Consider the following 55758-nt stretch of genomic DNA (forward strand, 5'->3'; position numbering starts at 1 on the left):
ACGCCAGCCCGGCACCCAGTCCCATCAGCAGCAGCGGCCCGAACAACGCCGGGAAGTACGTGCTCTCGGTGGTGAGCAGCGTGAGCCAGCCGACGCCGGTGACCATCAGGAGCGCGCCGCCGACCGCGAGGGGCTTCGGCCCGTAGCGGGGGAGCAGCCGCGGCACGAGCCTGCTCATGGTGAAGATCAGCACCGCCATCGGGAGGAACGCGAACCCGGTCGCGAGCGCCGCGAAGTGCCGGATGTCCTGCATGAACTGAGTCAAGAAGAAGAACATCGACATCATCGCCATCGGCCCGAGGAAGAAGTTCACGTAGGCCGCGCTGCGGTTGCGGTCGGCGAACAGCCGCAGCGGGACCAGCGGCAGTGCCGTGCGGGCTTCGACGACGACGAAGACGGCGAGCAGCACCAGGCCGGCGGCGAGCGAGCCGAGCGTCACCGCGTTGCCCCAGCCGTCGGACGCGGCGTGGGTGAAGGCGAACACGAGCGCGCCGACGCCGAGGGTGCCGGTGACCGCGCCGGGTAGGTCCAGGTGCGCGCGCCGTCGCTCGGGTTCGGGCACGAAGCGCGGGGCGAGCAGGACGATCGCCAGACCGAACGGGACGTTGATGAACAGCCCGGCGCGCCACGAGATCCACTCGGTGAGCAGGCCGCCGACGATGAGGCCGATCGCGAACCCGCCGCTGGACATGGCGGAGAACAGCGCCAGTGCCCGGACGCGGGCCTTGGCCTCGGTGAACGTCGTGGTGATCAGCGCCAGGGTGCTCGGGCCCGCCATGGCGGCGCCGACGCCCTGCAGGGCACGGGCGGCGATGAGCAGCGCGGCCGAATCGGCGAGGCCGCCGGCCAGCGACGCGAGGGTGAACACGGCGGTGCCGACGACGAACATGCGCCGCCGGCCGAACAGGTCGCCCGCCCGGCCGCCGAGCAGCAGGAGGCCGCCGAAGACGAGGCTGTAGGCGGTCATCACCCAGGACAGGCCGGTGGCGGAAAACCCCAGGTCGGACTGGATGCGCGGGAGCGCGACGTTGACCACGGTCGCGTCGAGGATGAGCATGAGCTGGCAGGTCAGGATGATCGCGAGGACCAGCCCGCTGCGGTGGCCGCGCGCCGGGACGGGCGCGCGGTCGAGCGTCTGTTGCGACAAGGGATACTCCCCCGAGGAGTAAGAGAAGCGGAGATGTTCTCCACTTGGCTGTGATCCGATAATATGGAGAGCGTCTCCGGATGCGCAAGTGAATTCGGAGAATCTCTCCGGTTAAGTGGTGAGGAGGCCGGGATGCCGGGCGGGGACACCGCACGTCCGATGCGGGCGGACGCGCGCCGCAACTACGAGCGCATCGTCGCGACGGCGAAGGAGCTCTTCACCACCCAGGGCGCCGATGTGCCGCTGGACGACGTGGCCAAGACGGCCGGCGTCGGCGCGGGCACGCTCTACCGGCACTTCCCGACGCGCGAGAAGCTGTTCGAAGCGGTCTACCGCGAGGAGATCACGGTGCTCGCCGACCGCGCGTTCGTCCTGCACGACGAGCTGCCGCCGTGGGAGGCCCTCGAAGCGTGGCTGCTCGCCCAGGTCACCTGGGTCGTCGAGCGGCACAAGCTGGCGACGATCCTCAAGGAGTCCATCGATTCGGGCTCCGAAACCTTCCTGTACTGCCAGAAACGGCTCCGCGAGGCGACCGGCCTGCTCGTCGAGACGGCTCAGCAGGCCGGGCTGGTCCGGCCGGACGTCGTCGGCGCGGACGTCCTCCGGCTCGGCCACGGCGCCGGGATGGCCGTGCGCAACTGCAGCCCGGAGGAGGGCAGGCGCGTGCTGGCCGTGATCTTCGACGGCCTGCGCGCCTGAGGGGCTAGCTCCCGATCCCGGTCATCGAGCGGACCTCCATCTCCGCCTGCTTCTCGGCGTCCGCCTTCGGCCGGCCCACCAGCGTCCCGACGAACCCGCAGAGGAACGAGAACGGGATCGACACCAGGCCCGGGTTCTTCAGCGGGAACCAGGCGAAGTCGATGCCCTTGAAGATCGCGTCCGGCGCGCCCGAGACGACCGGCGAGAACAGCACCAGCACCAGGCACGCGATCAGCCCGCCGTACATGCCCCACAGCGTGCCGGTGGTGTTGAACCGCTTCCAGAACAACGAGTACAGCAGGGTCGACAGGTTCGCCGACGCCGCCACCGCGAACGCCAGCGCCACCAGGAACGCGACGTTCTGCCCGTTCGCGAGCACGCCGCCGACGATCGCCAGCACGCCGACCGCGATCGCGGTCAGCCGCGCCACCCGGACCTCGTCGGCCGGTTCGGCCTTGCCGCGCTTGAAGATGTTCGCGTAGACGTCGTGGGCGAAGGAGGCCGACGCGGTGATCGTCAGCCCGGCCACCACCGCGAGGATCGTCGCGAACGCCACCGCGGCGATCACGCCCAGCAGCAGCGTCCCGCCGATGTGCAGCGCGAGCAGCGGCGCCGCCGAGTTCTCCCCGCCCGGGGCGCTCTTGATCTCGTCCGAGCCGACCAGCGCGGCCGCGCCGAAGCCGATCACCAGCGTGCAGCCGTAGAAGATGAGCATGCAGACCGTGGCCCAGACGACCGAGCGGCGCGCCTCCAGGGAGTTCGGCACCGTGTAGAAGCGCATCAGCAGGTGCGGAAGCGAAGACAGGCCCAGCACCAGTGCCAGCGCCAGCGACACGAAGTCGAGCTTGGTCGTGCCGTCCTTGCCGTAGGAGCCGCCCGGCTCCAGCAGGCGCTCACCCAGCGGGCTCTTCTCGGTCGCGGCCGAGAGCAGGTTCGAGAAGCTGAAGCCGAACTTGCCCAGCAGGAACACCGCGATCAGCACGACGGCGAGCATCAGCACGCCGGCCTTGATGATCTGCACCCACGTGGTGCCCTTCATCCCGCCGACCAGCACGTAGACGACCATGACCAGGCCGACCACGCCGATGATCAGCGCCTGCCCGAGCCGGGTGTGGATGTCGAGCAGCAGGGCGACCAGGCCGCCGGCGCCCGCCATCTGCGCCAGCATGTAGAACAGCGAGATCACCAGGGTCGACGTCGCCGCGGCGGCCCGCACCGGCCGCGGCTTCATCCGGAAGCTGATGACGTCGCCCATCGTGAACCGGCCGGTGTTGCGCGTCAGCTCGGCGATCAGCAGCAGGTCGACCAGCCAGGCGACCAGGAAGCCGATGGAGTAGAGGAAGCCGTCGTAGCCGTGGACGGCGATCGCGCCCGCGATGCCGAGGAACGACGCCGCCGACAGGAAGTCGCCGGAGAGCGCGATGCCGTTCTGGCGCCCGGTGAAGGCACTGCCCGCGGCGTAGTAGTCCGACGTCGAGGAGTTCCGGCTGCCCGCCCGGTAGACGACGTACAGCGTGATCGCCACGAACAGGGCGAACACGGCGGTGTTGACGACCGGGTCGCTGGCGGTCAGCCCGCCCGCCGCGAGCGCGGTCATCGGCGCTGCTCTTCCGCGAGGCCCGCGCGCGCCCGCAGCTCGGCGACCCGCGGGTCGATCCGGCGGCGCGCGTAGCGCAGGTAGAGCCAGGTGACCAGCGCGGTGCTGACGAACTGGCCGAGGCCGAGCAGGATGGCGACGTTGACCTGGCCGAACACCTTCCGGCTCATGAAGTCGTGCGCGTACGCGGCCAGCAGCACGTAGGTCATGTACCAGGCGAAGAAGGCGAAGCTCATCGGGAAGACGAAGCCGCGGAACCGGCGGCGCAGCGAGGCGAACTCGGGGCTGGCCTGGATCGCGGAGTAGTCGGGGCCCGGGGGAGTGGCGGGACGGCGGTGCTGGTCCCCGGCGGGCAGGGCCGGGATCCGGCCCGTCTCCTCCAGGGCGTTGCCCGGAACGGGCCGCGCTACGTCGTACATGGTGCCTCCGGCAGAGTGCCTCCGTGGCGGCTGTCCGGGCCTGCGGGCAGGGCGCCGGACCGCCCTTGCGGACTGCGAGGGCACATCGTAACTACGCCGTCCGGCCGCACCAGAAGCGGCCGACCGCCCGGTCGGTCCGTGCCGGTGGTATTCGTTTTCCCGCCGCTCACGTCGAATGGGTGACCGGTGGGAACGCACTGCGGAGAACGCCCGTAATGCCGAAAAGAATTGTGACGGGTCGTTGTCCGAGGCGGTTCCGCACTGCGGCGAACGGGGTAACGGCGCTGGTCGACTCGCCGACCTGGTCACCGAAAGTAGCCAAACAGCGGGCTTGATCCTGCCGCCGGGTGTCATCGGGCTGGGGAAGGGCGGCGAAGATCCACTGGTCAGCGTAAGGTTCCGAAAGAAATCACCGGGTCGGGGCGGGCGAACGCGCAACGCCACAACATCGGGCACATCTTGACCCTTGACCCACCCGTTGGTGGTACGGAGTGTAGATCGACTGAGGGACGTTGCTACCCTGCCTGGGCTAATCGGGTGACGGCCGGATGCGACAAGGCCCCGCGTCCGGTAACCGGAATTCCCTCTTCGGGGGCGGTGAGGCGGAATGTCGTGGCCCGTGGACGGTCGCGAATGCACTTTTCGCAGGTCAGCGCCCGAACGGGGAACACAATTGACCCCCCGGGTCGCGGGGGTACGATTCTTTGGCCCAGCTGACCACAGCGATCGATTGGCACCGATAAAGTTGATCTCGACCACCGTGCACAACGCAAGTTGCGACATGCACGTGCATAGTCCCGGGCACACTCCCGGGCGCGGGACGGGGCGGTGCCTGCCCGGGGACGAGCGCGTGGCCGGCGGGGCAGCCGGGGACGAGCGAGGGCGCCGGGGAAGCGGCAGGGCAGGGACGGCACGACCGTCCGGTGGCCCGCCGCGAGCCGGGACGCCGCGCCGCCGACGCGGATCCATGACGCCGGACAGGGAGTCACTCACGTGACCGTTGCAGGAGAAGGTCAGGTGCCCGTCGGGGAACTGCTCGGCCGAGCGCCCCGGCGGTCCAAAGGGAAGGCCCTGTGGCGCGCACTCGTGCAGTGGCGCGACTGGAGCCTGCCCGTCAAGCTTTCGGCCGTCACGGTCGTGCCCATCGTCCTCGCGCTGGTGCTGGGCGTCGCCACGATCGCCGCGCAGGTCGGCCGCTCGGACGAGTACCAGCGGCTCGACCGGCTCGTCGCGCTCGGCGGCGGGGCGCGCGCGCTCACCACCGCGCTCCAGCAGGAGCGCACGGTCACCGCGGCGATGCTGACCGAGGGCACCGTCGGCGGCACGCCCGAGCTGGCCGCGGCGCGCAAGGCCACCGACGCCGCGACCGGCCCGTTCACCGCGGCGCAGGCCAGGGCCGCCGAAGCGGAGCCCGGCGTGGCCGGCGCCGCGGGCACGGCCTCGGCCCAGGTCGGCAACCTCGCCTTCCTGCGCCGCCAGGTCGACGCCGGCCAGCTCGACCCGGGCCAGGCCATCACGACGTACTCCGCCCTCACCGCGTCGCTCATCGGCCTCGACACCGCGGCCACCGCGGGCGCCGGCGACGGCACCCTCGGCGGCCTGCCCGCCGGCCTGCACGAACTGCTGGTGGCGAGCGAGCAGGTGTCGCTCAGCCAGGCCCTCGTCTCCTACGGCATCGGCCGCGGCGGGCTGACGCCGAGCGAGCTGGCCACCCTGCGCGCCGCCGAGCTGCGGCTGGCCGACCGGCTCGTCGACTTCCGCTCCGCGGCGGGCGACACGCTGCAGCGCGACTTCGCGGCGATCGCCGAAGGCGCGCAGGCGCAGAGCCGGGCCCGGATGGTCGAGACGGTGCTGAACGCCCAGAGCAGCACGGTGGACGACGCCTTCCGCGCGCTGTCGGCGGCGGACTGGACCGCCGCCTCCGCGGCGATGCACACCCAGATCGTCCAGCTCGCCGAGCGGCTCGGCGCGTCGGCGGCGCAGACCGCGGCGGAGCTGGTCGACTCCGCCAGCAGCGGCGCCGGCCTGCTCGCGGTGCTGCTGTTCGCCGCGATGGTGCTGGCCGTCGCCGTCGTCTTCCTCATCACCCGCCAGCTGCTGCGCTCGCTGAAGGTGCTGCGCCGCAGCGCCCTCGACGTCGCCGAGACCGCGCTGCCGGAGGCGGTCCGCAACATCCAGGAGGGGCGGGCGCAGGGCACCGACGTCCGGCCGGTCGGCGTGCACACCGACGACGAGGTCGGCGAGGTGGCGCGGGCCTTCGACAAGGTGCACCACCAGGCGCTGCGGCTGGCGACCGAGCAGGCCGCCATGCGCACCGGCTACGGCAGCGTCTTCGTCAACCTGTCGCGGCGCAGCCAGAGCCTGGTGCAGCGGCAGCTGCAGCTGATCGAGCAGCTCGAGCGCGACGAGGAGGACGCCGACCAGCTCGCGACGCTGTTCCAGCTCGACCACCTCGCCACCCGGATGCGGCGCAACAACGAGAACCTGATGGTGCTCTCGGGCGCCGAGCCGGGCCGCCGGTCGGGGAAGCCGGTCGGCACCACCGACATGCTCCGCGCCGCCGTGTCGGAGATCGAGCAGTACCAGCGGGTCCAGGTGCAGCCGCCGCCCCCGGCCCGGATCGTCGGCTACGCCGCGAGCGACCTGATGCGCCTGGTCGCGGAGCTGCTGGACAACGCCGCGGCGTTCTCCGCGCCGGAGACCACGGTGACCGTGGCGTCGCGGCTGGGCGAGGACGGTTCGCTCCACATCGACATCCTGGACAAGGGCATCGGGATGAACGAGTGCGAGGTCATCGAGGCCAACACCCGGCTGACCGAGGCCGGGTCGGTCGACCTGGTGACGTCGCGCCGGATGGGCCTGTTCGTCGTCGGCCGGCTGGCCAGCAGGCACCGGATCGGGGTGTCGCTGCACGGCGGCAAGGACATCGTCGGCGTCCGCGCCACGGTCGTGGTTCCGGCGGAGCTGGTGATGCCGGTGACCGACGGCCCGGCGACCGGCCCGATCGGCGCCCTGCAGCAGCACCCGGCGAGCCCGGCGGCGGGCAACCAGCTGCCGCGCCGCCCGGTCAACGGCGCGACCCGCCCGCGGCCGGTGGTGCCGCAGCAGCCGGCGATGGGCGAGGAGCGCTGGCCGTCGGCGAGCGACCTCGCGGGCCTCACCGGCGGCGTGCGCCCGCCGTCGGACCTGGAGATCTCCGGGACGGCGCTGTTCGCCCCGATCACGAAGGACGGCGACGTCCCGCCGCAGCGCCCGGCCCTGCCGCAGGTGCCGGCGGTGCTGCCGCTGCCGCAGCAGCCACCCCGCGGCGACGACCTCCCGGCGGGCAAGGACCTGTTCACGGCCAACGAGACGACGCTCAGCGACTGGTGGCAGGAGGCGACGGCGGGCCAGGAGCCGCCCCCGCCCGCCCCGGCCCCGGACCGCTCGGAGACGACGCCGATCTTCGACGAGATGCTGTCGGCCTGGTTCCGCGAGGACAAGCCGGCCGGCGCCGAGGAAGAACCGGCGGACGCCCAGGAGGCCCCGCCGGAGGAGCGCCGCAGCTGGGACTTCGCGAGCGACGAGAACTTCCGCACGGTCCAGGAGCGCACGAAGGCCGAGCCGACGGCGTTCACGGACGCGGGCCTCCCGCGCCGCCGCCGCGGCGAGCAGCTGTTGCCGGGCAGCGCCACCCCGGCCTCCCCGGCGGCGACCCCCAAGCCGGCCCCGGCCCGCCCGGACCTCCCGGTCCGCGACCCGGCGGACGTCCGCGGCCGCTTGAGCAGCTTCCAGCAGGGCGTGACCCGCGGCCGCCGCCAGGCCGCGGCCAAGCGCGTCCGTCCCGCCCAGCCAACCCCGGGCGCGGCGGCGGGCCAGGGACTGGGGACGGCCCAGTCCGCAGTGTCTTCAGCCCAGCCCGCGGCGGGCTCTCCAGCCGCGGAGGAGGCGACACCGGCTGGGTCGGCGACCGCGCCGCAGGGTGCTGTGGAGCAGGCCGCCGTGCCGCAGAAGCCGGGTGCGGTTGAGCCGGAGCCGGGCTCGGAGCAGACGGCACCGCAGCCGGGTGCCACGCTGCCGGGTACAACGCAGCCGGGCACCACGCAGCAGGCATCCGCGGCGGGTCAGCAGGGGCCCGCCGTTCCGCAGGCATCCGCGGCTGGGCAGCAGGGGCCCGCCGTTCCGCAGGCACCCGTGGCTGGGCAGCAGGCGCCCGCCGCCACGCCGCAGGCGCCCGCGCCGACTCCGCAGGGACCCGCCGCCACCCCGCAGACCCCTGCCCCCGCTGCGCAGGCCCCCGCCACCCCGCAGCCACCCGTACCCACCGCACAGGCGCCCACCGCCCAGGCACCCACCGCCACCCCGCAGCCAGGCCCCGCCCAGCAGGACCACCCCGCCCCGCAGCAGGACCAGCCCGGTCACCGCCCCCCGGCGAACGGCACCCTCCCCAGCCGCCGGCCGAACGGGACCGCCATCCCCGCCGGCTCGGCGTCCGGCACCCTGCCGCAGCCGGACGGCCGGCGGCCGGACATGTTCCAGGACACCGGGCAGCTGCCGATCACGAACGGCCGGACGGCGCCGGAAACCCCTGCTCCGCGCGACGAAGAAACCGCCGTCGAGGCCACCGCCGAGTGGAACTTCGGCACGGATGACGGCTGGCGCGCGGTGCAAGCGGTGTCCCAGTCGACACCCTCCACCTTCACTTCGGCAGGATTGCCCCGGCGCCGTCGCGGGGAGCAGCTGCTCCCGGGCAGCGCGGGACCGTCCACCGGGGCCACGGCCCCCCGACCACAACGGGACGCGCACGACGTGCGCGGCCGCCTGCGGAGCTTCCAGCAGGGCATCGAGCGCGGACGCCACCGCACCGCACAGGCGGCCGAGAACAACCACGAGACCTTGGAGGGTGAATGACCTCGCCGAGTAGCGCTCAGCCGACGCAGAACCAGTTCGGCTGGCTGGTCAACGACTTCGCGGAGCGGGTGCCCGGCGTGGCCCACGCCGTGGTCGTCTCGGCGGACGGCTTGCTGCTGACCGCGTCGAACCGGCTCCCGCTCGACCGGGCCGACCAGCTCGCCGCGGTCGCCTCCGGGCTGGTCAGCCTCACCCAGGGCGCCGCCCGCTGCTTCGAGGCCGGCGCGGTCAACGAGACCGTCGTCGAGATGGAGCTCGGGATCATGGTGCTGATGTCGATCAGCGACGGCTCGTGCCTCGCCGTGCTCGCCGCCCCCAACTGCGACATCGGCCAGGTCGCCTACGAGATGACGATGCTCGTCGACCGGGTCGGCCAGATCCTCACCCCGGAGCTGCGCGCCCAGCTTCAGGGCTCCGGGGGGTCGCTGATCGGCGAACCGGTGGGATGATGGCGCGATGAGCACGGGGTCCGGATTCGACGGCGAACCGCACCGCCCCGCCGGGCGGGAGGACGACGGCACGTTCGCCGACGTCCTCAACGGGTTCACGCTGGATTCCGGCCGTGCCCGCCGGAAGCGCAGGAAGAACAAGGAGTCCCCGCAACCCCCGGCCGCCGGTGCGCACGCGGCCGCGGATCCGCCGGCGCCCGCGCCGTCGGCCGACCAAGGAGATCGTGTGACCTCTTTAGTCTCGCCACCCGGCAGTACCGACGGGGACAGCCCCAGACCAGGTGGTTTGTTCGACCCGGGGCCGCCCAGCGGCGAATTCGTCATGCCCGCGGTGTTCGAGCAGCCGCCCGCGCCCGAGGAGCTGACGGCGATCGTCCGGCCCTACGCGCTGACCGGCGGGCGCACCAAGGCCAATTACGCCCTGGAGCTGGAGACACTGATCTCCGCGAAGGACTACGCTGCCACCGGTGGCTTCCCCGAAGTGGCCGCGGAGCAGATCGAGTGCATCTCGATCATGGAAGAGTGCCGGACCCCCCGTTCGGTCGCCGAGATCGTTTCGGCACTGCGGGTGCCTCTGGGCGTGGCCCGGGTGCTGATCAGCGACGCGGCGGACGCGGGGCTGGTCACGGTGCACAAGACGATTACGGGCAATGACGGCGCCGAGGCACATCTGGTGTTGATGGAAAGGGTTTTGAGTGGACTCCGTCGGCTTTAAGGCACCGCGGGACACCGCGCCCCCGACCATGACATCCGCCAAGATCGTGGTGGCTGGCGGCTTCGGTGCGGGGAAGACGACGTTCGTCGGGTCGGTCTCGGAGATCGTGCCGCTGACCACCGAGGCGATGATGACCGACGCCAGCGTGGGGGTCGACAACCTCGACCACACGCCGGGCAAGTCGACGACGACCGTGGCGATGGACTTCGGCCGGGTGTCGCTGGACGCGGACCTGATCCTCTACCTGTTCGGCACGCCCGGGCAGCAGCGGTTCTGGTTCATGTGGGACGACCTGGTCCGCGGCGCCATCGGCGCGGTGGTGCTGGCCGACACGCGCCGGCTGGCCGACTCGTTCGCGCCGATCGACTTCTTCGAGGACCGCGGGCTGCCGTACATCGTCGGCATCAACACGTTCGACGGCGTGCTGGAGCACGACATCAACGACGTCCGCGAGGCCCTGTCGATCGACCCGAACATCCCGATCGTCCGGTGTGACGCCCGGGACCGCGAGTCGACCAAGCAGACGCTGATCACGCTGGTCGAGTACGCCATGCGGCAGTGGATCGCGCTGCGGGCGGCCAACGCGCGCTGACCAGCCCCGGGGCCCGGGGCATACCCGGGCCCGGCGCTGCCTCACGCACGGCGGTGGCGCAGCAGCACGACCTGGTCGTCGAACATGCGCGACTGCGCCAGTTCCAGGCCGAGCCGCGCGGTGCCCTCGGCGAACGGCCGCTTGCCGCCGCCGAGGACGACCGGGTGCACGAACACCTGGTACTCGTCGATCAGGCCACGCGCGGTCAGCGCGGCGGCCAGTTCCGCGCCGCCCATGAGCAGCAGGTCGCCGCCCGGTTCGGCCTTGAGCGCCGCCACCGCTTCGCCCAGGTCGCCGCCGAAGACGCGGGTGTTCCAGTCCGCCTTCTCCAGCGTCCGCGAGAACACGACCTTCGGCGTCTCCCGCCAGACGGGCGCGAAGGCGATGTCGTGCGGGTGGTCCGAGATCGACTCGGCCTCCGGCCAGTACGCGGACATCATGTCCCAGACCTTCCGCCCGTAGGCGAACGCGCCGGCGCGGGCGCTCAGCTCCTGCGAGTAGGCCGAGAGCTCCGGGCCCATGACCGGCCAGTCGAACTCCCCGTTCGGGCCTTCGACGCAGCCGTCGAGCGAAGTGTGGACCATGTAGACGATCTCGCGCATTTCCGTCTCCTCCTGTCGGGTCTGACACGAGGGGGTCGGAGCCGCGGAGGCGGACCGGACACGGGTGCCGGAAAAAGTTCTCAGTACTCGTCGTGACGGCGCCACCACGAGCTGGGCGCGTCGTCGCCGCGGCTCTCCTCTTCCCACGCTTCCTGACGGCCCAGCGGCGTGATGTCGAGGTAGCGGTGCGACGACAGGAACATCTCGCCGCCCCGGCCCGAGGTGAAGTAGGTGCGGTAGACGTCGTCGCCGTCGCGGAAGAACACGCTGACGCCGAAACCCCGTCCGACGCCGCAGTCCTCGGTGAAGTCGCTGCCGTGCGCGGACACCCACGGCACGTCCCAGCCCATCCGCGCCTTGTACCGCTCGATCTCCGCCAGGGTCGCCGGCGCGACGACCTTCAGCGTGACGTCGCGGGCGTGCAGGTGCGCCAGGTGCGGCAGGTTGTCGACGACCAGCGAGCAGCCGGGGCAGCCCGCCTCGTCGCCCGGGTGCAGCATGAAGTGGTAGACGATCAGCTGGCGGCGGCCGTCGAACAGGTCGAGCAGGCTCCGCTTCCCTTCGGCCGACTCGAACTCGTACGGCTTGGCGAAGGGCACCATCGGCAGCCGACGGCGTTCGGCGGCGAGGTGGTCCGCCGCCTTCATGAGCTCCTTCTCCTTGACGAGCAGCGCGTCGCGCGCGGCCTGCCATTCCTCCGGCGAAACGATCTCGGGCAGGGTGGCGGTCATCGGGCGTCCTTTCGTCGGATGAAGCCGGTCAGGTCGTCGAAGCAGGAGGTCCAGCCCTCGTCGTGGCCGTCGCGGTCGGCGGCGGTCGGGAAGCCGGTCTGGACGAAGGTCATCTCGGTCTTGCCGTCGAGGTCGGCGAAGTCGATCGTCACCAGGGTCTCGGTGCGCAGGTCGCCCTCGGTGTCCCAGACGAAGGTGAAGACCAGCCGTTCCGGGACGGCGACCTCGCGGTAGACGCCGTGCATCCAGTGCTCGTCACCCTCGGGGGAGCGGATGCACGCCCGCCAGGCGCCGCCGGGCCGGGTGGCGAGGGTGACGGCGGAGCCGGTGTAGCCGCGCGGGCCGAGCCAGCTCGCGAGCTGGTCGGGATCGGTCCACGCGGCGAAGACGAGCTCGCGCGGGGCGTCGAACACGCGGGTGATGGTGAGGTCAGGCATCGCCGGTCAGGCTCCTCAGGTGCTCCTCGAGGCGGTCGAACCCGTCGTCCCAGAAGCGCCGGTAGGTCGCGACCCAGTCGGCGACGTCTGCCAGGGGTTTCGCCTCCAGCCGGCAGGGCCGCCACTGCCGGGTGCGGCCGCGGGTGATCAACCCGGCCTCTTCCAGGACCTTCAGGTGCCGGGACACCGCGGGCAGGCTCATCGGGAACGGCTCGGCGAGCTCGTTCACGGTCGCTTCGCCCGCCGACAGGCGGGCGAGGATGGCGCGCCGGGTCGGGTCGGCGAGGGCCGAGAACGTGCGGCTCAACGTGTCTTTCATTTCACCATCCTGTTAATTAACGCACTCGTTAAATATAGGCCCGAGCTGGCCCTTGTCAAGGTTCTCCGGAGCTGCCCTGAGAGCCGCGTCACTGGTCCTCGGGTTTCCAATAGTAGGAAGCCAAAGTATTTTGGAGAGATGAGCAGCGAGCTGTACCGCCCCGTGCACCCCGTCCGGTTCGTCACCGCGTCGAGCCTCTTCGACGGCCACGACGCATCGATCAACATCATGCGGCGGATCCTGCAGTCGCAGGGCGCGGAGGTCGTCCACCTCGGCCACAACCGGTCGGTCGACGAGGTCGCCACCGCGGCCATCGCCGAGGACGTCCAGGGTGTCGCCATCTCTGCTTACCAGGGCGGGCACGTCGAGTACTTCTCCTACCTGGTGGAGCTGCTGCGCGAGCGCGGCGCCGGGCACATCAAGGTCTTCGGCGGCGGGGGCGGGGTGATCGTGCGCGAGGAGATCGAGCTGCTGCACTCGCGCGGCGTCGCCCGCATCTTCTCGCCCGAGGACGGCTACGAGATGGGCCTGCCGGGCATGATCAACTTCATGGTCAAGGCCTGCGACGTCGACCTGGCGGCCGAGGCCCCCGCGCTGGACAAGGTGCTCTCCGGGGACGTCGCCGCGCTGTCGCGGGTCATCACCCAGCTGCAGGCTTCGACGCTGCCCGGTGAACTGCTGAGCGGCATCACCGAGGCCGCGGGCAAGCGCGCCGTGCCGGTGCTCGGTATCACCGGCACCGGCGGCTCGGGCAAGTCGTCGCTCACCGACGAGCTGATCCGCCGCTTCCGCCTCGACCAGGAGGACAAGCTGCGGATCGCGGTGCTCGCCGTCGACCCGTCGCGGCGCAAGGGCGGCGGCGCGCTGCTCGGCGACCGCATCCGGATGAACTGCCTCGACGGCTCGCCGGTGTACTTCCGCTCGCTGGCCACGCGCACGACGTCGGGGGAGATCCCGGCCGGGCTGAGCGAGTCGATCCTGGCCTGCAAGGCCGCCGGGTTCGACCTGGTGATCGTCGAGACGCCGGGCATCGGCCAGGGCGACGCCGGGATCGTCGACTTCGTGGACGAGTCGCTGTACGTGATGACGCCGGAGTTCGGCGCCGCGTCGCAGCTGGAGAAGATCGACATGCTCGACTTCGCCGACGTCGTCGCGATCAACAAGTTCGAGCGCCGCGGCGCCGAGGACGCCCGCCGCGACGTCGCGCGCCAGCTCGTGCGCAACCGGGAAGCCTTCTCGTCTTCGCCGGAGGACATGCCGGTGTACGGCACGAGCGCGGCGAAGTTCAACGACGACGGCGTCACCGCGCTGTACCAGCACCTGCGCGGCATGCTCGCCGAGCGCGGCCTGACCGTCTCGGCCGGTACGCTGCCCCGCGTGGAAGGCAAGGTATCCACGGACGCGTCGACGATCATCCCGGGCAACCGGTCGCGGTACCTGGCCGAGATCTCCGAGACCGTGCGCGGTTACCACGCGAAGACGCAAGCGCAGGTGGCCGCGGTCCGCAAGCGCGAGGCACTGGCCCTGGCACGCGCCGAACTGTCCAAGGTGGACGCTTCGACCGACGCGCTGGACGGCCTGCTCGCCGCGGCCGAGTCCGATGTGGACGGCGAGTCGACAAAGCTCCTCGAGCGGTTCACGGCGCTGGCCGAGGAGTACCGCCAGGACGAGCTGGTCGTCAAGATCCGCGACAAGGAGCTGCGCACCCAGCTGTGGCGCGACACGCTGTCGGGCAACCGGATCCCGCGCGTCGCCCTGCCGCGGTACGCCGAGTCCGGCGAGCTGCTGTCGTTCCTGCGCCGCGAGAACCTGCCGGGCTACTTCCCGTACACCGCGGGCGTCTTCCCGTTCAAGCGCGACGGCGAGGACCCGGCGCGGATGTTCGCCGGCGAGGGTGACGCGTTCCGCACCAACCGCCGCTTCAAGCTGTTGTCGGCCGACTCGGAGGCCAAGCGGCTCTCGACGGCGTTCGACTCGGTCACGCTCTACGGCCACGACCCCGACACCCGCCCCGACATCTACGGCAAGGTCGGCACGTCGGGCGTGTCCATCGCGACGCTCGACGACATGAAGGTGCTCTACGACGGCTTCGACCTGACCGCGCCGAACACGTCGGTGTCGATGACCATCAACGGCCCGGCGCCGACGATCCTCGCCTTCTTCCTCAACACGGCGATCGACCAGAAGCTGACGGCGTTCCGCGAGGAGCACGGTCGCGAGCCGTCCGACGCCGAGGCCGCCGAGCTGCGCGAGTGGGTGCTGCGCAACGTCCGTGGCACGGTGCAGGCCGACATCCTCAAGGAGGACCAGGGCCAGAACACCTGCATCTTCTCCACCGAGTTCAGCCTCCGGATGATGGCCGACATCCAGGAGTGGTTCATCGAGCACGGCGTGCGGAACTTCTACTCGGTGTCGATTTCCGGCTACCACATCGCCGAGGCCGGGGCGAACCCGATCTCGCAGCTGGCGTTCACGCTGTCCAACGGCTTCACCTACGTCGAGTCGTACCTGGCCCGCGGCATGGACATCGACGACTTCGCGCCGAACCTGTCGTTCTTCTTCTCCAACGGCATGGACGCGGAGTACTCGGTGCTCGGCCGGGTGGCGCGGCGGATCTGGGCCGTGGCCATGCGCGAGCGCTACGGCGCGAACGAGCGGTCGCAGAAGCTCAAGTACCACGTGCAGACGTCCGGCCGGTCGCTGCACGCGCAGGAGATGAGCTTCAACGACATCCGCACCACGCTGCAGGCGCTCTGCGCGCTGTACGACAACGCGAACTCCCTGCACACCAACGCGTTCGACGAGGCGATCACGACGCCGTCGGAGTCGTCGGTGCGCCGCGCGATGGCCATCCAGATGATCATCAACAAGGAGTGGGGCCTGTCGAAGAACGAGAACCCGCTGCAGGGTTCGTTCGTCATCGACGAGCTGACCGACCTGGTCGAGGAGGCCGTGCTGGCCGAGTTCGACCGGATTTCCGAGCGCGGCGGCGTGCTCGGCGCGATGGAGACCGGCTACCAGCGCGGCAAGATCCAGGACGAGTCGATCCTGTACGAGCGCAAGAAGCACGACGGCTCGCTGCCGATCATCGGCGTCAACACGTTCCGCAACCCGCACGCGGGCGAGGAGGACGTCGAGGTCGAGCTGGCCCGCGCGACGGAGGACGAGAAGAAGTCCCAGCTGGACCGTCTCGCGGACTTCCAGCACCGCCACCACGAGGAGGCCCAGCAGGCCCTGAAGGCCCTGCGCGAGGCAGCCACCCGCGGCGGCAACCTGTTCGGGGTGCTGGTGGACGCCGCGCGGGTGTGCTCGCTCGGTCAGATCACGGAGGCGTTCTTCGAGGTCGGCGGCCAGTACCGGCGCAACGTCTAGCGGCGCACCGCGCTCAGCCGCCAGACCGGGACCAGGACACGGCCGTCGGCATCGGTGCCCAGCCGGTCCAGCTCGGCCGGATCCTGGTCCAGGATCGCCCGGACGCTCTGCCGCAGCTCTTCCGCCGTCATCGACGTCGTGTAGAGCGTCGGTTCGAGCGTCTCGATCGTCCAGTCCTTCCCGACGGTCTCGCGCAGGTCGGCCTCGCTGATCAGGTACGGCGCCGGGAAGCCCGCCGGCATGTCCGTCGAGAAGGCGAACAGGTGCAGCCGCGCGCCCGGGCGCGTCGCCCGCGTCAGCGCGTCGAGGTACTGACGCCGCTGGTCCTCGCTCAGGCAGTGGTACAGCGCGCTGTCGAGGACCGTGTCGAAGCGGCCTTCGTAGCCTTCGAGCTTCGTCGCGTCGGCCACGGCGAAGGTGACGCCCGGCGCGCGTTCACGAGCCTGCTCGATCGCCGACGGCGCGCCGTCCAGGCCGGTGACCCGCAGGCCGCGCGAGGCGAGGAACGCGGAGTTGTCACCCAGGCCGCAGCCGATGTCGAGCACTTCGCCGGTGAACGCGCCGGCGTCGGCCAGCGCGACGACCGCGGGCTGTGGCGCGCCGAGGTCCCACGGCATCTTCCGGCCCATCGGGGTGGCGCCCTGGTAGAGATCCTCGAAGTCGACGTCCCGCACGTCCATGACTACCCCCTTATTCAACGTATGATGAGATGACTCCATCGTGCACCCGCTGTCAACCCGGTGGTAGTCCTGGAGGCATGAAATTCGGGATCTCCACATTCGTCACCGACGAGGGCATCCGCCCGGACGTGCTGGGCGCGGCCCTGGAAGAACGCGGCTTCGATTCGCTGTGGCTGGCCGAGCACTCGCACATCCCGGTGAGCCGGGAAAGCCCGTACCCGGGCGGCGGCGAGCTGCCGCGCGTGTACTACCGCACGCTCGATCCGTTCGTGGCGCTCACCGCCGCGGCGACGGCGACGTCGGAGCTGCTGCTCGGCACCGGCATCGCCCTGCTGATCCAGCGCGACCTGATCCACACGGCCAAGGAGGTCGCCTCCCTGGACCTGATCTCCGACGGCCGCGCGCTGTTCGGCGTCGGCGTCGGCTGGAACCGGGAGGAGATGCGCAACCACGGCACCGACCCGAAGACGCGCGGTGCCCTGATCGACGAGCAGCTGGCCGCGCTGAAGGAGATCTGGACCAAGGACGAGGCCGAATTCCACGGCGAGCACATCGACCTCGACCCGATCTTCAGCTGGCCGAAGCCGGTGCAGAAGCCGCACGTCCCGATCTACATCGGCGGCGAGAGCGAAGCGGCCCTGAACCGCCTGGCCAAGTACGGCGACGGCTGGCTGCTTCGCGGCTACACGAAGTACCAGGAGGCCCAGCGCGTCCGCGGCTGGCTGGCGGACCAGGGCCGCGAAGACGTGCAGTTCGCGGTCTTCGGCGGCCCGACGATCCCGAAGGTGATCGACGGCTTCCGTGAGGCCGGCGTCGAGCGGTACACGTTCCTGCTGGACACGCTGCCGGAGGCGGAGACGCTCAAGGCCCTCGACGAGCTGGCCGAGGTGGCCGCGGCGCACCCCTGAGGCGGCGGCTACTTGTCCAGCAGCAGGTGAACCGACAGTTCGAGGCGGTTCGCGACGTCGGCCGCCGAGGCGCGGCGGGTCACCCAGGCCACCAGGTTGGCCATCCAGACGTCCGCGACGACGTGGAAGATGTCGCGGTCCGCCTCGGTCGGCTCGGCGATGCCCATCGCCTTGGCGAACATGTTCTCCATCAGCCGCCCGACCTGCTCGACCTCGGCGGCGGCGGAGGTGTCGGCGAACATGAACGCGCGCACCATCGCCTCGGTGAGGTGCGGGTCGCGCTGCATCATGCGGGTGTTGCGGCCGAGCACGAACATCAGCCGCTCGGCGGGCGTCTCGCCCGGGATGGCCTGGCGCTCCAGCTTCTCCTGCGCGCGCTCGAACTCGCGGGCCAGCCCCGAGACGAGCAGGTGGATCTTCGAGGGGAAGTACCGGTACAGCGTGCCGAGGGCGACGTCGGCCTTCTCGGCGACGGCGCGCATCTGGACGGCGTCGTAACCGCCCTTCGAGGCGAGCGCGAGGGTGGCGTCGATGATCCGGCGGCGGCGGTCGCGCTGGGCGGCCGAGCCGAGTTCGTCGGCCCCGATCGCGCTCAGGCCGTTGCCGCGGGCCTTGGTCTTGCCTGGCATCGGCATTCCCCTGTCCTTCGGAACTTGTTCCAGTTCAGGACGTAGATTACCTGTCCTGGCGAACCTCGCGACAATTGACCCACTGGCCGGAAAACTATAACACGTTCTACACTTGCGAGTAGTGTCCGTCACCCGCGAGGAGGCCCCATGCCGGTCGCGCTCACCGAGGAACAGCTCGCGCTGGCCGAGGCGATCCACGCCTGGTCCGCGGCGCACCACCCGCGAGCGGCGGTCCGCGCGGCGGAAACCGGGGCCGGCGCGGGCATTCCCGCGGGCTTCGCCGGGATCGGCCTCTTCGGCGTCGCGCTGCCCGAGGCGGCGGGCGGGGCCGGCGGCAGTGTCGCCGACCTCGCCGCCGGGCTCGCCGCGGCGGCGGAGGAACTCGTTCCCGGTCCGGTGCTGGGCACCGCGCTCGCCGGCCTCCTGCTCGCCGACGTCCCCGACGCGAAGGAGCTCCTCCCGGCCCTCGCCGAGGGCGAAGCCACCGTCGCCGTGCTGCTCGACGCCGTGTCCCTCGAGGACGGCGTCAGCGGGCCCGTGCCCGGGGCGCACCCGGGCGCCTGGCTGCTGGTCCCGGTCGACGGCGGCCACGTCCTGCTCGCGCCCGGCACGCCCGGCGTGACCGTCGAGCCCCTCGCCGCGTTCGACTTCTCGCGCCCGCTGGCGCGCATCCGGTTCTCGGGCGTCCGTGCCGACGTGCTCACCTTGCCGGCGGTGGACTCGGTGGCCGCGACCCTGGCCGCGGCCGAGGCGGCGGGCGTGGCGCGGCGGTGCCTGACCGTCGCCGTCGAGTACGCCGGGGTCCGCGAGCAGTTCGGCAAGCCCATCGGGGCGTTCCAGGCGATCAAGCACCTGTGCGCCGAGATGCTGTGCCGCGCCGAAGCCGCCGAAGCGCTGGCCTGGGACGCCGCTTCCGGGCAGCACCCGCTTTCGGTGGCGAGCGCGGCCGTCGTCGCCCTCGACGCGGCCGTCGCCAACGCCAAGGACTGCGTCCAGGTCCTCGGCGGGATCGGGTTCACCTGGGAGCACGACGCGCACCTGTACCTGCGCCGGGCCGTGGCCCTGCGGCAGTGGCTCGGCGGGGCGTGGCGGCGGCGGGCGGCGGCGCTGGCGCTGTCGGGGACCGAGCGCGCCTTGGGCATCGACGTCGGTGACGACCCTGCGCTGCGCGAAGAGGTCGCGCGGATCGCCGCGCTGCCTGCTTCGGAACAGCGGATCGCCTTGGCCGACGCCGGTCTGCTGACGCCGCACTGGCCGGCGCCCTACGGCCGCGGTGCCGATGCCGCGGAGCAGTTGCGGATCGACTTCGCGCTGGCGTCCGCCGGGGTCCGCCGCCCGGACCTGGTGATCGGCGCCTGGGCGGTGCCGACGATCCTCGAGCACGGCAGCGACGAGCAGCGCGACCGGTTCGCCCGGCCCACCCTGCGCGGCGAGCTCACGTGGTGCCAGCTGTTCAGCGAGCCCGGCGCCGGCTCCGACCTGGCGTCGCTGCGGACGACGGCCCGGCGCGTCGACGGCGGCTGGCGGCTGTCCGGGCAGAAGGTGTGGACGTCGCTGGCCCGCGAAGCCGACTGGGGCATCTGCCTGGCCCGCACCGACCCGGACGTGCCCAAGCACAAGGGCATCACGTACTTCCTGGTCGACATGCGTGCCGCCGGTATCACGACGCGGCCGCTGCGCGAGATCACCGGCGAGGCGGTGTTCAACGAGGTGTTCCTCGACGACGTGTTCGTGCCGGACACCGACGTCGTCGGCCCGCCCGGCGGCGGCTGGCGGCTCGCGCGGACGACGCTGGCCAACGAGCGGGTCGCCATCGGCAGCGGCTCGGCGGTCGGCGAGAGCGTGCAGACACTCGTGTCCACTTTGGACGCAGCCGCACTGGACGACGTCGCGCTGGACCGCCTGGGCGCGCTGGTGGCCGACGGCGTCGCGGGCTCGGTCCTGGACCTGCGCGCGGCGTTGCGCCGGCTCGGCGGCCAGGACCCGGGCGCCGAGTCGAGCGTCCGGAAACTGCTCGGCGTCCAGCACCGCCAGGACGTGGCCGAGTTCGCGCTGACGCTGGCCGGCCCGGCCGCCCTGCTCGCCGACGGCCCGGCCCAGCACGAGTTCCTGCTGACCCGCTGCCTGTCGATCGCGGGCGGCACGACGCAGGTCCTGCGGTCCCTCACGGCCGAACGCCTGCTGGGCCTGCCCCGCGGCTGATGCCCCTCGGCGCACGGGTGGGTTGCGTTGCGCAACGGTGCGAACGGTCCGTTCGCGCCGCCGAGGGCAAAACTGTCGGGGTCGTGTTCTAGCGTTGCGGTCGTGGAGTTCAGCGCAGGCACCCAGGCCACCTACCTCCCCGCGGACCCCCCGCGGCGCGGGGTGCTGGCCCTGTGGGGCGAGAACGTGGCCGGCGGGACCACGATCGAGCTCGTGCTACCCCGCGGGGCCAAGTTCGCGCGGACGAAGGTCGACGCCGAGCTGGTCCCGCTGGAGCGGGCCCTGCCGAGGCTGTTGTCGGTGGGGGAGGAGGCCGGCCCGGCGGTGGCGGCGTGGGCGGCGGCCGTCAACGCGGGGGTGAACCTCGTCGCGCGCGGCCGGCTGCGCCCGGCCGCGTCGCCGGGCGGGGCGGCGGCCTGGCGGATCGGCCCGCTGGACGCCGCCGACGAGGAGCTCCTGCGCGGGCTGGCCGGCGCCCTGCCGCCGGAGGCGTACGCGCTGCCGTTGACGGGGCTGAAGCGCATCCGCCTGCACTCGCCGGATTCCCTGGTCCGAGCCCTCTGGGACGCGACGGCCGACCTCCTGGTCCGCAGCCCGGCGGCCCCGGTCGGCGCGGGCGACCCGGCGTTCGCGGCGCGCGAGCCGGCGCTGCTCGGCCCGGACGGCGCGGCCTGGCTCGCCGAGCTGGAGGCCCGCGAGCCCCGCGGGGTCCAGGTGCTCCTGCGGATCAAAGGCCTCGACGACGACTCGTTCGCCGGGGTACTGGCGGTCCGCAGCATGGCGGAGCCCAGCCTGGTGGTGGAGGCGGCCACGCTGTGGGACGCCCCGGACGCGGTCCTGAACCGCCTCGGCGACCAGGTGGAGACCCAGTTGCTGCTGGGCCTGCGCCGCGGCGCGCGGGCCTGGCCACCCCTGGGCCGGGTCCTGGCCCAGGCCACGCCCGATTCGCTGCCGCTGTCCGACGAAGAGGTGGTCGAACTCCTCACCGACGGCGCCCGCGAGCTGGGCGGCGCCGGTATCGAGGTGCTCTGGTCGAAGGGCCTGTTCGCGGGCGAAGTGAAGGCTCGGGCGAGCGCCACCCAAGCGCCGGCGAGCGTCACGGAGGCGGAGTTCGCCCTGCGGTCGCTGCTGGAGTTCCGCTGGCAGCTCAGCCTCGGCGGAGAGCAGCTGACCGAAGCCGAGGTGGCGGCGCTGGCGGAAGCCAAGCGCCCCCTGGTCCGCCTGCGCGGCCAGTGGGTGCGGGTCGACCCCCAGTTGCTGGCGAGGGTGCGCGGGCGCACCCGCAAGCTGGAGGCGGGCGAGGCCCTGGCGGCGGCGTTGACGGGCGAGCTCGAGGTCGACGGCGAGCGGGTCGAGTTCGCGGCACCGCCGGCACTGGGCGGGCTGGCATCGCGCATCCGGGGCCGGACGGAGGCTTCGGTGGCCCCACCGGAGGGGTTGCAGGCGACACTGAGGCCGTACCAGCAGGCGGGCTTGTCATGGCTGGCCACGATGACGGGTCTGGGCCTGGGCGCGTGCCTGGCGGACGACATGGGGCTGGGCAAGACGATCCAGCTGATCGCCCTCCACCTCCACCGGCGCGACCTGGCAAAGTCCGGCGCGCTGCAGCCAGGCCCGGCGCATCCCGGCGAGGCGGAGCTTCTTTCCGGTGGCGGGCTCGGGCCGGTCGGTGAGTTCGTGCCGTCCCCGGCCGTGGGGCCCGGCGAAGCCGAGCTTCCTTCCGGTGGCGAGCCCGAGCCGACCGGCCAGGCCGTGCCGACCGCCGATCCCGAGCCCGCACCCGGCGGCCGATCCCCGTCGACCGGCGCTGCCCAGCCCCCGCGAGCCGCAGGCGGGCCGACCCTCGTCCTCTGTCCCACCTCCCTCCTCGGCAACTGGGAGCGCGAGTTCGCCCGCTTCGCGCCCGAAATCCCCGTCCGGCGGTTCCACGGCGGCCGCCGTCACCTCGACGACCTCGCTCCCGACGAGGTCGTCCTCGCCACCTACGGCGTCCTCCGCCGCGACCGCGAGACACTGTCCGAAGTGGACTGGGGCCTGGTCGCCGCCGATGAGGCGCAGCACGTCAAGAACCCGCTGTCCGCCACCGCCAAGGAACTGCGCAAGATCCCCGCGCAGGCCAAGGTCGCCCTCACCGGCACGCCCGTCGAAAACCGGCTCACCGAACTGTGGTCCATTGTGGACTGGACCACCCCCGGCCTGCTGGGCCCGCTCGACCGATTCCGCCGCACCGTCGCGCGCCCGATCGAACGCGATCGCGACAAGGCGGTCACCGAACGGCTGGCCGCCACCGTCCGGCCGTTCCTGCTGCGGCGGCGCAAGACCGACCCCGACATCGCCCCGGAGCTCCCACCCAAGACCGAGACCGACCGGTTCGTCCCGCTCACCGCCGAGCAGACCACGCTCTACGAGGCCGTCGTGCGGGAAAACCTGGCCGAAATCCGGGAAAAGGCGGGCATCGAACGGCGCGGGCAGGTGCTGCGGCTGCTCACCGAACTCAAGCAGATCTGCAACCACCCCGCCCAGTTCCTCAAGGAACCGCACGGCGCGCTCACCGGCCGCTCCGGCAAGCTCGCCGCCTTCGAAGAACTCCTCGACGTCATCCTCGACGAAGGCGAAAGCGTCCTGGTCTTCAGCCAGTACGTCCAGCTCTGCCGCCTGCTCGAGCGCCGCCTCAAGGACCGTGGCCTGCCCACCGAACTGCTCTCCGGCGACAGCTCCCCGGCGAAACGGCAGGACATGGTCGACCGGTTCCAGGCCGGCGAGATCCCCGTGTTCCTGCTCTCCCTCAAGGCCGGCGGTGTCGGGCTCAACCTCACCCGGGCCACCCACGTCATCCACTACGACCGCTGGTGGAACCCGGCCGTGGAAGACCAGGCCACCGACCGCGCCTACCGGATCGGGCAGGACAGGCCGGTCCAGGTGCACCGGCTGATCGCCGAGGGCACCCTCGAAGAGCGGATCGCGCAGGTCCTCGAAAAGAAACGCGGCCTCGCCGAGTCGATCGTCGGCGCGGGGGAGGACTGGATCACCGAGCTGTCCGACGACGAGCTCGCCGACCTGGTCCGGCTCGGGAGCGGGTGATGCCCCCGAGGCGGAACTTCGGCACGACGTGGTGGGGCCGCGCCTGGGTCGAGGCCCTGGAGCAGCGCGCGAAACTCGACCCGAACCGGCTGCCCCGCGGGCGCACGTACGCGCGCAAGGGCACCGTCAGCGAGCTGCACTTCGGCGCCGGCGAGATGACGGCGCGGGTGCGTGGCAGCAGGCCGACCCCGTACAAGGTCACCATCACGATGCGCACCTTCACCGACGGCGAGTGGGACAAGCTGCTCGGCGTGGTCGGCACCCGCCTCGGCCACGCGGCGGCCCTGCTCGACGGCGAACTGCCGGGCGCTCTCACCGAGCAGGCGCGCGAAGCGGGCGTCGACCTGCTGCCGGGCCCTGGCGACCTGCGGCCGCGGTGCTCGTGCCCGGACTCGGCGAACCCGTGCAAGCACGTCGCCGCGGTGTACTACCTGGTCGCCGACGAGGTCGACCGCGACCCGTTCACGCTCTTCCTGCTGCGCGGCCGCCCCCGCGCGGACGTCCTGGCCGAGCTGCGCGCCCGCCGCTCCCCGGCCCGCGGCGAGAAACCGAAGCTCCCGAAGCGCGCGGACGAGGGCCTGACCCCCCACGCGGCCTACGCGCGCCGCCCGGGCGCGATCCCCGCCCTGCCGCCACCACCGCGGGTGCCCGGCCCGCCGGCGGTCCTGGACCTCGACCCACCCCCGGCGACAGGCTGGACGGCGGCGGCACTCTCCGCACTGGCGGCCGACGCGGCCTCCCTCGCCCGCGACCTCCTGGCCGTCGGCCCGACGGCGGCGGAGCTGACGTTCGAGGAAGACCTGGCCCGCCGCGCGGCCGGCCGAACAAGCGCCGAAATCCCCACCCTGGCCACGGCAGCAGGAGTGTCCACAAGGGACCTGACCCACTGGGCCGAGGCCTGGCGCGAAGCCGGCCGCGGCGGCTTGGCCGCACTGCGGGAGGCGTGGCAGCCCGGGCCGGGTCCCCTCGCCGAGGCACAGGCGGTCCTGGCCGACGCGGGCCTGCCGGGCAAGCCGAAGATCTGGCGCAACCGCGTGACCCAGGGAGAGCTGCAACTGCGCTACGGCCGTGACGCGCGCTGGTACCGCTTCGTCCGCGAAGGAACGGAGTGGCGCCTCGACGGCCCACCTTCGGCAAGCCCCCTGGACCTCGTCTACTGACCGGCAGAACCTACCGGTGCTCGGCCTTCCAAGCGTTGTAGGTGAAGTCCAGGAACCGAGCCACCCCGCGCACCACGTGCGCCGAACGCACCGACGTGAACACGTCGAAAGCGTGCTGCGCCCCCGCCAACTCCGCATACGCCACCGGTTGCCGCGACTTCTCCCGCAGCCGCGACACGAACTCGCGTGCCTCGCGCACCGGGACCAGCGAATCGTCCCGGCCGTGGATCACGAAAAACGGTGGTGCGTCCGTCGTGATCCGGTCCAGCGGGGATGCCGCGATGTAGTCGTCCAGGTGGGCCACCGGGTCGCGGTCCGGGGCGAACACCCGGCGGGCGATCAGGCTCTCCAGCCGGTACTTGCTCGCCGGTGCGCCCGACGTCGCCGCGAAGTCGTACACGCCGTAGTGCGGTACGCAGGCCTGGATGCTCGTGTCCACGTCCTCGAACGACGGCTGCAGCGCCGGGTCGTTCTGGGACAACGCCAGCAACGCCGACAGGTGCCCGCCCGCCGAACCGCCCGTCACCGCCACGAACCGGGGGTCGCCGCCGTACGCGGTGATCGACGACCGGATCCAGGCCAGGGCCTGCTTGGCCGCGACGATGTGGGCCGGCCAGCGGTGGGCCGGGGAGAGCGGGTAGTTGATCGCGACGCACACCCAGCCGCGGCGGGCCAGGTAGCGCATCAGTGGCCTGCCCTGCTCCTCCTTGTTGCCGATCACCCACGCGCCGCCGTGGACCTGCAGCAGCACCGGGGCGCCCGAGACCGGCGAAGCCGGGCGGTACACGTCCAGCAGGAACCGCTTGCCGCCCGGGGCGTAGGCGATGTTGCGGTCGACGCGGACGTCCGGGGCGCCCATCCGGAACGGCAGCGCCAGCTCGCCCCACGGCAGGCCCAGATCGGACCGGCCCAGTTCCGAGGCGTAGTCCGCACCCAACGCCGACGTCAGCGCGTTCTCGATCTCCTCGCGGGCGCCGTGCCCGGTGCGGACCAGCGCGGCCAGCCCCGCTGCCGACGCGGCCGCCATCGCCAGGCCCGCCTTCGTCGACCGGTCGCCAACACCGTGGCGGGCCACGTGCAGCAGCGAATCCGCCGCCGTCAGCGCCAGGAACTGGGGCGCCAGCTCGCCGGTCAGCCAGCCGGCGAAGAACACCGGGATCGTCGTGGACCGCGCGCGCAGCGGGCGGAGCGCGTTGGCGGTGAGACCGAGCTGGACCGCGCGACGGATCAGGAAATTCGGCTGCACCACCGCGATGATACCGGCGAGTAGGGTGACGCGCCGCTCACCGGACGTGGCCTACCCTGGCGCCATGCAAAGACTGAGCGGCCTCGACGCGAGCTTCCTCTACCTCGAGACGTCGTCGCAGGTCCTGCACGTCTGCGGGCTGCTCGTCCTGGACGGCGAGACCGTCCCCGGCGGCTACACCTTCGCGAAGCTCCACGAGCAGCTCGACGAGCGGGTCCGGATGATCCCGGCGTTCCGCCGCAAACTGCACAACCCGCTCTGGAACCTCAGCCACCCCGTGTGGGTCGAGGACGAGGAGTTCGACCTCGACCACCACGTGCACCGCATCGGCGTGCCCGCGCCCGGCGACCGCGCCGAGCTGGCCGAGCTGTGCGCGCACATCGCCGGGCAGCAGCTCGACCGGGCGCGCCCGCTGTGGCAGCTGTACGTCATCGAGGGCCTCGCCGACGGCCAGCTCGCCGTGCTGCTCAAGATGCACCACGCGAGCGTCGACGGCGTCAGCGGCGCCAGCCTGATCACCTACCTGGCCGGCCTCGAGCCGGACGGGCCGATGCCCGAGGTCACCGGCCGGCGGAACGCTGGGCTGCCCGCGCCGCTGGACCTGCTCCGCTCCGGGGTCGAGAACGTCGTGAAACGGCCCGCCGAGGTCGCGCGGCTGCTGCCGGGCCTGCTGGGGCTGGTGCCGCGCTGGCTCGGCCGGGCGGTGCGCGGCAAGGGCATGCCGGTCCCGTTCACCGCGCCGCGGACGTCGCTGAACGGCACGATCACCGGGCACCGCAGCGTCGCCTTCGCCCAGCTCGACCTCGACGAGATCAAGGAAGTCAAGAACGCCTTCGGCGTCACCGTGAACGACGTCGTGCTGGCGCTCGTCGCCGGCGCTTTGCGGGAGTTCCTCGCCGAGCGCGGTGAGCTGCCCGAAGACCCGCTGGTGGCGACCGTCCCGGTTTCGGTGCACGACCGCACCGAACGCGAGCACGGCAGCAACAAGGTCTCGGCCTTCTTCGCCTCCCTGCCGACGCACCTGGCCGACCCGGCCGCGCGCGTGTTCTTCCTCGCCGAGGCCAACCGGCGCGCGAAGGACCATCACCACGACATCGACGCCGACATGCTGCAGGACTGGGCGCAGTTCTCGGCCGCGACGGCGTTCGGGCTCGCCGTGCGCGCCTATTCGGCGCTGCGCCTGGCCGAGAAGCACCCGGTGGTGCACAACCTGGTCGTCTCCAACGTGCCCGGCCCGCCGATGCCGCTGTACTTCCTGGGCGCGCGGATCACCGGCTTCTACCCGCTCGGCCCGGTCTTCCACGGCGCCGGGCTGAACGTCACCGTGCTGTCCAACGCGGGGAAGGTGCACGTCGGCCTGCTCGGTGCGCGGGAGCTGGTCAAGGACCTGTGGCCGCTCGCCGACGCGCTCCCGGACGCCCTCGCCGAGCTGCTCAAAGCCGCGGGCTGAGCACCACGACCGGGATCTCCCGCTCGGTCCACGCCTGGTACTTCGCGAAGTCCGCGTACAGCTCGACGAGCCGCGGCCACAGCTCCGCGCGTTCCGCGGCACCGGCGACCCGGGCGGTGACCCGGACACCCCGGCGGCCCTTGAGGTGGATGCGTGTCTCGGGGTGCGCCAGCAGGTTGCGGTACCACTGCGGGTGCCGCGGCAGCCCGCCCTGCGAGCCGACGATGACCACGTCGTCGCCGGCGCGCAAGTACAGCAGCGGGGTGGTGAACAGCCGCCCGGACCTGCGGCCGCGGTGCTCCAGCAGCAGCGTCGGCACCGGCTTGCGGAACCCGGCGCCCACCCGCCACTTGCTGCCGACGCGGCCGCCGGTCAGCTTGAACACGGCCACCTGCGCCTTCGCCATGTACTTCATGGCCTTCGCCGTCACGGGCGAGTCGAGGCCGTCGGGCTTGGCGTCGGGCAGGCTGAAGCGTCCCATCATGGTTTCCTTCCTCGGAGGGAGCCGACCGCGGCGAGCAGGGCGGGCACCCAGCGGTCGGCGGCCAGCACGCACGCGGCGTGCCCGGCCGCGACCTCGTAGGTGGCCGCGCCGGGGATCCGGTGGGCCAGCGACCGCTGGTGCGCGGGGGCGATGAACCGGTCCCGCGCGGTCACCACGACCGCGGCCGGCAGCCGCAGCGTGTGCAGCCACGGCCTCGAGTCGAACCGGCCGATCTCGTCGACGGCGACCGCGATCTCCCACGGCGTGGTCGACCGGAACTCCCGCAGCCCCCACCGGCGGTCGGCGAGCCGTTCGCGGGGGAGCGCGGCGGGCCCAATCGGTGCGGGCACAGCCGGCGGGGGCACGCGCTCGCGCAGCCGCCGCAGCGTCCGCCCGAACACCTCGAGGGCGACGCGCTGGCGCAGCCCCCGGCCGAAGTGGCCCGCGGTCGAGCACAGCACCAGCCCGGTAACACGTTCTGGTTCCGCGCGGGCCGCGAGCTGTGCGACCAGCCCGCCCATCGAGTACCCGGCGATCGCGAACCGGCCGATGCCGAGCGCGTCCGCGACCGCGGTGACGTCGTCCGCGCAGTCGGCCAGCCGGAACTCCGGCGAGCGGATGCCGCGGCCGTGCCAGCGCTGGTCGAACACCACGACGCGGTGGTGCCGCGCCAGTCGGGCGAGGGCCGGATACCAGGTCAGCAGGCCCGTGCAGGCCACCGAGTGCAGCAGGAAGAGCGCGGGCGCGTCCCGCGGGCCGATGTCGGTGACGACGGTCCGGCCGCGCCCCGGCAGGTCGAGCGGCACCGGGTCGGGCACGCCGGCGGTCGGTGGCACGGTGATCCGCCGCCGCCGCCTCCCTGCCATTGCGCCACCCCCGGGGGTTGCCGTGCCCACCCTTTCCGGTTAAGACTAGAACAGGTTTCACTATTGCGCCCGATCCGGAGGACAGGCGTGGACTTCGCCCTTGACGAAACGCAGACCGAGATCGCCGCACTCGCCGCGAAGGTGCTCGGGTCGCCGGACGACCCCTGGCGCGCCCTGGCGTCCTCGGGCCTGCTCGCCCTGGCCCTGCCGCCGGAGCTGGAAGGCGACGGCCTGGGCGTCGCGGAGGTCGCCCAGGTGCTGACCGAGGTCGGCCGGGCCGCCGCGCCGGTACCCGCGTACGCGGCGCTCGCCCTCGGCGTCCTGCCGATCGAGTCGCTCGGCACGCCCGCCCAGCGCGCGGAGCTCCTGCCGCCGGTCGCGGCCGGGGACGCGCTGCTCACCGCGGCCCTGCACGAGCCGTCGGCGCCGCTGACCGCCGAGCCCGCCGCGACCGCCCGGCCCCGAGACGGGAAATGGCTGGTCAACGGCGTGAAGACCGCCGTCCCGTACGCCGCGGGAGCCACCCGGATCCTCACCCCGGTCACCACCGCGCACGGCAGCGCCGTGTACCTCGTCGACCCGCGCGCCGACGGCGTCACGCTCGTCCCGACGCCCACCTCGGCCGGGACGCCGGAGTTCACCGTCCGGTTCGACGACGTCGCGGTCGAGGAAACCGACCTCCTCTTCGACCGCGGGGCGGTCGCGGCCCTGCACCGGTTCGCGCTGGCCGGCGCCCTCGCCGTCGGCGACGGCCTGCTGGCCGGCGCGCTCGCGCTGACCGTGAAGCACGTCGGCGAGCGCACCCAGTTCGGCCGCCCCCTCTCCGCCTTCCAGGCCGTGGCGGGCCAGATCGCCGACGTCTACGTGGCCGCGAGGACCGTGCACCTCGCTGTGACGTCGGCGGTGTGGCGGCTGGCTTCGGGACTCGACGCGGACGCCGAACTGGACGTCGCCGCCTACTGGTTCGCCGCTCAGGCCCCGGCCGCGCTGGCGACCTGCCACCACCTGCACGGCGGGGTCGGCGTCGACGAAACCTATCCGCTGCACCGGTATTCGTCGGCGGTCAAGGATCTCGGCCGGGCGCTCGGCGGGGCCGCGCACCGGCTCGGCAGGCTCGGCGAACGAGTGGCGGGGTGAACCGATGCACGTCGAACTGACTTCCGCGCAACGGCAGCTGCGGGCCGAGCTGCGCGACTACTTCGCCGGCCTGATCAGCCCCGAGGAACGCCGGGCGATGCGGCGCGAGCGGCACGGGCCGGTGTTCCGCGAGATCGTCCGCCGGATGGGCCGCGACGGCAGGCTCGGCGTCGGCTGGCCGGTCGAGTACGGCGGCCAGGGCTTCGGTGGGATCGAACAGCACCTGTTCGTCGACGAGGCCGCGCGCGCCGACGTCCAGCTGCCGTCGGTCACCCTGCAGACGGTCGGGCCGACGCTGCAGGAGTTCGGCACGGACGAACAGAAGTCCTTCTTCCTGCCGAAGATCCTGGCCGGGGAGATCCACTTCGCGATCGGCTACAGCGAACCGGAGGCCGGCACCGACCTCGCCGCCCTGCGGACGACGGCCGTGCGTGACGGCGACGAATACGTCGTCAACGGCCAGAAGATCTTCACCACCGGCGGCCACGACGCCGACTACATCTGGCTCGCCGTGCGGACCGCGCCGGACGCACCGAAGCACAAGGGCATCTCGATTCTCATCGTCGACACGAGCGACCCCGGCTACTCCTGGACGCCGATCATCACCTGCGACGGCGCCCACCACGTCAACGCGACCTACTACTCGGACGTCCGCGTGCCGGTGAACCGCCTGGTGGGCCGGGAAAACGCGGGCTGGCGGCTGATCACGACGCAGCTCAACCACGAACGCGTCATGCTCGGGCCGGCCGGGCGGATCGGCGGCCTGTACGACCGCGTGCGCGCCTGGGCGAGCGCGCACGGCCTGCTGGACCTCGCCGACGTGCGGGCCGTGCTCGCCGACGCGCTGGCCGTGACCCGGGTGAACGAGCTGCTGAACTGGCAGGTCGCGGTGTCTTCGGCGAGCGCGCCGGTGGGCGTCGCGGACGCGTCGGCGACCAAGGTGTTCAGCTCGGAGGCCATCCAGCGGATCGGCCGGAACCTGGAAGAGATCGTCGGGCGCCACGGCGACCTGGCCGATCCGGACACCGCCGAGCTCGCCGAATGGCTCGACGTCACCGCGAAACGCAACATCGTGCTGACCTTCGGCGGGGGCGTCAGCGAAATCCAACGGGAGCTGATCGCCTCGATCGGCCTGGGCCTGCCGAGGGTGCCACGATGACCATCGAAGAAGCCGCCGCGGAGATCGCCGCGCGCGGGGAATGCGCGCCGCGCCTGGCCCGCGACCCCGTCAACCAGGCCATGGTGAACAACTGGGTCGAGGCGATCGGGGACCGCAACCCGGTCTACACCGACCCGGAGTTCGCCGCCGCGAGCGTCCACAAGGGACTGGTCGCGCCGCCCGCGATGGCGCAGGTGTGGACGATGGGCGGCCTGAACGTCCCCCGCGGCTCCGACGACCCGCTGGGCCTGATGATGGAGCTCCTGGACGAAGCCGGGTTCACCTCCGTCGTCGCGACGAACTCCGAGCAGACCTACCACCGCTACCTGCGGCCCGGCGAGCAGGTCGAGGCGCGAACGCGGCTGGAGGACGTCGTCGGCCCGAAGAAGACCGCGCTCGGCGAGGGCTGGTTCGTCACCACGCGGATGACCTGGTACGTCGGGGACGAGGCCGTCGCCGAGATGATGTTCCGGGTGCTCAAGTTCCGCCCGCCCGCGCCGAAACCGCCGCCGGCGCCGGTGCTGCGGCCGGTGATCAGCCGGGACACCGAGTTCTTCTGGGCCGGCCTGCGCGAGGGTGAGCTGCGGATCCAGCGCTGGGGCGAGACGCTGCGGCACCCGCCGGGGCCGATGCCGCCCGACGGCTCGCTCGACACCAAGCCCGACTACGTCGTCTCCGGCGGCCGGGGGACCGTGTACTCGTACGTCGTGCACCACCACCCGGCGGTGCCGGGCAAGCAGCTGCCGTTCGTGGTGGCCCTGGTCGAACTGGAGGAAGGCGTCCGGGTGATGGCCGAGCTGCTGGACGCGGCCCCGGACGAGGTCCACATCGGACTGCCGGTGGTCGCCGCGTTCGTCAAGGTCGACGAGGACCTGACCCTGCCCGCGTGGAAGGTGGCCCGATGACCGTCACCGAAGGGACCGAGCTGCCGCCGCTGACGATCGAGGCGACGCCGACGTTCGTCGTCAGCACCGCGCTGGCGACCCGCGACTTCCAGGACGTCCACCACGACCGCGACTCGGCCGTGGCGCGCGGCTCGAAGGACATCTTCTTGAACATCCTCACCGACACGGGCCTCGTGCAGCGGTTCGTCTCGGAGTGGGCCGGGCCCGAGGCGCTGATCCGGTCGATCAAGATCCGGCTCGGCGTGCCCTGCTACGCCTACGACACGCTGACGTTCACCGGCCGGGTGGTGTCGGCTTCCGGGCGGGACGTCGTCGTGTCGGTGTCCGGTGTGGACAGTCTCGGTGAGCACGTCGCCGGGACGGTGGAGGTGACCCTGCCGTGACGCTCTCGGGCAAGGCGGCGATCGCCGGGATCGGCGCGACGGAGTTCTCGAAGGACTCCGGGCGCAGCGAACTGCGGCTCGCGGCCGAATGCATCTCCCACGCACTGGCCGATGCCGGGCTGACGCCGTCCGATGTGGACGGACTGGTGTCGTTCACCATGGACGGCAACGCCGAGATCGCCGTGGCCCGCGAACTCGGGATCCCCGAGCTGAAGTTCTTCAGCCGCATCCACTACGGCGGCGGCGCGGCCGCGGCGACCGTGCAGCAGGCCGCGATGGCGGTGGCGACCGGCGTCGCGGACGTCGTCGTCGCCTACCGGGCGTTCAACGAGCGGTCCGGACACCGCTTCGGCCAGGTGTCGTCGGCGGCGGCAGGCCAGGTCAACTCCTCGGGCGTGGACAACGCGTTCCACTACCCGATGGGCATCGCGACCCCGGCGGCGACGGTGGCCATGGTCGCGCGGCGGTACCTCCACGACTACGGCGCGACGAGCGAGGACTTCGGCCGCGTCGCCGTGATCGACCGCAAGCACGCGGCGACCAACCCGAACGCGTGGTTCCACGAGCGGCCCATCACCCTCGAGGAGCACCAGGCGTCGCGCTGGGTGGCCGAGCCGCTGCACCTGCTCGACTGCTGCCAGGAGAGCGACGGTGGCGTCGCGCTGGTCGTGACGAGTGTCGAGCGGGCGCGCGACCTGGCGCGGCCGCCGGCGGTGATCGCGGCGGCGGCGCAGGGGAGCGGGCCGGACCAGTACGTGATGACCAGCTACTACCGCGACGACCTGGCCGCGCTGCCGGAGATGGGCGTCGTGGGCAGGCAGCTGTGGGGCCAGTCGGGACTGGGACCGTCCGATGTGGACGTCGCGGTGCTGTACGACCACTTCACGCCGTACGTGCTGATGCAGCTGGAGGAGCTGGGCTTCTGCGGCCGCGGCGAGGCGAAGGACTTCATCGCCGACGGCGCCCTGGAGCTCGACGGCGTGTTGCCGCTCAACCCGCACGGCGGCCAGCTCGGCGAGGCGTACATCCACGGGATGAACGGCATCGCGGAGGGTGTCCGGCAGATCCGCGGCGCCGCGGCCAACCAGGTGACGGGCGCGTCCCGGGTGCTGGTCACGGCGGGGACGGGTGTGCCCACCAGCGGACTCATCCTGACGGGTGACTGAGTGTCACCTCAATGACGGCTGGTGCCCGGCCGGCGTGGGTGTCACGGTGGAGACACCACCCCACGACGGAGAGTGAGGCCGATGGTGGTCGACTGGGCGCTCACGGCGGTGTTCGCGGCGCTGGTGCTGCCGTGCGTGCTGCGCCTGGTCCGCCTCGACTACGCCCGGCTGGGCCACGGGGTACGCCACGGCGACCTCGCGGAGCTGCTGCTGGTGGTGGCGATGGTGGCAATGGTCTCCCCGGTGGGCGGCCCGATCCCGGCGGCGGGCTGGCAGGCGGTGCTGGTTTTGGCAACGGCTTGGTTCGCACTGGCCTGGTGGCGCGGCCGGTCGTGCGCCCACCACGCGTTGTCAGCGGCGGCGATGCTGTACATGGTGACGGCGATGCCCCACGGCGGAGTGGACCACGGACCATGGCTGACGATGTCGGCCATGGACGCCCGGCTGGCACTACCGGCGGTGGCGGTGCTGGCGGCGGCCTACTTCGTGGCGGACGCGGCCTGGTCGGGAGTGGCAGTGGTCCGCGGCTCGGCGGCCATGGGCGCCGGCGCCGCGTTTGGCTCCGGCGCGGGCTCCGGCCAGGCCTCGCGCGCGGTGTGCCGGGCGGCGATGGGGGCCGGGATGGGGTACATGTTGCTGGCCTCGGCATTGTGAGCGCAGCGGTTTGCGCGCACGGCACCGAGAGGTCCCCGGCCTGGGGGCCCCCGGATTTCACGTTACCGGAGACCACCGACAGTTTCGGGCGGTGCGGCAGGTCAGCCCGCGATCCGCCGCACCTCGCCGAGCGGGCTCTCGCCCGGCTCCGGCAGCCCCGCCGCCGGGTGGTCGGCCGTCCACTGGGTTGCCGCCGCTATGTCCTTCTTCAGCGCCGTGATCAGGTCCTCCGCCGAGGAATACTTCTCCTGCTCGCGCAGGTGCGAGCCCAGCCACACCACCAGTGTCTCGCCGTACAAATCGCCCGAAAACTCCAGGACGTGCGCCTCCAGCAGGCGGTACCCGTCCGCGCCGTAGTACGTCGGGCGGCGGCCGACCGAGATCGCCGCCGGCAACCGAGTGCCGTCCGGGCGGCCGATCCAGCCTGCCCACACCCCGTCGCCCAGTGAGCCTGCCTGGTCGGTCAAGGCGATGTTCGCTGTGGGGAAGCCCAGCTCGCGGCCGCGCTGGTCGCCCGGCTCGACCGTTCCCCGCACCACGAAATATGCAGTCACCCCACCACGGTAGCGGCTCCGGCAACCCGGCTCAGGGAGTGGACACCAGCACCGTGTCCGCCAGCACCGGCGCGTCGTCCCGCTCGACCGCCGACGTCGTCACCAGCAGCCGGTCGTCCGCACGCCACACCCGGATCCGCAGGGTTTCGCCCGGGAACACCACGCCGGCGAACTTCGTCGCGAACGACGCCACCCGCGCCGGGTCGCCGTCCAGGAACTCGTTGACCAGCACCCGTGCGACGATCCCGTACGTGCACAGCCCGTGCAGGATCGGCCGCTCGAACCCCGCCGCCCGGGCGAACGCCGGGTCCGCGTGCAGCGGGTTGCGGTCGCCGCAGAGCCGGTACAGCAGCGCCTGCTGCGGCAACGTCGGGACCTCCAACACGACGTCCGGCGCCCCCGAAGGCCAGGCAACCCGCTCCGAAGGCCCCCGCGAGCCGCCGAACCCGCCCTCGCCCCGCGCGAAGATGCTCGACCGGGCCGTCCACAAAGGATCCCCGGACGACGACGTGACCGCTACCTCCTGGACCACCACCGCCGCCTTGCCCTTGTCGTACACGTCGGCGATCCGCGACCGCGCCACCGCCTTCCCCGACGTCGGGATCGGCTGGTGCAGCGTGATCTCCTGCTTGCCGTGCAGCACCTTCGCCAGGTCGATCTCCACCCCGGGGAACGACACCGCCGGCGGGTCGAACACGCGCAGGTTGGCCGCGACCGTCGCGAACGTCGGCAGCACCACCAGGTCCTGCTCGTAGGTGTAGCGCAGCTCGTCCGGCCCGGCGCCCAGAGCCAGGTGGTACAGCAGCACGTCCGACGACGTCCAGGCGAAGTTCACCTCGCCGATCTCGGCACCGATCGCGACCGCGGGGTCGATGGGCACGCGGGAACTCCTATTCGTAGCTGATCGAGACCTCGTCGGTGACCGGCAGCGACTGGCAGGCCAGCACGATGCCGTCCGCCATGTCCTCGGCGTCGAGCACCTCGTTGTGCAGCATCTTCACTTCGCCCGAGACGACCCGGCACGCGCACGCGCTGCACTGTCCCTCGCGGCACGAGTACGGCGCGTCCATGCCCTCGTCCAGCAGCCGGTCCAGGAGCTTGCGCTGCCGCGGCCAGGACATCGTCCGCGTCGAGCCGTCCAGCGACACCGTCAGCGACGCCGGTGCCTCGTCGGAAGGCTCCTCGACGACCTCGACGGTCTCTTCGAACGGATTGCCGGTCAGCGACGTGAACTTCTCGACGTGCACCCGGTCCCGCGGCACCCCGAGCTGCCCGAGCGCCTCCCGCACGGCCGCCATGAACGGCGCCGGCCCGCAGAGGAACGCCTCGTGCGACGTGTACGCCGAAGCCAGCCCGCGCAGCTGCGAGACGTCCGGCAACCCCTGGACGCTCTCCAGCCAGTGGATGACGACCAGCCGATCGCCGTAGCGCTTCGCCAGCGAAGCCAGTTCGCCCGCGAAGATCACCGAACGCTCGTCGCGGTTCGCATAGACCAGCACGACCCGGCCGGAGCCGGTCTCCAGGGCCGTCTTGAGGATCGCCATCACCGGCGTGATGCCGCTGCCGCCCGCGAAGAGCAGGAAGTCCTCGTCGACCGACGACGGGCAGAACACCCCGGCCGGTGCCAGCACGTCGAGCCGCATCCCCGGCTGCAGCGACGAGCAGAGCCAGCTCGACCCGTACCCGCCGTCGGTGCGCTTGACCGTCACCTGCACGCGGTTCTCGTGCGGCGCGCTCGACAACGAGTAGCACCGCGCCACCGAACCGGTCTGTTCGCTGGGAATGCGGAGGGTCAGGAACTGCCCCGCGGTATAAGAAAAAGCCGCGGCGTGCTCGGGCGGGATCTCGAAGACCACCGACCGCGCGTCCGGCGTTTCGACGACGACGTCGGCGACCGTCAGCGTGTAGACCCGCTCAGCCATCGGCCACCGCCAGCGTGCCTTCGCGCACCGCGTCGCCGATGCTGTCGGCCAGCTTCGGGCACGTGTCGAGCAGCGCCGACGGGCCGTCCGCGTCCGCGAACACCGGGCAGCTGTCGGCGGGCCGGGACGTCCACTGGATGCTCGTGTGCTGGATGCTGTTCTTCTTCACCAGCACGCACGTCCCGCAGCTGCGGCACTCGTGCGGCCGCAGCCCGCCCGACAGGAATTCGGTCTGCTCGGCGGTGGTCACACTTCCGCCTCGGTCTTCTGCCGCGCCAGGTTCTCCGCGACCTCCGCCGCCCACGCCTCGTTCGCCTTCGAAGTGTCCACTTCGAACTCGAAGCGCCGGGTCATGTCCTCGGTGACGTCGGCGACGTCGACGTAGAACTGCTGGTACCAGCGGCGAAGCTGGTAGACCGGACCGTCCTCTTCGCACAGCAGCGGGTTGTCGATCTGGGTCTTGTGCTTCCAGATCTCGACGTCCTGCAGGAAGCCGGCGCCGATCCCGCGGGCCAGCTTGGCGGCGATCTTGTCCGCGTGCTCGTCGGAGATGCCCGGCGGCTTCCGCACCTTCATCCCGTACTGCAGCACGAACGACGTCGGCGTCACCGGGTAGTGGCAGTTGATGAGCACGCTTTCGATCTCGTAGCCCTGGAACGAGTTCACCAGCTTGTTGATCATGTACGACGGCCCGAAGTACGACGCCTCCGACCGCAGCAGGTTCTCCTCGCCGCCGTAGTTCGACGCCATGCCCATGTCCGGGCGGCCCTTGGTGTTGAGGTACTGCGTGGCGATGTGGCCCTCGAACACGTTCTTGAAGTACGTCGGGTAGGCATAGTGGATATAGAAAAAATGCGCCATGTCCACGACGTTGTCGATGATCTCCCGGCAGTTGGAGCCGTCGATGAAGATCTCGTCCCAGGTCCAGTTGCTCCACTCGGCGCTGTCGGCGGCCTCGATCCGCGGGATCGCCAGCTCCTCGGGCGGCGGGTTGCCCTCCGGGTCGTGCCAGACGAGCAGCTGGCCGTTGCGCACCTCCGTGGTCCACGACCGCGTCCGCGCGCGCAGCGGAACCCGCTTGGCGTAGGGGATCGAGACGCACTTGCCCTTGCCGTTCCAGCGCCAGTCGTGGAACGGGCAGGCCACCTCGTCGCCCTTGACGCTGCCCTGGGTGAGGTCGCCGCCCATGTGCCGGCAGTAGCCGTCGAGCACGTGCAGCTCGCCGGCCGAGTCCGCCCACACCACGAGCTTCGTGCCGAACGCGGTGATCGCGTGCGGCTTCCCGTCGCGGAAGGTCTCCGCCAGGCCGAGGCAGTGCCAGCCGCGGGCGAACCGGGTCGGCGGCTCACCGGCGTAGATGGTGCGTACCGAATCCTGCGTCATCGCTGCCCTCCCGTGGTCCCTCGATCTTCGTGCGCCAGCCGCGTCGCCGCAAGGTAGCCGAACACCATGGCGGGACCGATGGTCGCGCCGGGCCCGGCGTACGTCCGGCCCATCACGGCCGCGCTGGCGTTGCCCGCGGCGAACAGCCCCGGCACCGCCGAGCCGTCTTCGCGCAGCACCTGCGCGTGCTCGTCGGTGCGCAGCCCGCCCTTGGTGCCCAGGTCGCCCGGCACGATCTTCACCGCGTAGAACGGCGCTTTGTCCAGGGGGCCGAGGCTGGGGTTGGGTTTGTTGCGCGGGTCGCCGTAGTAGTGGTCGTACTTGCTGACGCCGCGGTGGAAGTCCTCGTCGACGCCGTTGCGCGCGAAGCCGTTGAACCGCTCGATGGTGGCTTTCAACGCGGCCGCCGGGACGCCGATCTTCGCGGCCAGCCCGGTGACCGAAGACGACTTCGCCGCGATCCCGGCCTTGAACCAGCGGCCCGGCAGCGGCTGGCGCGGCCCGATGCCGGTGAACATGTACCGGTCCTTGTAGCGCTGGTCGAACAGCAGCCAGGTCGGGATGTGCCGGCCCGGGCCGTCGCCGGGCCCGTACATCGCGTGCACGGCTTCGACGTAGGGCGCCGACTCGTTGACGAACCGCTCGCCGTGCGCGTCGACCATGATGCTGCGCGGCCGCGACCGCTCGGCCAGTGCGAACCACGGCCCGCCGGTGAGCGGCAGCGACGGCCCCCACCAGGCGTCGTCCATCAGGTCGAGCGCCGCGCCCAGCTTGAGACCGGCGGTGATGCCGTCGCCGGTGTTGGCCTCGGCGCCGACGGTCCAGTCGACGCCGATCGGCGCCCGCTGGTACTTCTCGCGCATCTCGAGGTTCCGCTCGAAGCCGCCGCTGGCGAGGATCACGCCGCGCCGGGCTTCGACGGTTCCCTCCGCGGTGACCACGCCGGTCACGCGGTCGCCGTCGACCTGCAGGTCGACCAGCGGCGTGTTCAGCCGGACCTCGACCCCGGCCCGGGCCAGGCCGACCCGCAGGCCGGCCGCAAGCGCTTGCCCCATGCTCAGCAGCTGCTGCCCGCGGAGCTTGCCGACGAGCCACTGCCGGCCCAGCGACAGCAGCCGCAGCGCCCCGCGCGGGTGCCGGGCGAGGAGGCTCAGCCAGCGGTAGTCGGCCTGGGTGATCGGCACGCCGAGCGGGGGAGCGCTGTACGGCGGTTCGAGGTGGGCCAGCTCGGCGCCGAGCAGCTTGCCGTCGAGGGCGACCGGCTCGACCGAGCGGCCGCCGGGGCGCCCGCCGGGCGCCTCGGGGTGGTAGTCGCTGTAGTCGCGGACCCAGCGGAACTCCAGCGGCGTGTGGTCGCAGACGAACCGCAGCACCTCGGGCCCGTGCGCGAGGAACGTGTCCCGCCGGCCGGCCGGGACGACGTCGCCGACGATCGAGGCCAGGTACTCGCGCGCCCGTTCGGGTGGTTCGTCGATCCCGGCGGCGCGCAGCGCGTGGTTGCCGGGCAGCCAGACACCGCCGCCGGAGCGGGCGGTCGAGCCGCCGAAACAGCCCGCCTTCTCCAGGACCACTACGCTCAAGCCGTTGTGGGCCGCAGCCAGCGCGGCGGTCATCCCGGCGGCACCGCTGCCGACCACGACGACGTCGAACTGCTCCGTCATGCCACCTCACTTGTAACGTGTTCCACAGACCGAGTACCCAGTTGAGAGCCGCTTTCGGTCACCATAGACGAGAACGTGTTTCAGTTCTAGGGTAGCGACCATGGACGCACTCGTCGCGGACGTGGTCATCGTGGGTTTCGGGGCGGCCGGCGCCTGCGCCGCCCTGGAAGCGGCCGACGCGGGCGCCGACGTCATCATCGTCGAACGCTTCGCCGGGGGCGGGGCCAGCGCGGTCAGCGGCGGCGTCGTCTACGCCGGCGGCGGCACCGGGCAGCAGCTCGACGCCGGCGTCGACGACTCGGTCGACGCGATGTACGCCTACCTGCGCATGGAAACCGGGGACGTCGTCTCCGAACAGACGCTCCGGCGGTTCTGCGAGGGCAGCCGCGAGATGATCACCTGGCTGGAGGGCAACGGCGTGCCGTTCGAAGGCAGCCTCTGCCCGTACAAGACGTCGTACCCGAGCGACGACCACTACCTCTACTACTCCGGCAGCGAAGCGGCAGGCGGCTTCCGCGACGCGGCGAAGCCCGCCCCGCGCGGCCACCGCGTCAAGGGGCCCGGGACCTCGGGGAAGATGCTGATGGCGCGGCTCAAGGCGGCCGTGCGCGCCCGGGGCATCCGGGTGCTGACGCAGACGACCGCCCGCAGTCTGATCCGTGACGACGCCGGCCGCGTCACCGGGCTCGTCGCCGACACCCTGAGCGACGCCCCCGCGTCGGTGCGGGCGCGGCACCAGCGCTTCGCGCAGTACGCGGCGAAGCCCGGGATCTACGTGCCGTCGTTGCGCAAGTCGCTGCACCGGCGGGTGGAGCGCTTCGAGCGGGCGCACGGCCGTGAGCTGCGGATTTCCGCCCGGCGCGGGGTTGTGCTCGCCGCCGGCGGCTTCATCGCCGACCGCGAGATGGTGCGCGAGCACGCGCCGGCCTACCGCGGTGGGCTCCCGCTCGGCACGTCCGCCGACGACGGTTCGGGCATCCGGCTCGGCATTGCGGCCGGCGGGGCGACCGGCGAGCTCGGCCGGATCTCCGCGTGGCGGTTCATCACGCCGCCGAGCGCGTTCCTCAGCGGGATCATCGTCGACGCCGCCGGGCGGCGGGTCATCGACGAGTCCCGCTACGGCGCCGCGGTCGGCGAGAAGCTCATCGAGGAGCACGGGAGCCGGGGCTGGCTGCTCGTCGACGCGCCGATCGTCGCCGAGGCGCGGCGGGACACGAGGGCGCAGAGCCAGTGGTTCCAGGCGTTGCAGCTGCGGTACCTGCTGCGGCGCGGCCGCGTCACCGGGACGACGGTCGAGGAGGTGGCGCGCAAGGCCGGCGTCGACCCGCAGGGGCTGCGCGCGAGCGTCGAGGCCTACCACGGCGACCGCGATCCGGTGGGCAAGCCCACCGAGTTCGTGCGGCGCCTGGACAACCCGCCGTACTCGCTCATCGACATCTCGGTGCGGCCGAACCTCGGCTACCCCACGCCGATGCTCACCCTCGGCGGACTGGTCGTCGACGAGGACACCGGCGCGGTGCGGAGCACGGCGGGGCAGCCGATCCCGGGGCTGTACGCCGCCGGCCGCACCGCCGTGGGAATCTGTTCCAGGTCTTACGTGAGCGGACTGTCGCTGGCCGACTGCGTGTTTTCCGGCCGCAGAGCGGGGATCAACAGTGCCCTGGCGCAGGGCGTTCTCGACAAAAACGAGAACGTGTTCTAGTCTTGCGGTAGTTGAGACTAGAGAGGAACTGCGCATGAGCGAGCAGGTGATCGCCGGGGTCCGGGACCTCCTGCCGGTCCTGCGGGAACGGGCCCAGGACACCGAGGACGCGCGCCGCGTCCCCGAGGAGTCCGTCAAGGCCCTGCAGGAGACCGGGTTCTTCAAGCTGCTGCAGCCGAAGCTCCACGGGGGTTTCGAAGCCGACCCGACGAGCTTCTACACGGCGGTCAAGCTGATCGCGAGCGCGTGCGGGTCCACCGGCTGGGTCGCCTCCATCCTCGGCGTCCACCCGTGGCACGTGGCCCTGTTCGACGCGCAGGCGCAGCAGGAGGTCTGGGGCGACGACCAGGACGTGCGGATCTCCTCCTCGTACGCGCCGATGGGCAAGGCCGAGGTCGTCGAGGGCGGCTACCGCCTGTCGGGCCGGTGGAGCTTCTCCTCCGGCTGCGACCACTGCACGTGGGTGCTGCTCGGGGGACCGGTTTTCAAGGACGGCAAGCCGGTCGACTTCTGCACCTACCTGCTGCCGATCGCCGACTACTCCATTGTGGACGTCTGGGACACGATCGGCCTGCGCGGCACCGGCTCGAACGACATCGTCGTCGAGGACGTCTTCGTGCCGCAGCACCGGGCGCTGAGCTTCATCGCGACGTCGAAGTGCAAGGTGCCGGGCCAGGCCGTCAACCCCGGCCCGCTCTACCGGCTGCCGTACGGTTCCGTGCACCCGACCACGATCACCGCGCCGATCATCGGCATGGCCCAGGGTGCCTACGACGCGCACGTCGAGCACCAGCGCAAGCGCGTGCGGGCCGCCTACGCCGGCGAACAGTCCAAAGAGGACCCGTTCGCCAAGGTGCGGATCGCCGAGGCGGCCAGTGAGATCGACGCCGCCTGGCTGCAGCTGACCCGCAACATCGAGGAGCTGTACGGGCTCGCCAAGCGCGAGGAGCGGCTGCCCGCGGACCTGCGGCTGCGCGTCCGGCGCGACCAGGTGCGCGGCACCGAGCGCGCGATCTCCGCGATCGACCGGCTCTTCGAGAACTCCGGCGGCCGGGCGATCCAGCGCGGCACGCCGATCCAGCGCTTCTGGCGCGACGCGCACGCGGGCCGGGTCCACGCGGCCAACGACGCCGAGCGCGCGTACGTCATGTACGGCACCGGCGCCTTCGGGCTCCCCGTCGAGAACGCGATGTACTGATGGCCGCTCCCGAAGGCAAGTACGTCCAGGCGGGCTCGCTGAAGCTGCACTACCACGAAGCCGGCGCCGAGCACGCCGAGACGGTGATCCTGCTGCACGGCGGCGGGCCCGGCGCGTCGGCGTGGAGCAACTTCGGCCGCAACCTGCCGGAGTTCGCCAAGCACTACCGGACGATCGCCGTCGACCAGCCCGGCTTCGGGCGGTCGGACAAGCCGACCGAGCACCCGCAGTACTTCCGGCACAGCGCGGACGCCGTCCTCGGGCTCATGGACGCGTTGGGGATCGAACGCGCGCACTTCGTCGGCAACTCGCTGGGCGGGGGCGCGGCGGTCCGGTTCGCGCTGAACCACGGCAAGCGCGCCGGGCGGCTGGTGTTGATGGGGCCGGGCGGGCTGAGCGTCAACCTGTTCGCGCCCGACCCGACCGAGGGCGTCAAGAACCTCGGGCGGTTCGCGGCCAAGCCGTCGCGCGAACGGATGGAAGCCTTCCTGCGCATCATGGTCCACGACCAGGCGCTGATCACCGACGAGCTGATCGACGAACGCTTCGCCGCGGCGAACACGCCCGAGTCACTGGCCGCCATGCGCGCGATGGGCATGTCGTTCGCGCAGCCCGACACGTACGAAGAAGGCATGCTCTGGCGCGAGGCCCACCGCCTGCGCCAGCGCGTACTCTTGATCTGGGGCCGCGAAGACCGCGTCAACCCCCTCGACGGCGCCTTGGTCGCTTTGAAAACCATCCCGCGCGCGCAGCTGCACGTGTTCGGCGGCTGCGGGCACTGGGCCCAGCTGGAGAAGTTCGACGAGTTCAACCGGCTGGCCCTCGACTTCCTCGGGAGTTCCTGATGGGCATCCGGTCACTGGGCTACCTCCGCATCGAAGCCACCGACATGGCCGCGTGGCGCGAGTACGGCCTCAAGGTGCTCGGCATGGTCGAAGGCAAGGGCGAGAACCCCGAAGCGCTCTACCTGCGCATGGACGACTTCCCGGCACGGCTGGTCATTTCGCCGGGCTCCGCGGACCGCCTCGCGGTCACCGGCTGGGAGGCGGCCAACGCCGGTGAGCTCGCCGAGATCCGGTCGCGGTTGGACAGAGCCTCGGTGCCGTACAAGGAAGGCACCCCGGAGGAACTGGCCGACCGCCGCGTCGACGAGCTGATCAGCTTCGACGACCCGTCCGGCAACACCCAGGAGGTGTTCCACGGCGTCGCACTGCAGCACCGGCGGGTAGTGAGCCCGTACGGCCACAAGTTCGTCACCGGCGAGCAGGGTCTCGGCCATGTTGTTTTGTCCACAAAGGACGACGAGGCGTCGCTGCGCTTCTACCGGGACGTCCTCGGCTTCCGGCTGCGCGACTCGATGCGCCTGCCGCCGCAGCTGGTCGGGCGGCCCGCCGACGGGCCACCCGCGTGGCTGCGGTTCTTCGGCTGCAACCCGCGGCACCACAGCCTGGCGTTCCTGCCGATGCCGACGCCGTCCGGGATCGTGCACCTGATGGTCGAGGTGGAGAACACCGACGACGTCGGCCTGTGCCTCGACCGCGCGATCCGGCGCAAGGTGCCGATGTCGGCCACCCTCGGCCGGCACGTCAACGACCTGATGCTGTCGTTCTACATGAAGACCCCGGGCGGCTTCGACGTCGAGTTCGGCTGCGAAGGCCGTCAGGTCGACGACGACAACTGGATCGCCCGCGAGAGCACCGCGGTCTCGTTGTGGGGCCACGACTTCTCGGTCGGCGCGCGGCCCCCGGGCGCATGACCTCCGTGGCGGTCGACCAGACCGAGTTCCGCAGCGTGCTCGGGCACTTCTGCACGGGCGTCACGGTCGTCACCGGCCGCGACGGCGACACCCTCGCCGGGTTCGCCTGCCAGTCGTTCGCGGCGCTGTCGCTCGACCCGCCGCTGGTGCTGTTCTGCCCGGCCCGGACCTCGCGCACGTGGCCGGTGCTGGCCGCGGCGGGCCGGTTCGCGGTCAACGTGCTGGCCGAGGACCAGCAGGAGGTCAGCGCGGTGTTCGGCGCCCGCGGCGAGGACAAGTTCGCCCGGTTCGGCTGGACACCCGCGCCGTCCGGCGCACCGCTGCTGGACGGCGCGCTGACCTGGATCGACTGTGCTTTGGAAGCCGTGCACGAAGCGGGTGACCACTACGTCGTGATCGGCCGGGTGACGGCACTGGGCGCGCCGTCGGACGCACGTCCGCTGCTGTTCCACCGCGGCCGGTACGCCGTCACCGAGCCGGTCCGCGACGCGTTCGCGGCCATGCTGCCCTGGCCGCGTCCCGACGACTGGCTGTAACCGGGATCGCTCCACCGGGTGGTTGTGCACGGATTCACAGGTGGGCCGCGTCCCATTCACGAGAGAAAGCCGAGCCTCGGCGCGCACACTGTTACCGAGAAGAAATCTTCCCGGGAGGAGTGTGTCGCGCATGCGTGGGCCCAGCGGACGGATCGCCCGGTTCGGGCGGCGGGTGCACCCCGGTCGCAACCCGCTGGCGCGCGCGGGCGACCGCGTCGAAGCCCTCCTGCTGCTCCTGGCCGTCGCCGGCGCGTTCCTCGCGATCCCGTTCGCGGCGGCCTTCGGCTCCGACACGTACGCGGCACAAACGGCCCGCGCGGCCCAGGAACGCGCGACCCGCCACCCGGCGACGGCGGTCTCCCTCGCGGCAGCGGCCGGCCAGCCCTACAGCACCGACGGCGCCGGCGCCCCGGCCGCGCAGGCCACGGTCCCGGCGGCCTGGTTCGACGCCCGCGGCGCCCGCCACACCGGCGACGTCCTCGCCGACCCGGGCAGCCCGGCGGGCACCCACGTGCCGATCTGGCTGGACTCCCGCGGCGAGCTGGCGGGCGAGCCCCTGTCGGCGGCCACCTCGGCGGCGGACGGCGTCTTCGCGGCCATCCTCCTGTGGGCGGCGATCACGGGAGCGCTGGCGGGCCTGTACGCGACGGCCCGGTTCGTCCTGACCCGCTTCCACGCGGCGGCCTGGGACCGGGCGTGGTCGCAAGCCCGCCACGACAGCCGCTTCTGAGCCCGTAACGCCATCCCGCCGCCGCACCGGCCCGGCGCCGGAACCGATCTGAGCCGTCACTTCCAGCGGAAGTGCACGAACACCCTGCCGAAGTTGTCCTTGTCCTTTTCGACCCGGTGGTAGAGCGCCTTGACGTCCTTGCGCTCGAGGAACCGCAGGACGTGTTTCTTCAGCTGCCCCGACCCCTTGCCCGGGATGATCTCGACCAGCGGGGCCTTCTTGGCCACCGCCTCGTCGATGACCGCCCGCAGCGCGCGGTCGATCTCGCCGCCGCGGTTGTAGATGTCGTGCAGGTCCAGCTTCAGCTTCACGCGTCCTCCCGGCCCCGGCGACGTGCGGCAGCGGTCGACACGCGTGATCCCACAGCCGACACGCGTGATCGGAGCGACGACACGGCGGCGCAGAGCCGTGTCGACCCTTCAATCACGTGGAGTTGCCCCGGTGAGGCGGACACGGGGTTTTCAGGCAGCCAGGGCCTGACGGTAGCTGGTTCGGGCTTCGGCGGGGGTGTTCTGGCCGATGGTGGAGTGCAGCCGGTTGTGGTTGTAGTAGCGCAGCCAGGTGAACACGTCCTGGCGCGCCTGGGCTCGTGTCCGCCAGATCGTGGTGCCGATCTCGGTTTTAAGGGTGGCGAAGAAGGCTTCGGCGACGGCGTTGTCGTAGCAGGACCCCACCCGCCCGACCGACGGGCGGATCCGATGCTCGGCGAGGGCGGCCCGGAACTGGCTGCTCGTGTATTGGACGCCGCGGTCGGAGTGAAACACCGCGTCGGGCTGGATGAGGCCGCGGGCGGTCGCGAGGTCGATGGCGTCGCAGACCAGGTCGGTGCGCATGTGGTCGGCCATGGCATGGCCGACGACCTCCCGGGTGTGCAGGTCGATGACGGTGGCCAGGTAGAGCCAGCCCTCGAAGGTGGGCAGGCAGGTGATGTCCCCGACCAGCCGTGTCCCGGGTTTCTCGGCGGTGAAGTCCCGGCGGATCAGGTCCTGAACCGGGGTGACCGGGCCGGCCGCAGGCCGGGTGGTGGTGCGGCGTTTGCGGCGGGTGATCCCGGCCAGGCCATGTGCGCGCATCAGCCGCTCCACCCGCTTGTGATTCACCACGATCCCGCGGCGGTGCAGTTCGGCGGTGATCCGCGGGACGCCGTAGGCACCCTGGTGTTCGGCATGGATCTCGGTGATCAGCCTGACCAGTTCGGCCTCGGCCTCCGCCCGCCGGGCACGGCCGGCTTCGGCGGCGACCCACTCGTGGAAGCCTTGCCGGCGCAGGCCCAGGACCTGGCACAACCGCTTGACACCGAACTCGGTGCGGTGTTCGGAGATGAACCGGTAGCGGTAGATCATCGATCCATCTCGCGCGCAAAATAGGCGGCCGCTTTCCGCAGGATCTCCTTCTCTTTCTGCAGCTCAGCGACCTGCTTCCGCAACCGCGTCACCTCCAGGGCCTCCGCCGGGTCTTCTGCCGGCGGCCCAGCCTCCGCCTCCTGCTTGGCGGTGTTCACCCACGCCCGCAGGGTCTCGTGATTGACCCCCAGCTCGCGGGCGATCTGCCGCAACGGCCGGTCACTCGAGTTCACCAGCTCGACCGCGTCACGACGGAACTGCTCCGGATACTTCGACCTGCGAGACATCAGGACATCCTCCCTCCAGACCACTGTCTGGAATCAAGGTGTCCGGCCCCACGGGGCAACTCCACACGCGTGTCGACCTCCTGATCACGCGTGTCGGCGCCGGAGTCACAGGGCCTGCCACCAGCCGTCCACCGGTGGGGGTGCGGCCGTGTCGATGCGCTCGCCCGGGCGGGGGATCGCCAGCGGGAGGTCGGCCTCCTTCGCCTCGGTCCACACGCGGTCGGCCGGCTCGCCCCACGGGTGCATCGCCAGCTGGAACGTCGCCCAGTGCACCGGGACCAGCAGCTTCGCCCGGACGTCGAGGCCCGCCGCGACGCCCTCCTCCGGGGTCATGTGGATGTCCGGCCAGTGCGGTGCGTAAGCGCCGATCTGGATCAGCGCCGCGTCGAACGGGCCGTGCTCCGCGCCGATGGCGGCGAATCCGTCGAAGTAGCCCGTGTCGCCGCTGTAGAACACCCGGTGCGACGGCCCCAGCAGGGCCCACGACGCCCACAGCGTGTCGTCGTTCGTGATGCCGCGGCCCGAAAAGTGCTGGGCCGGCGTCGCCACGAACCGGATGCCCGCCACCTTCGCCTCTTCGTGCCAGTCGAGCTCGATGATCCGGTCGGCCGGGACGCGCCAGCGTTCCAGGTGGGCGCCGACGCCGAGCGGGACCAGGAACGGCGCCTCCGACGAGGCCACCAGCGCGCGGACCGTCGCCAGGTCGAGGTGGTCGTAGTGGTCGTGGGAGATCACGACGGCGTCGATCCGGCCGAGCCCGGACAGCGGCACCGGCGGCTCGTGCAGCCGCCGCGGGCCGGCGAACGCCGCCGGGGACACGCGGTCGCTCCACACCGGGTCGAGCAGCACGCGGGCGCCGTCGAGCTCGACCAGCGTGGACGCGTGGCCGTACCACGTCAGGTGCAGGCCGTCGGCGGACAGCACCGGCTCCGCCGCGACCAGCGGCACCGCGCTGCCCGGTTTGCGCAGCTCACGGTGCTCGCCGAAGAACATCTCGCGGAAGATGGTCCGCATCGAGGCCGCGGTCATCGGGTGCCGCGGCGCCGCGTTGCGGAACACCTTGCCGTCGAACTGCGGCGAGGAGCGGACCCGCTCGGCCCGGGCGCCGGCGGCCTTCGCGCCGAACGCCGCGGGCAGGTCCCGCAGGGCCTCGATCATCTTCCTCATGTCCCCGAGTCTACGAACGGTTCCTGAGAGGGGCCCCAGCTTCGTGCAGGTGGGTGAGCGCCTGCCGGTAGGACTCGACCAGGCTCGTCTGCAGGTACGGGATGCCCAGCTCGGCGCAGTAGGCCTGGACGACCGGCTGCGCCCGCCGCAGGTGCGGCGACGGCATGCTCGGGAACAGGTGGTGCTCGATCTGGTAGTTGAGCCCGCCGAGGGCGACGTCGGTGACGAGGCCGCCGCGGACGTTGCGCGACGTCAGCACCTGCTTGCGGAGGAAGTCGAGCTCGGGGCGCCCGGTCAGCGTCGGCATGCCCTTGTGGTTGGGCGCGAAGATCGATCCCATGTAGACACCCCACAGTCCCTGGTGGACGGCGAAGAACAGCAGCGCCATGCCGGGGGAGAGCACGGTGAACAGCGCACCGAGGTACAGGCCGAAGTGCCCGGCGAGCAGCGCGGCTTCCACGCCGCGGTAACGCAGCCCCGGCCTGCGGGCCGCGCGGATGCCGGACCAGTGCAGGTTGAGGCCTTCGAGGGTGAGCAGCGGGAAGAACAGGAACGCCTGGTACCGCCCGACGAACCGCGCGACGCCGCTCGCGTGGCGGGCCTGGTCCTTCGACCACACGAGGATGTCCGGGTCGACGTCCGGGTCGAGCTCCTCGTGGTTCGGGTTGGCGTGGTGGCGGGTGTGCTTGTCCATCCACCAGCCGTAGCTCATCCCGATCCCGAGGTTCCCGGCGAGCATCCCGGCGATCTCGGCAGGCCGCCGTCGCCGGAAGACCTGCTTGTGCGCGAGATCGTGCGAGAGCAGGGCGATCTGCCCGAACATGACAGCCATGAAGGCCGCGACGGCGAGCTGCCACCAGGAGTTCCCCAGCAGGGCGAAGGCGACCCAGCCGGCGGCGAACAACCCGGTGACGACGGCGATGCGGGCGGTGTAGTAGCCGGGACGGCGGTTCATCAGGCCGGCGGCGGAGATGCGGTGGCTCAGCCGGGCGAAGTCGCTGCCGGTGCTGATCTCTGTCGTGGTCACCCACCCGAGTCTTCGCGGTAGGGGGGCCTCGCCGGAACCCGGACCGCACCAGGCAATTTGCGGGGGCCCGCCCTACCACGGCGTCTGGTATACGCGTCAGCCGACGTACTCCGCGAGGTGCTTCCCGGTCAGCGTCTTCTTCCGCGCCTTCACCAGCTGAGCAGGCGTCCCCTCGAACACGATCTTCCCGCCGTCGTGGCCGGCGCCCGGGCCCAGGTCGACGATCCAGTCCGCGTGGGCCATCACCGCCTGGTGGTGCTCGATGACGATCACCGACTTGCCCGCGTCCACCAGCCGGTCCAGCAGGCCCAGCAGCTGCTCGACGTCGGCCAGGTGCAGGCCAGCCGTCGGCTCGTCCAGGACGTACACGCCGCCCTGCTCCGCCATGTGCGTCGCCAGCTTGATGCGCTGCCGCTCGCCGCCGGACAGGGTCGTCAGGGGCTGGCCCAGTGTCAGGTAGCCGAGGCCGACGTCGGACAGGTGCGTCAGGATCTTGTGCGCCGCCGGCAGCGCGGCGTCGCCGGACGAGAAGAAAGCCTGCGCCGCGGACACCGACATGCCCAGCACCTCGCTGATGTCGCGGCCGCCGAAGGTGTACTCCAGCACCTCGGCGTTGAACCGCTTGCCCTCGCACACCTCGCACGGTGTCGCGGTGCCCGCCATGATCCCCAGGTCCGTGTAGACCACGCCGGCGCCGTTGCAGTTCGGGCACGCGCCTTCGGAGTTCGCGCTGAACAGCGCCGGCTTCACGCCGTTGGCCTTGGCGAACGCCTTGCGGATCGGCTCCAGCAGGCCCGTGTACGTCGCCGGGTTGCTCCGGCGGGAGCCGCGGATGCCCGTCTGGTCGACCGTCACCACGCCCTCGCCGCCGGACACCGAGCCGTGGATCAGCGAGCTCTTGCCCGAGCCCGCCACCCCGGTCACGACGACCAGCACGCCCAGCGGGATGTCGACGTCGACGTCCTGCAGGTTGTGCGTCGACGCCCCGCGCACCTCGAGGAAGCCCGACGGCGTGCGCACCGACGGCTTCAGCGACGCGCGGTCGTCCAGGTGCCGCCCGGTCAGCGTGCCGCTGGCCCGCAGACCGTCCACAGTGCCCTCGAAGACGATCTCGCCGCCCTCGGTGCCGGCGCGCGGGCCGAGGTCGACCACGTGGTCGGCGATCGCGATCGCCTCCGGCTTGTGCTCCACGACCAGCACCGTGTTGCCCTTGTCGCGCAGCTGCAGCAGCAGGTCGTTCATGCGCTGGATGTCGTGCGGGTGCAGGCCGATCGTCGGCTCGTCGAAGACGTACGTCACGTCGGTCAGCGACGACCCGAGGTGCCGGATCATCTTGGTGCGCTGGGCTTCCCCACCCGAGAGTGTCCCGGATGGACGGTCGAGCGAGAGGTAGCCGAGGCCGATCTCGACGAACGAGTCGAGCGTGTGCTTCAGCGCGTCCAGCAGCGGCGCGACCGACGGCTCGGACAGCTTCGCCACCCACGCGGCGAGGTCGCTGATCTGCATCGCGCACGCGTCGGCGATGCTGAGCCCGTCGATCTTCGACGACCGCGCCTCCGCCGACAGCCGCGTGCCGTCGCAGTCTGGGCAGGTCTGGAACGTCACCGCCCGCTCGACGAACGCGCGGATGTGCGGCTGCATCGCGTCGACGTCCTTGGAGAGGAAGGACTTCTGGATCGACGGCACCAGCCCGGAGTAGGTCAGGTTGATGCCCTCGACCTTGATCTTCGTCGGTTCCTTGTAGACCAGGTCGGCGAACTGCTTCTTGGTGTACTTCTTGATCGGCTTGTCCGGGTCGAAGAAGCCGGAGCCGCGGAAGATGCGGCCGTACCAGCCCTCCATGCTGTAGCCCGGGATCGTGATCGCGCCTTCGTTGAGGGACTTGTTCTCGTCGAACAGCGCGGTGAGATCGATGTCGTTGACCTTGCCGCGGCCCTCGCAGCGCGGGCACATGCCGCCGGTGATGCTGAAGCTGCGGCGCTCCTTGATCTGCCGGCCACCCTTTTCGATGGTGACCGCGCCGGCGCCGCTGATCGAGGCGACGTTGAACGAGAACGCCTGCGGCGAACCGATGTGCGGGGTGCCGAGCCTGCTGAACAGGATGCGCAGCATCGCGTTCGCGTCGGTGGCGGTGCCGACCGTGGAGTGCGGGTTGGCGCCCATCCGCTCCTGGTCGACGATGATCGCGGTGGTGATCCCGTCGAGGACGTCGACGTCGGGTCTGGCCAGCGTCGGCATGAACCCCTGCACGAAGGTGCTGTAGGTCTCGTTGATCAGCCGCTGCGACTCGGCGGCGATCGTGCTGAACACCAGGGAGCTCTTGCCGGAGCCGGAGACCCCGGTGAACACCGTCAGGCGCCGCTTGGGCAGCTCGACGCTGACGTCCTTGAGGTTGTTCACGCGCGCGCCGTGGACGCGGATCAGGTCGTGGCTGTCGGCGACGTGCGGTGCGTTCTTCCTCGTGGGCTTGCTCATCGGGGTTCTCCAGCTTTCGTTCGGGTCAGCGCACTTCTTGGATGCGGACGAGGTTTCCGGCGGGGTCGCGGAAGGAGCAGTCGCGGATGCCCCACGGCTGGTCGGCCGGCTCCTGGACGACCTCGGCGTCACCGGCCTGCACCCGCTCGAAGGTGGCGTCCAGGTCGTCGGTGGCCAGGTTGACCGCGGCGAAGGTGCCCTTGGCCATCATCTCCGTGATCGTCCGGCGTTCCTCTTCGGACAGGTCCGCGTAGGCCGCGCCGGTCGGCTGCAGCACGAGCGAGGTGTCGGGCTGGCCGGGCAGGCCGATCGTGAGCCAGTGCTGGCCGCCGTAGTCGACGTCGTTGCGCACCTCGAACCCGAGGGTGTCGCGGTAGAAGGCCAGCGAGGCTTCGTGGTCGTGGTGGGGGAGGAAGGTCTGGTGAATGGTGAGGTTCATGGGAATCACGCTACTTTCGAGCGCGCTGCCGGGGCTTCTCGATTCCTGATCGCTTCGGCGGCCCGCCGGTAATCGTGCGGCGAAAGGCCGTAAGCGTCCTGGAAACGGCGGACGAACACCGCGACGGGCAGGCCGGCAATGCACGCGAGCGCCTCGACGTCCAAGGGTTGTGCGTATTCGGTGTCGATGCGGTCGCGGACGCGGCGCAGCAATACCAGCTCGCGGAAATGGTGGTGCGCGGCGACCTTCAGGCCGAGACACATGACGGAGTCCCTTCGTGGGTGCGCCGCCCGAGCACCGCCCGGGCCGCGATCGGGAGCAGCAGGAGGGTCAGCACGCCGGACAGCACGAGACCGCCCGTGCTGCCGGTGAGTTCGATCAGGGGCCCGCCCAGGGCCAGCCCGAGCGGGGCGGCCACCGTGGCGCCGGTCGTCCACAGCGTGACGACCTGCTGCTGCTCCCCGGGGGCGAGCCCGGACTGCAGGAAGCTGTACGCCACCGGCGTGAACGGCGCGTACACCAGCCCGCCCAGGCCGAAGACGAGCAGGGCCACGGTGAGGTCGCCGGTGACGGCGAGCGCGATCGGGCACAGCGCCCAGAGGCCGATGATCGCGACGAGCAGCGGCCGCTGCGGCAGGTTCCGCAGCCGGCTGACGAGCGCGGCGCCGAGGAACGCGCCGACCCCGAGCGCACCCCACAGCATCCCCAGACCGGACGCGCCGGCGTGCAGCGAGCCGCTCACGTACAGCGGGAGCGCCACTTCGACCGGCATGTACAGGAAGTTGAAGAAGAACTCGACGACCAGCAGCCGCGCGGCGACCGGGCGGCGGCGCAGGATCCGCCAGCCCGATTCGTGGGTGCCGCCGTCGCGCAGCGCGTCCCGGCTCTCGGTGCCGCGGGGCACGCACGCGAGCGTCGCGGCCAGCAGGATCAGCGCCCCGCCCGCGTCGACGAAGAGCGCGAAGCCCGCGCCGGCGGTCGCCACGACCACCCCGCCGAGCACCGGGCCGGCGATGTAGAGCGCGAACGTCGTGTTGAGCCCGAGCAGGCCGTTGACCGAGAACCGGCCGGCCTCGCCCGCGGCCGACGTCGCCAGCAGGCGGCGGCTGCTCGACCCGGCCAGCCGGAAGGTCGCGCCGAAGAACAGCCCGGCGATCAGCACCGGCAGGATGAGCCTGCCGGTGACGGCCAGGACGCCGAGGACGGCGAAGGTGCCCGACCGCAGCACGCAGTCGGCGACGAGCAGCGTGCGCGGCCGGAGGCGGACCCGGCCGAGGCCGATGGCCAGTGCCAGCACGGTGGACAGGACGAACGGCGCGGCCTCCACGACCCCGATGGCGATCGCTTTCGGGACGTCGCCGTGCAGGGAGAGCGTCTGCACGGGCATGGCCACCAGGAGCATGCCGGTGCCGATGTTGGCGAGCAGGTCGCCCAGCAGGAGCCCGGCGATCCGCCGGTCGCGCAGTACCTCGCGGTAGCCGAGTGCTGTCGTGGTCAGCGCAGTTCCTGGATGCGCAGGAGGTTGCCCGCCGGGTCGCGGAAGGAGCAGTCGCGGATGCCGTAGGGCTGGTCGACCGGCTCCTGGACGACCTCGGCGCCGCCGGCTTCGAGCTTGGCGAACAGCGCGTCGAGGTCCTTGGTCGCGAGGTTGACCGACGCGTAGGTGCCCTTGGCCATCATCTCGGCGATCATGCGGCGTTCGTCGTCGGTCAGGCCCGGCGTCGCGGCCACCGGCGTCAGCACGATCGAGGTGTCGGGCTGGTTCGGCGGCGCGACGGTGATCCACTGCATGTCGCCGTACTTGACGTTCTGCCGGACCTCGAAGCCGAGGAGGTCGCGGTAGAAGGCGAGCGAGGCTTCCGGGTCGGTGTGCGGGAGGAAGCTCGAGTGAATGGTGACGTCCATGGTGGTCACACTATGTGGCCGCCGACGGCCGCGCTTCTCGATTCCTGATCGGTCTGGTGACCTGCTTGGCCACGCACGGCGGCAGCCCGACGGTGGCCTCGGCCTGCTGCTCCCGGTAGACGCTCGGCGGCATCCCGACCAGCTCGGCGAACCGGGTGCTGAAGGTGCCGAGCGACGAGAAGCCGACGGTGAAGCACACCTCGGTGACGCTCTGCTCGCCCTTGCGGAGCAGGGCCATCGCCCGCTCGATCCGCCGCGTCATGAGGTACGAATATGGTGACTCTCCGTAGGCACGCCGGAACTGCCGGCTGAGGTGCCCGGCGGACATGTTCACGCCACGGGCCAGCGCCTCGACGTCGAGCGGCTGCGCGTACTCCCGGTCGATCCGGTCGCGGACCTTGCGCAGCAGCGCGAGGTCGCGCAGGTACTGCGCCGTGGCGGCGGTGCTGGTCACGGATGAATCCTGCCATATCGGGCGGGATCGAATGTCATGAAAGAGTCGTTCATGACGCCTGACGCCATGAACGACTCTTTCATGACATTCGGTGGCGGGTGAGCCGTCCCGGGGGTTCCCGTGCCCCCGGGACGGCCGTGCACCGGTGCTGCTTGACCGTGGAGCTCCTTCCGGCGGCATACCCTTCCGCCGGAACGACCTCCACGGCCCGTGCGCCGCGGCGGAGTGACCCACCGTGGCGCTCGACCCCGGGCCCCCGCCCGGTGCGCCGGAAGAAGGTCACCCCGGGGGCGTCGGGTTCCCTCGGGATGACCTTCTCCTGGCCCGCCGGGCGCTCGGTCTGGCGACCCCGACCGGGGTTCTACGGACGCGAGGCGGGCTGGGGGACGTTTGGGGCCGGCCACCACACCACCCAGCCGCGGAGGGGGCGTGGTGGCCGGCAAGGGGACGGAGGCCGCCGCGCGCAGCCCCGTCCCGGCTTTTCTCTACCTCCCCATCGGGATGGCCATGGTCGGCAGCGCCGCGCCGGGCTGCGCGGCGAACGCCGTGGTCGGCGGGGCCGGCAGGGACTGCGCGGGGAACGCCGTCGTCGGGATGTCGTTGGCGAACTCGCTCTCGAACTCGCGCTCGAAGGCCTGGTGGTCGAAGCCGCTGTCGAACTCCGGCGGCACGTCGGCCGCCAGCGCGGCGAGCGACGGCTCGACCGTGGGCACCTCGGGCACCTCCGCGACGGGCGCGGGCTCCGGCTCCGGCACGTAGTCGGGCGCGGGGAGACGCCGGTCCAGCTCGAGCATCCAGTCGAGCATCGCCCGCGGCTTGTTCCAGCACGAGACGCCGATGAGCCTGCCGTCGCGGACGAAGCCGGTGATGCCGTCGGCCAGCGACACGGTGTCCTCGGCCAGCGACGGCATCCCGCACATCTGCAGCCGCGTGTCGTACAGCGTCGACCAGGCGCGGGGGAGCGGGGTGAACGGCACGGCGCTGGAGCGGCCCGCGAGCAGGTTGTCCGCCGCGTGCCGGGCCGACTCGACGGCGTTGATCCAGTGCTCGACCCGCCGCGGGGTCTCGTCGAAGCGCAGGTTCGGCCAGCGCGCGATGTCGCCGGCGATGACGACGTCGGAGGCGCCCTCGGCGAACAGC

The 55758-nt window shown here is 71.7% G+C and carries 53 protein-coding genes (2 of these 53 cut by a window edge); 23 read left to right on the plus strand and 30 right to left on the minus strand.

The genetic code is table 11. The features are described 5' to 3' along the window. On the minus strand, nt 1-1147 hold the 5' portion of the coding sequence (locus BLW76_RS15950) for an MFS transporter (protein ID WP_091307858.1). 278 nt of this gene lie to the left of the window's left edge; only the first 1147 of its 1425 coding nucleotides appear in the window; the start codon lies at nt 1145-1147; its stop codon lies off the left edge, out of view. 132 nt (nt 1148-1279) lie between these two features. On the opposite strand from BLW76_RS15950, the gene BLW76_RS15955 reads away from it, so the two are divergent. Then, a complete protein-coding gene (locus BLW76_RS15955) occupies nt 1280-1846 on the plus strand; it encodes a TetR/AcrR family transcriptional regulator (protein ID WP_091307861.1) in 567 nt (188 codons plus the stop codon). A 4-nt stretch (nt 1847-1850) separates the two neighbouring features. Here BLW76_RS15955 and BLW76_RS15960 read toward each other — a convergent pair whose 3' ends face one another. Then, the gene (locus BLW76_RS15960) at nt 1851-3443 is read right to left on the minus strand and encodes a solute symporter family protein (protein WP_091307864.1); all 1593 of its coding nucleotides are present in this window, start codon (nt 3441-3443) and stop codon (nt 1851-1853) included. Further along, complete coding sequence (locus tag BLW76_RS15965) at nt 3440-3862, minus strand: DUF485 domain-containing protein (RefSeq protein ID WP_091307867.1); 423 nt, start codon at nt 3860-3862, stop codon at nt 3440-3442. The genes BLW76_RS15960 and BLW76_RS15965 overlap by 4 nt, the downstream gene beginning before the upstream one ends. Before the next feature lie 1017 nt (nt 3863-4879). Between BLW76_RS15965 and BLW76_RS15970 the strand changes: the two genes are divergently transcribed. From BLW76_RS15970 to BLW76_RS15985, 4 genes are read left to right on the plus strand one after another with little or no spacing between them, the layout of a single operon-like run. Beyond that, complete coding sequence (locus tag BLW76_RS15970; protein WP_091307869.1) at nt 4880-8752, plus strand: sensor histidine kinase; 3873 nt, start codon at nt 4880-4882, stop codon at nt 8750-8752. Further along, nucleotides 8749-9201: a roadblock/LC7 domain-containing protein gene (locus tag BLW76_RS15975; RefSeq protein ID WP_004561253.1), complete on the plus strand. Its 453-nt coding sequence runs from the start codon at nt 8749-8751 to the stop codon at nt 9199-9201. Before BLW76_RS15970 ends, BLW76_RS15975 begins: the two co-directional genes overlap by 4 nt. Before the next feature lie 7 nt (nt 9202-9208). Continuing rightward, the gene (locus BLW76_RS49605) at nt 9209-9916 is read left to right on the plus strand and encodes a DUF742 domain-containing protein (RefSeq protein ID WP_244170178.1); all 708 of its coding nucleotides are present in this window, start codon (nt 9209-9211) and stop codon (nt 9914-9916) included. 28 nt (nt 9917-9944) lie between these two features. Further along, nucleotides 9945-10508 (plus strand): GTP-binding protein, encoded by a 564-nt coding sequence (locus BLW76_RS15985; RefSeq protein WP_004561255.1) that lies wholly within the window; start codon nt 9945-9947, stop codon nt 10506-10508. A gap of 41 nt (nt 10509-10549) precedes the next feature. Here the strand turns inward: BLW76_RS15985 and BLW76_RS15990 are convergent, their stop codons facing one another. The 4 genes from BLW76_RS15990 to BLW76_RS16005 all read right to left on the minus strand — a co-directional run bounded on the left by BLW76_RS15990 (nt 10550) and on the right by BLW76_RS16005 (nt 12597). Continuing rightward, nucleotides 10550-11110, minus strand: a complete 561-nt coding sequence (locus BLW76_RS15990) for a dihydrofolate reductase family protein (RefSeq protein WP_091307872.1) — start codon at nt 11108-11110, stop codon at nt 10550-10552. 80 nt (nt 11111-11190) lie between these two features. Further along, nucleotides 11191-11841, minus strand: coding sequence for a DUF899 domain-containing protein (locus BLW76_RS15995; protein ID WP_091307875.1), 651 nt, complete (start codon nt 11839-11841; stop codon nt 11191-11193). Beyond that, nucleotides 11838-12278: an SRPBCC family protein gene (locus BLW76_RS16000; RefSeq protein ID WP_091307877.1), complete on the minus strand. Its 441-nt coding sequence runs from the start codon at nt 12276-12278 to the stop codon at nt 11838-11840. Before BLW76_RS16000 ends, BLW76_RS15995 begins: the two co-directional genes overlap by 4 nt. Next, nucleotides 12271-12597, minus strand: coding sequence for an ArsR/SmtB family transcription factor (locus tag BLW76_RS16005; RefSeq protein WP_091307880.1), 327 nt, complete (start codon nt 12595-12597; stop codon nt 12271-12273). The genes BLW76_RS16000 and BLW76_RS16005 overlap by 8 nt, the downstream gene beginning before the upstream one ends. 138 nt (nt 12598-12735) lie before the next feature. Here BLW76_RS16005 and icmF point away from each other — a divergent pair, with 138 nt between their 5' ends. Continuing rightward, a complete protein-coding gene (gene icmF, locus BLW76_RS16010) occupies nt 12736-15969 on the plus strand; it encodes a fused isobutyryl-CoA mutase/GTPase IcmF (protein WP_091307882.1) in 3234 nt (1077 codons plus the stop codon). On the opposite strand, the gene BLW76_RS16015 is transcribed toward icmF, so the two are convergent. After that, a complete protein-coding gene (locus BLW76_RS16015; protein WP_091307885.1) occupies nt 15966-16649 on the minus strand; it encodes a class I SAM-dependent methyltransferase in 684 nt (227 codons plus the stop codon). The two genes, icmF and BLW76_RS16015, sit on opposite strands and share 4 nt — an antisense overlap. Before the next feature lie 77 nt (nt 16650-16726). Here BLW76_RS16015 and BLW76_RS16020 point away from each other — a divergent pair, with 77 nt between their 5' ends. After that, nucleotides 16727-17557, plus strand: coding sequence for an LLM class F420-dependent oxidoreductase (locus BLW76_RS16020; RefSeq protein ID WP_091307888.1), 831 nt, complete (start codon nt 16727-16729; stop codon nt 17555-17557). A gap of 8 nt (nt 17558-17565) precedes the next feature. Here the strand turns inward: BLW76_RS16020 and kstR are convergent, their stop codons facing one another. After that, nucleotides 17566-18192, minus strand: coding sequence for a cholesterol catabolism transcriptional regulator KstR (gene kstR / locus BLW76_RS16025; RefSeq protein ID WP_091307891.1), 627 nt, complete (start codon nt 18190-18192; stop codon nt 17566-17568). Between the two features lie 141 nt (nt 18193-18333). Here kstR and BLW76_RS16030 point away from each other — a divergent pair, with 141 nt between their 5' ends. The 3 genes from BLW76_RS16030 to BLW76_RS16040 all read left to right on the plus strand — a co-directional run bounded on the left by BLW76_RS16030 (nt 18334) and on the right by BLW76_RS16040 (nt 24629). Beyond that, entirely contained in the window at nt 18334-20388 is a 2055-nt protein-coding gene (locus BLW76_RS16030; RefSeq protein ID WP_091307893.1) for an acyl-CoA dehydrogenase family protein, read from the plus strand. A 102-nt stretch (nt 20389-20490) separates the two neighbouring features. Further along, nucleotides 20491-23469 carry an SNF2-related protein gene (locus BLW76_RS16035; RefSeq protein ID WP_244170179.1) on the plus strand — a complete coding sequence of 993 codons (2979 nt, stop codon included), beginning with the start codon at nt 20491-20493 and terminating at the stop codon, nt 23467-23469. Continuing rightward, nucleotides 23469-24629, plus strand: a complete 1161-nt coding sequence (locus BLW76_RS16040; RefSeq protein WP_091307896.1) for an SWIM zinc finger family protein — start codon at nt 23469-23471, stop codon at nt 24627-24629. The genes BLW76_RS16035 and BLW76_RS16040 overlap by 1 nt, the downstream gene beginning before the upstream one ends. A 10-nt stretch (nt 24630-24639) precedes the next feature. Here BLW76_RS16040 and BLW76_RS16045 read toward each other — a convergent pair whose 3' ends face one another. Then, nucleotides 24640-25875 (minus strand): alpha/beta hydrolase, encoded by a 1236-nt coding sequence (locus BLW76_RS16045; protein WP_091319447.1) that lies wholly within the window; start codon nt 25873-25875, stop codon nt 24640-24642. A gap of 64 nt (nt 25876-25939) precedes the next feature. Between BLW76_RS16045 and BLW76_RS16050 the strand changes: the two genes are divergently transcribed. Continuing rightward, nucleotides 25940-27325: a WS/DGAT/MGAT family O-acyltransferase gene (locus tag BLW76_RS16050; protein WP_091307898.1), complete on the plus strand. Its 1386-nt coding sequence runs from the start codon at nt 25940-25942 to the stop codon at nt 27323-27325. Here the strand turns inward: BLW76_RS16050 and BLW76_RS16055 are convergent. Both BLW76_RS16055 and BLW76_RS16060 read right to left on the minus strand, forming a co-directional pair. After that, the gene (locus tag BLW76_RS16055) at nt 27309-27806 is read right to left on the minus strand and encodes a nitroreductase family deazaflavin-dependent oxidoreductase (RefSeq protein WP_167384622.1); all 498 of its coding nucleotides are present in this window, start codon (nt 27804-27806) and stop codon (nt 27309-27311) included. The two genes, BLW76_RS16050 and BLW76_RS16055, sit on opposite strands and share 17 nt — an antisense overlap. After that, entirely contained in the window at nt 27806-28675 is an 870-nt protein-coding gene (locus tag BLW76_RS16060) for an alpha/beta fold hydrolase (protein WP_091307902.1), read from the minus strand. The genes BLW76_RS16055 and BLW76_RS16060 overlap by 1 nt, the downstream gene beginning before the upstream one ends. 87 nt (nt 28676-28762) lie before the next feature. Here BLW76_RS16060 and BLW76_RS16065 point away from each other — a divergent pair, with 87 nt between their 5' ends. The 6 genes from BLW76_RS16065 (at nt 28763) to BLW76_RS16090 (ending at nt 34079) form a co-directional block, all read left to right on the plus strand. Further along, nucleotides 28763-29812 carry an acyl-CoA dehydrogenase family protein gene (locus tag BLW76_RS16065; protein ID WP_091307905.1) on the plus strand — a complete coding sequence of 350 codons (1050 nt, stop codon included), beginning with the start codon at nt 28763-28765 and terminating at the stop codon, nt 29810-29812. A gap of 4 nt (nt 29813-29816) precedes the next feature. Next, nucleotides 29817-30971, plus strand: coding sequence for an acyl-CoA dehydrogenase family protein (locus BLW76_RS16070; RefSeq protein WP_091307910.1), 1155 nt, complete (start codon nt 29817-29819; stop codon nt 30969-30971). Further along, nucleotides 30968-31876 (plus strand): bifunctional MaoC family dehydratase N-terminal/OB-fold nucleic acid binding domain-containing protein, encoded by a 909-nt coding sequence (locus tag BLW76_RS16075; protein WP_091307914.1) that lies wholly within the window; start codon nt 30968-30970, stop codon nt 31874-31876. Before BLW76_RS16070 ends, BLW76_RS16075 begins: the two co-directional genes overlap by 4 nt. Further along, nucleotides 31873-32259 (plus strand): MaoC family dehydratase, encoded by a 387-nt coding sequence (locus BLW76_RS16080; protein ID WP_091307917.1) that lies wholly within the window; start codon nt 31873-31875, stop codon nt 32257-32259. The genes BLW76_RS16075 and BLW76_RS16080 overlap by 4 nt, the downstream gene beginning before the upstream one ends. Beyond that, the gene (locus BLW76_RS16085; RefSeq protein ID WP_091307920.1) at nt 32256-33425 is read left to right on the plus strand and encodes a lipid-transfer protein; all 1170 of its coding nucleotides are present in this window, start codon (nt 32256-32258) and stop codon (nt 33423-33425) included. Before BLW76_RS16080 ends, BLW76_RS16085 begins: the two co-directional genes overlap by 4 nt. An 81-nt stretch (nt 33426-33506) precedes the next feature. Next, entirely contained in the window at nt 33507-34079 is a 573-nt protein-coding gene (locus tag BLW76_RS16090; RefSeq protein ID WP_091307922.1) for a DUF5134 domain-containing protein, read from the plus strand. A gap of 101 nt (nt 34080-34180) precedes the next feature. On the opposite strand, the gene BLW76_RS16095 is transcribed toward BLW76_RS16090, so the two are convergent. From BLW76_RS16095 to kstD, 6 genes are read right to left on the minus strand one after another with little or no spacing between them, the layout of a single operon-like run. Next, nucleotides 34181-34633: a riboflavin kinase gene (locus tag BLW76_RS16095; protein WP_091307925.1), complete on the minus strand. Its 453-nt coding sequence runs from the start codon at nt 34631-34633 to the stop codon at nt 34181-34183. Nucleotides 34634-34664: 31 nt separating this feature from the next. Beyond that, a complete protein-coding gene (locus BLW76_RS16100) occupies nt 34665-35513 on the minus strand; it encodes a MaoC/PaaZ C-terminal domain-containing protein (RefSeq protein ID WP_091307927.1) in 849 nt (282 codons plus the stop codon). A gap of 10 nt (nt 35514-35523) precedes the next feature. Further along, complete coding sequence (locus tag BLW76_RS16105; protein WP_091307929.1) at nt 35524-36555, minus strand: ferredoxin--NADP reductase; 1032 nt, start codon at nt 36553-36555, stop codon at nt 35524-35526. Then, nucleotides 36548-36805, minus strand: a complete 258-nt coding sequence (locus tag BLW76_RS16110; RefSeq protein WP_091307932.1) for a hypothetical protein — start codon at nt 36803-36805, stop codon at nt 36548-36550. The genes BLW76_RS16105 and BLW76_RS16110 overlap by 8 nt, the downstream gene beginning before the upstream one ends. Beyond that, nucleotides 36802-37938: a 3-ketosteroid-9-alpha-monooxygenase, oxygenase component gene (locus BLW76_RS16115; protein ID WP_091307935.1), complete on the minus strand. Its 1137-nt coding sequence runs from the start codon at nt 37936-37938 to the stop codon at nt 36802-36804. The genes BLW76_RS16110 and BLW76_RS16115 overlap by 4 nt, the downstream gene beginning before the upstream one ends. After that, complete coding sequence (gene kstD, locus BLW76_RS16120) at nt 37935-39599, minus strand: 3-oxosteroid 1-dehydrogenase (RefSeq protein ID WP_091307938.1); 1665 nt, start codon at nt 39597-39599, stop codon at nt 37935-37937. Before kstD ends, BLW76_RS16115 begins: the two co-directional genes overlap by 4 nt. A gap of 100 nt (nt 39600-39699) precedes the next feature. Here kstD and BLW76_RS16125 point away from each other — a divergent pair, with 100 nt between their 5' ends. The 6 genes from BLW76_RS16125 (at nt 39700) to BLW76_RS16150 (ending at nt 45521) form a co-directional block, all read left to right on the plus strand. After that, nucleotides 39700-41301 carry an FAD-binding protein gene (locus BLW76_RS16125; RefSeq protein ID WP_091307939.1) on the plus strand — a complete coding sequence of 534 codons (1602 nt, stop codon included), beginning with the start codon at nt 39700-39702 and terminating at the stop codon, nt 41299-41301. Nucleotides 41302-41335: 34 nt separating this feature from the next. After that, nucleotides 41336-42499 carry a 3-hydroxy-9,10-secoandrosta-1,3,5(10)-triene-9,17-dione monooxygenase oxygenase subunit gene (hsaA, locus tag BLW76_RS16130; RefSeq protein ID WP_091307942.1) on the plus strand — a complete coding sequence of 388 codons (1164 nt, stop codon included), beginning with the start codon at nt 41336-41338 and terminating at the stop codon, nt 42497-42499. Continuing rightward, entirely contained in the window at nt 42499-43344 is an 846-nt protein-coding gene (hsaD, locus tag BLW76_RS16135; RefSeq protein ID WP_091307943.1) for a 4,5:9,10-diseco-3-hydroxy-5,9,17-trioxoandrosta-1(10),2-diene-4-oate hydrolase, read from the plus strand. Before hsaA ends, hsaD begins: the two co-directional genes overlap by 1 nt. After that, nucleotides 43344-44255, plus strand: a complete 912-nt coding sequence (gene hsaC / locus BLW76_RS16140) for an iron-dependent extradiol dioxygenase HsaC (protein WP_091307946.1) — start codon at nt 43344-43346, stop codon at nt 44253-44255. Before hsaD ends, hsaC begins: the two co-directional genes overlap by 1 nt. Beyond that, a complete protein-coding gene (gene hsaB / locus BLW76_RS16145) occupies nt 44252-44791 on the plus strand; it encodes a 3-hydroxy-9,10-secoandrosta-1,3,5(10)-triene-9,17-dione monooxygenase reductase subunit (RefSeq protein ID WP_091307947.1) in 540 nt (179 codons plus the stop codon). Before hsaC ends, hsaB begins: the two co-directional genes overlap by 4 nt. A 130-nt stretch (nt 44792-44921) precedes the next feature. After that, on the plus strand, nt 44922-45521 hold the full coding sequence (locus tag BLW76_RS16150; protein ID WP_091307950.1) for an Rv1733c family protein: 600 nt from the start codon (nt 44922-44924) through the stop codon (nt 45519-45521). A 56-nt stretch (nt 45522-45577) separates the two neighbouring features. Here BLW76_RS16150 and BLW76_RS16155 read toward each other — a convergent pair whose 3' ends face one another. The 12 genes from BLW76_RS16155 to BLW76_RS16210 all read right to left on the minus strand — a co-directional run. After that, nucleotides 45578-45832 carry a Smr/MutS family protein gene (locus BLW76_RS16155; protein WP_009075408.1) on the minus strand — a complete coding sequence of 85 codons (255 nt, stop codon included), beginning with the start codon at nt 45830-45832 and terminating at the stop codon, nt 45578-45580. 150 nt (nt 45833-45982) lie between these two features. Continuing rightward, entirely contained in the window at nt 45983-46864 is an 882-nt protein-coding gene (locus BLW76_RS16160; protein ID WP_091307952.1) for an IS3 family transposase, read from the minus strand. Next, nucleotides 46861-47151, minus strand: coding sequence for a transposase (locus BLW76_RS16165; protein ID WP_091307954.1), 291 nt, complete (start codon nt 47149-47151; stop codon nt 46861-46863). Before BLW76_RS16165 ends, BLW76_RS16160 begins: the two co-directional genes overlap by 4 nt. 105 nt (nt 47152-47256) lie before the next feature. Further along, nucleotides 47257-48318, minus strand: coding sequence for an MBL fold metallo-hydrolase (locus tag BLW76_RS16170; RefSeq protein ID WP_091307957.1), 1062 nt, complete (start codon nt 48316-48318; stop codon nt 47257-47259). 10 nt (nt 48319-48328) lie between these two features. After that, complete coding sequence (locus BLW76_RS16175; protein WP_091307958.1) at nt 48329-49345, minus strand: fatty acid desaturase family protein; 1017 nt, start codon at nt 49343-49345, stop codon at nt 48329-48331. A gap of 96 nt (nt 49346-49441) precedes the next feature. Continuing rightward, nucleotides 49442-51820 carry an ATP-binding cassette domain-containing protein gene (locus BLW76_RS16180; RefSeq protein ID WP_091307961.1) on the minus strand — a complete coding sequence of 793 codons (2379 nt, stop codon included), beginning with the start codon at nt 51818-51820 and terminating at the stop codon, nt 49442-49444. A gap of 25 nt (nt 51821-51845) precedes the next feature. Beyond that, nucleotides 51846-52259: a VOC family protein gene (locus BLW76_RS16185; protein WP_091319449.1), complete on the minus strand. Its 414-nt coding sequence runs from the start codon at nt 52257-52259 to the stop codon at nt 51846-51848. Nucleotides 52260-52264: 5 nt separating this feature from the next. Then, the gene (locus BLW76_RS16190; protein WP_091307963.1) at nt 52265-52522 is read right to left on the minus strand and encodes an AraC family transcriptional regulator; all 258 of its coding nucleotides are present in this window, start codon (nt 52520-52522) and stop codon (nt 52265-52267) included. Then, entirely contained in the window at nt 52507-53661 is a 1155-nt protein-coding gene (locus BLW76_RS16195) for an MFS transporter (RefSeq protein WP_244170180.1), read from the minus strand. The genes BLW76_RS16190 and BLW76_RS16195 overlap by 16 nt, the downstream gene beginning before the upstream one ends. Before the next feature lie 92 nt (nt 53662-53753). After that, nucleotides 53754-54164: a VOC family protein gene (locus tag BLW76_RS16200; protein WP_091319454.1), complete on the minus strand. Its 411-nt coding sequence runs from the start codon at nt 54162-54164 to the stop codon at nt 53754-53756. A 10-nt stretch (nt 54165-54174) separates the two neighbouring features. Then, nucleotides 54175-54618, minus strand: a complete 444-nt coding sequence (locus BLW76_RS16205; RefSeq protein ID WP_091307965.1) for a helix-turn-helix transcriptional regulator — start codon at nt 54616-54618, stop codon at nt 54175-54177. A 485-nt stretch (nt 54619-55103) separates the two neighbouring features. Beyond that, nucleotides 55104-55758, minus strand: partial view of an NAD(P)/FAD-dependent oxidoreductase gene (locus BLW76_RS16210; protein ID WP_091307969.1) — the 3' end only. Its footprint extends 788 nt past the window's final position; 655 of the gene's 1443 nt are visible here — the last part of the coding sequence; its start codon lies off the right edge, out of view — the gene reads right to left on this strand; it ends in the stop codon at nt 55104-55106.

It is taken from the genome of Amycolatopsis tolypomycina (assembly GCF_900105945.1).
In the GTDB taxonomy this organism is placed as follows: domain Bacteria; phylum Actinomycetota; class Actinomycetes; order Mycobacteriales; family Pseudonocardiaceae; genus Amycolatopsis; species Amycolatopsis tolypomycina.

Excerpts from the sequence above, each read along its gene's own strand:
- BLW76_RS15955 (WP_091307861.1), top strand. The coding sequence starts at position 1,280 with ATGCCGGGCGGGGACACCGCACGTCCGATGCGGGCGGACGCGCGCCGC.
- BLW76_RS15960 (WP_091307864.1), bottom strand. The coding sequence starts at position 3,443 with ATGACCGCGCTCGCGGCGGGCGGGCTGACCGCCAGCGACCCGGTCGTC.
- BLW76_RS15965 (WP_091307867.1), bottom strand. The coding sequence starts at position 3,862 with ATGTACGACGTAGCGCGGCCCGTTCCGGGCAACGCCCTGGAGGAGACG.
- BLW76_RS15975 (WP_004561253.1), top strand. The coding sequence starts at position 8,749 with ATGACCTCGCCGAGTAGCGCTCAGCCGACGCAGAACCAGTTCGGCTGG.
- BLW76_RS49605 (WP_244170178.1), top strand. The coding sequence starts at position 9,209 with ATGAGCACGGGGTCCGGATTCGACGGCGAACCGCACCGCCCCGCCGGG.
- BLW76_RS15985 (WP_004561255.1), top strand. The coding sequence starts at position 9,945 with ATGACATCCGCCAAGATCGTGGTGGCTGGCGGCTTCGGTGCGGGGAAG.
- BLW76_RS15990 (WP_091307872.1), bottom strand. The coding sequence starts at position 11,110 with ATGCGCGAGATCGTCTACATGGTCCACACTTCGCTCGACGGCTGCGTC.
- BLW76_RS15995 (WP_091307875.1), bottom strand. The coding sequence starts at position 11,841 with ATGACCGCCACCCTGCCCGAGATCGTTTCGCCGGAGGAATGGCAGGCC.
- BLW76_RS16000 (WP_091307877.1), bottom strand. The coding sequence starts at position 12,278 with ATGCCTGACCTCACCATCACCCGCGTGTTCGACGCCCCGCGCGAGCTC.
- BLW76_RS16005 (WP_091307880.1), bottom strand. The coding sequence starts at position 12,597 with ATGAAAGACACGTTGAGCCGCACGTTCTCGGCCCTCGCCGACCCGACC.
- icmF (WP_091307882.1), top strand. The coding sequence starts at position 12,736 with ATGAGCAGCGAGCTGTACCGCCCCGTGCACCCCGTCCGGTTCGTCACC.
- BLW76_RS16015 (WP_091307885.1), bottom strand. The coding sequence starts at position 16,649 with ATGGACGTGCGGGACGTCGACTTCGAGGATCTCTACCAGGGCGCCACC.
- BLW76_RS16020 (WP_091307888.1), top strand. The coding sequence starts at position 16,727 with ATGAAATTCGGGATCTCCACATTCGTCACCGACGAGGGCATCCGCCCG.
- kstR (WP_091307891.1), bottom strand. The coding sequence starts at position 18,192 with ATGCCGATGCCAGGCAAGACCAAGGCCCGCGGCAACGGCCTGAGCGCG.
- BLW76_RS16030 (WP_091307893.1), top strand. The coding sequence starts at position 18,334 with ATGCCGGTCGCGCTCACCGAGGAACAGCTCGCGCTGGCCGAGGCGATC.
- BLW76_RS16040 (WP_091307896.1), top strand. The coding sequence starts at position 23,469 with ATGCCCCCGAGGCGGAACTTCGGCACGACGTGGTGGGGCCGCGCCTGG.
- BLW76_RS16050 (WP_091307898.1), top strand. The coding sequence starts at position 25,940 with ATGCAAAGACTGAGCGGCCTCGACGCGAGCTTCCTCTACCTCGAGACG.
- BLW76_RS16055 (WP_167384622.1), bottom strand. The coding sequence starts at position 27,806 with ATGGGACGCTTCAGCCTGCCCGACGCCAAGCCCGACGGCCTCGACTCG.
- BLW76_RS16060 (WP_091307902.1), bottom strand. The coding sequence starts at position 28,675 with ATGGCAGGGAGGCGGCGGCGGCGGATCACCGTGCCACCGACCGCCGGC.
- BLW76_RS16070 (WP_091307910.1), top strand. The coding sequence starts at position 29,817 with ATGCACGTCGAACTGACTTCCGCGCAACGGCAGCTGCGGGCCGAGCTG.
- BLW76_RS16075 (WP_091307914.1), top strand. The coding sequence starts at position 30,968 with ATGACCATCGAAGAAGCCGCCGCGGAGATCGCCGCGCGCGGGGAATGC.
- BLW76_RS16080 (WP_091307917.1), top strand. The coding sequence starts at position 31,873 with ATGACCGTCACCGAAGGGACCGAGCTGCCGCCGCTGACGATCGAGGCG.
- BLW76_RS16090 (WP_091307922.1), top strand. The coding sequence starts at position 33,507 with ATGGTGGTCGACTGGGCGCTCACGGCGGTGTTCGCGGCGCTGGTGCTG.
- BLW76_RS16105 (WP_091307929.1), bottom strand. The coding sequence starts at position 36,555 with ATGGCTGAGCGGGTCTACACGCTGACGGTCGCCGACGTCGTCGTCGAA.
- BLW76_RS16115 (WP_091307935.1), bottom strand. The coding sequence starts at position 37,938 with ATGACGCAGGATTCGGTACGCACCATCTACGCCGGTGAGCCGCCGACC.
- kstD (WP_091307938.1), bottom strand. The coding sequence starts at position 39,599 with ATGACGGAGCAGTTCGACGTCGTCGTGGTCGGCAGCGGTGCCGCCGGG.
- BLW76_RS16125 (WP_091307939.1), top strand. The coding sequence starts at position 39,700 with ATGGACGCACTCGTCGCGGACGTGGTCATCGTGGGTTTCGGGGCGGCC.
- hsaA (WP_091307942.1), top strand. The coding sequence starts at position 41,336 with ATGAGCGAGCAGGTGATCGCCGGGGTCCGGGACCTCCTGCCGGTCCTG.
- hsaD (WP_091307943.1), top strand. The coding sequence starts at position 42,499 with ATGGCCGCTCCCGAAGGCAAGTACGTCCAGGCGGGCTCGCTGAAGCTG.
- hsaC (WP_091307946.1), top strand. The coding sequence starts at position 43,344 with ATGGGCATCCGGTCACTGGGCTACCTCCGCATCGAAGCCACCGACATG.
- hsaB (WP_091307947.1), top strand. The coding sequence starts at position 44,252 with ATGACCTCCGTGGCGGTCGACCAGACCGAGTTCCGCAGCGTGCTCGGG.
- BLW76_RS16150 (WP_091307950.1), top strand. The coding sequence starts at position 44,922 with ATGCGTGGGCCCAGCGGACGGATCGCCCGGTTCGGGCGGCGGGTGCAC.
- BLW76_RS16160 (WP_091307952.1), bottom strand. The coding sequence starts at position 46,864 with ATGATCTACCGCTACCGGTTCATCTCCGAACACCGCACCGAGTTCGGT.
- BLW76_RS16165 (WP_091307954.1), bottom strand. The coding sequence starts at position 47,151 with ATGTCTCGCAGGTCGAAGTATCCGGAGCAGTTCCGTCGTGACGCGGTC.
- BLW76_RS16170 (WP_091307957.1), bottom strand. The coding sequence starts at position 48,318 with ATGAGGAAGATGATCGAGGCCCTGCGGGACCTGCCCGCGGCGTTCGGC.
- BLW76_RS16180 (WP_091307961.1), bottom strand. The coding sequence starts at position 51,820 with ATGAGCAAGCCCACGAGGAAGAACGCACCGCACGTCGCCGACAGCCAC.
- BLW76_RS16185 (WP_091319449.1), bottom strand. The coding sequence starts at position 52,259 with ATGAACCTCACCATTCACCAGACCTTCCTCCCCCACCACGACCACGAA.
- BLW76_RS16190 (WP_091307963.1), bottom strand. The coding sequence starts at position 52,522 with ATGTGTCTCGGCCTGAAGGTCGCCGCGCACCACCATTTCCGCGAGCTG.
- BLW76_RS16195 (WP_244170180.1), bottom strand. The coding sequence starts at position 53,661 with ATGCTCCTGGTGGCCATGCCCGTGCAGACGCTCTCCCTGCACGGCGAC.
- BLW76_RS16200 (WP_091319454.1), bottom strand. The coding sequence starts at position 54,164 with ATGGACGTCACCATTCACTCGAGCTTCCTCCCGCACACCGACCCGGAA.